This window comes from Rhizobium sp. F40D2, from assembly GCF_051810745.2.
Lineage (GTDB): Bacteria > Pseudomonadota > Alphaproteobacteria > Rhizobiales > Rhizobiaceae > Rhizobium.
Window position 1 is genome coordinate 620,199 of record NZ_JBPWQX020000004.1, and the last position, 57,671, is coordinate 677,869.

The 57,671-nt window shown below is 58.2% G+C and carries 48 protein-coding genes and 5 pseudogenes (2 of these 53 cut by a window edge); 34 read left to right on the plus strand and 19 right to left on the minus strand.

The window, feature by feature from the left end; translation table 11 throughout:
• The 10 genes and pseudogenes from ACS4RS_RS31655 to gcvA all read left to right on the plus strand — a co-directional run.
• Positions 1–22 carry the end of a tripartite tricarboxylate transporter TctB family protein gene (locus ACS4RS_RS31655; protein WP_439012173.1) on the plus strand. It extends 257 nt beyond the left edge of the window, so 22 of the gene's 279 nt are visible here — the last part of the coding sequence; its start codon lies beyond the left edge, outside the window; the stop codon is at positions 20–22.
• 9 nt (positions 23–31) lie between these two features.
• Positions 32–1,543 (plus strand): tripartite tricarboxylate transporter permease, encoded by a 1,512-nt coding sequence (locus tag ACS4RS_RS31660; protein ID WP_439012174.1) that lies wholly within the window; start codon positions 32–34, stop codon positions 1,541–1,543.
• A gap of 139 nt (positions 1,544–1,682) precedes the next feature.
• Entirely contained in the window at positions 1,683–2,705 is a 1,023-nt protein-coding gene (locus tag ACS4RS_RS31665; RefSeq protein ID WP_439012175.1) for a tripartite tricarboxylate transporter substrate-binding protein, read from the plus strand.
• Positions 2,706–2,799: 94 nt separating this feature from the next.
• The gene (locus tag ACS4RS_RS31670) at positions 2,800–4,011 is read left to right on the plus strand and encodes a CoA transferase (RefSeq protein ID WP_439012176.1); all 1,212 of its coding nucleotides are present in this window, start codon (positions 2,800–2,802) and stop codon (positions 4,009–4,011) included.
• Positions 4,008–5,366 (plus strand): MmgE/PrpD family protein, encoded by a 1,359-nt coding sequence (locus ACS4RS_RS31675; RefSeq protein ID WP_439012177.1) that lies wholly within the window; start codon positions 4,008–4,010, stop codon positions 5,364–5,366. The genes ACS4RS_RS31670 and ACS4RS_RS31675 overlap by 4 nt, the downstream gene beginning before the upstream one ends.
• Positions 5,367–5,511: 145 nt before the next feature.
• Entirely contained in the window at positions 5,512–6,312 is an 801-nt protein-coding gene (locus ACS4RS_RS31680; protein ID WP_439012178.1) for an enoyl-CoA hydratase-related protein, read from the plus strand.
• Between the two features lie 9 nt (positions 6,313–6,321).
• Positions 6,322–8,388 (plus strand): acetate--CoA ligase family protein, encoded by a 2,067-nt coding sequence (locus tag ACS4RS_RS31685; RefSeq protein ID WP_439012179.1) that lies wholly within the window; start codon positions 6,322–6,324, stop codon positions 8,386–8,388.
• A gap of 79 nt (positions 8,389–8,467) precedes the next feature.
• A pseudogene (locus ACS4RS_RS31690) lies at positions 8,468–9,207 on the plus strand (thiolase family protein); the annotation flags it as partial.
• A 42-nt stretch (positions 9,208–9,249) separates the two neighbouring features.
• Positions 9,250–9,669, plus strand: coding sequence for a hypothetical protein (locus ACS4RS_RS31695; protein WP_439012589.1), 420 nt, complete (start codon positions 9,250–9,252; stop codon positions 9,667–9,669).
• A gap of 109 nt (positions 9,670–9,778) precedes the next feature.
• Complete coding sequence (gcvA, locus tag ACS4RS_RS31700; RefSeq protein WP_439012180.1) at positions 9,779–10,672, plus strand: transcriptional regulator GcvA; 894 nt, start codon at positions 9,779–9,781, stop codon at positions 10,670–10,672.
• Positions 10,673–10,933: 261 nt separating this feature from the next.
• Here gcvA and ACS4RS_RS31705 read toward each other — a convergent pair whose 3' ends face one another.
• Positions 10,934–12,253, minus strand: coding sequence for a class-II fumarase/aspartase family protein (locus ACS4RS_RS31705; protein ID WP_439012181.1), 1,320 nt, complete (start codon positions 12,251–12,253; stop codon positions 10,934–10,936).
• A 67-nt stretch (positions 12,254–12,320) separates the two neighbouring features.
• Positions 12,321–13,274: a Bug family tripartite tricarboxylate transporter substrate binding protein gene (locus ACS4RS_RS31710; RefSeq protein WP_449314140.1), complete on the minus strand. Its 954-nt coding sequence runs from the start codon at positions 13,272–13,274 to the stop codon at positions 12,321–12,323.
• 167 nt (positions 13,275–13,441) lie between these two features.
• Between ACS4RS_RS31710 and ACS4RS_RS31715 the strand changes: the two genes are divergently transcribed.
• The 4 genes and pseudogenes from ACS4RS_RS31715 to ACS4RS_RS31730 all read left to right on the plus strand — a co-directional run bounded on the left by ACS4RS_RS31715 (position 13,442) and on the right by ACS4RS_RS31730 (position 16,538).
• Entirely contained in the window at positions 13,442–13,699 is a 258-nt protein-coding gene (locus ACS4RS_RS31715) for a GntR family transcriptional regulator (protein WP_439012183.1), read from the plus strand.
• Positions 13,696–14,541: a hypothetical protein gene (locus ACS4RS_RS31720; protein ID WP_439012184.1), complete on the plus strand. Its 846-nt coding sequence runs from the start codon at positions 13,696–13,698 to the stop codon at positions 14,539–14,541. Before ACS4RS_RS31715 ends, ACS4RS_RS31720 begins: the two co-directional genes overlap by 4 nt.
• Before the next feature lie 22 nt (positions 14,542–14,563).
• Positions 14,564–15,025 (plus strand): tripartite tricarboxylate transporter TctB family protein, encoded by a 462-nt coding sequence (locus ACS4RS_RS31725; RefSeq protein ID WP_439012185.1) that lies wholly within the window; start codon positions 14,564–14,566, stop codon positions 15,023–15,025.
• Positions 15,026–15,036: 11 nt separating this feature from the next.
• Positions 15,037–16,538, plus strand: a pseudogene (locus ACS4RS_RS31730) (tripartite tricarboxylate transporter permease).
• Between the two features lie 345 nt (positions 16,539–16,883).
• Here ACS4RS_RS31730 and ACS4RS_RS31735 read toward each other — a convergent pair.
• A pseudogene (locus ACS4RS_RS31735) lies at positions 16,884–17,053 on the minus strand (integrase core domain-containing protein); the annotation flags it as partial.
• Positions 17,050–17,946: a LysR substrate-binding domain-containing protein gene (locus ACS4RS_RS31740; protein WP_439012186.1), complete on the minus strand. Its 897-nt coding sequence runs from the start codon at positions 17,944–17,946 to the stop codon at positions 17,050–17,052. The pseudogene ACS4RS_RS31735 and the gene ACS4RS_RS31740, both read right to left, overlap by 4 nt.
• Positions 17,947–18,233: 287 nt before the next feature.
• Here ACS4RS_RS31740 and ACS4RS_RS31745 point away from each other — a divergent pair, with 287 nt between their 5' ends.
• The 6 genes from ACS4RS_RS31745 to ACS4RS_RS31770 all read left to right on the plus strand — a co-directional run bounded on the left by ACS4RS_RS31745 (position 18,234) and on the right by ACS4RS_RS31770 (position 26,047).
• Complete coding sequence (locus ACS4RS_RS31745) at positions 18,234–19,907, plus strand: GMC family oxidoreductase N-terminal domain-containing protein (RefSeq protein ID WP_439012187.1); 1,674 nt, start codon at positions 18,234–18,236, stop codon at positions 19,905–19,907.
• Positions 19,900–22,428: a CoA transferase gene (locus ACS4RS_RS31750; RefSeq protein WP_439012188.1), complete on the plus strand. Its 2,529-nt coding sequence runs from the start codon at positions 19,900–19,902 to the stop codon at positions 22,426–22,428. Before ACS4RS_RS31745 ends, ACS4RS_RS31750 begins: the two co-directional genes overlap by 8 nt.
• Positions 22,429–22,548: 120 nt before the next feature.
• Complete coding sequence (locus ACS4RS_RS31755) at positions 22,549–23,550, plus strand: ABC transporter substrate-binding protein (RefSeq protein ID WP_439012189.1); 1,002 nt, start codon at positions 22,549–22,551, stop codon at positions 23,548–23,550.
• A gap of 110 nt (positions 23,551–23,660) precedes the next feature.
• A complete protein-coding gene (locus ACS4RS_RS31760; protein ID WP_439012190.1) occupies positions 23,661–24,548 on the plus strand; it encodes an ABC transporter permease subunit in 888 nt (295 codons plus the stop codon).
• Positions 24,541–25,587, plus strand: a complete 1,047-nt coding sequence (locus ACS4RS_RS31765) for a betaine/proline/choline family ABC transporter ATP-binding protein (RefSeq protein WP_439012191.1) — start codon at positions 24,541–24,543, stop codon at positions 25,585–25,587. The genes ACS4RS_RS31760 and ACS4RS_RS31765 overlap by 8 nt, the downstream gene beginning before the upstream one ends.
• Before the next feature lie 70 nt (positions 25,588–25,657).
• On the plus strand, positions 25,658–26,047 hold the full coding sequence (locus ACS4RS_RS31770; RefSeq protein ID WP_439012192.1) for a tautomerase family protein: 390 nt from the start codon (positions 25,658–25,660) through the stop codon (positions 26,045–26,047).
• A gap of 894 nt (positions 26,048–26,941) precedes the next feature.
• Here ACS4RS_RS31770 and ACS4RS_RS31775 read toward each other — a convergent pair.
• The 5 genes from ACS4RS_RS31775 to ACS4RS_RS31795 all read right to left on the minus strand — a co-directional run bounded on the left by ACS4RS_RS31775 (position 26,942) and on the right by ACS4RS_RS31795 (position 33,952).
• Positions 26,942–28,771: a dipeptide ABC transporter ATP-binding protein gene (locus ACS4RS_RS31775; RefSeq protein WP_439012193.1), complete on the minus strand. Its 1,830-nt coding sequence runs from the start codon at positions 28,769–28,771 to the stop codon at positions 26,942–26,944.
• Positions 28,771–29,694, minus strand: coding sequence for an ABC transporter permease subunit (locus ACS4RS_RS31780; RefSeq protein WP_439012194.1), 924 nt, complete (start codon positions 29,692–29,694; stop codon positions 28,771–28,773). Before ACS4RS_RS31780 ends, ACS4RS_RS31775 begins: the two co-directional genes overlap by 1 nt.
• Entirely contained in the window at positions 29,694–30,674 is a 981-nt protein-coding gene (locus ACS4RS_RS31785) for an ABC transporter permease subunit (protein ID WP_439012195.1), read from the minus strand. Before ACS4RS_RS31785 ends, ACS4RS_RS31780 begins: the two co-directional genes overlap by 1 nt.
• Before the next feature lie 83 nt (positions 30,675–30,757).
• Positions 30,758–32,146, minus strand: a complete 1,389-nt coding sequence (locus ACS4RS_RS31790) for an MmgE/PrpD family protein (protein WP_439012196.1) — start codon at positions 32,144–32,146, stop codon at positions 30,758–30,760.
• A gap of 210 nt (positions 32,147–32,356) precedes the next feature.
• Complete coding sequence (locus ACS4RS_RS31795; RefSeq protein ID WP_439012197.1) at positions 32,357–33,952, minus strand: ABC transporter substrate-binding protein; 1,596 nt, start codon at positions 33,950–33,952, stop codon at positions 32,357–32,359.
• Between the two features lie 193 nt (positions 33,953–34,145).
• Here ACS4RS_RS31795 and ACS4RS_RS31800 point away from each other — a divergent pair, with 193 nt between their 5' ends.
• The 3 genes and pseudogenes from ACS4RS_RS31800 to ACS4RS_RS31810 form a co-directional block, all read left to right on the plus strand.
• A complete protein-coding gene (locus ACS4RS_RS31800; RefSeq protein WP_439012198.1) occupies positions 34,146–35,039 on the plus strand; it encodes a LysR substrate-binding domain-containing protein in 894 nt (297 codons plus the stop codon).
• A gap of 201 nt (positions 35,040–35,240) precedes the next feature.
• Positions 35,241–36,401 (plus strand): amidohydrolase, encoded by a 1,161-nt coding sequence (locus ACS4RS_RS31805; RefSeq protein WP_439012199.1) that lies wholly within the window; start codon positions 35,241–35,243, stop codon positions 36,399–36,401.
• A gap of 129 nt (positions 36,402–36,530) precedes the next feature.
• Positions 36,531–36,779 (plus strand): annotated as a pseudogene (locus ACS4RS_RS31810) (helix-turn-helix domain-containing protein); the annotation flags it as partial.
• A gap of 3 nt (positions 36,780–36,782) precedes the next feature.
• On the opposite strand, the gene ACS4RS_RS31815 reads toward ACS4RS_RS31810, so the two are convergent.
• From ACS4RS_RS31815 to ACS4RS_RS31830, 4 genes are read right to left on the minus strand one after another with little or no spacing between them, the layout of a single operon-like run.
• Entirely contained in the window at positions 36,783–37,589 is an 807-nt protein-coding gene (locus tag ACS4RS_RS31815; RefSeq protein ID WP_439012200.1) for an ATP-binding cassette domain-containing protein, read from the minus strand.
• A 12-nt stretch (positions 37,590–37,601) separates the two neighbouring features.
• Positions 37,602–38,285 (minus strand): ABC transporter permease subunit, encoded by a 684-nt coding sequence (locus ACS4RS_RS31820; RefSeq protein WP_439012590.1) that lies wholly within the window; start codon positions 38,283–38,285, stop codon positions 37,602–37,604.
• A gap of 14 nt (positions 38,286–38,299) precedes the next feature.
• The gene (locus tag ACS4RS_RS31825) at positions 38,300–39,025 is read right to left on the minus strand and encodes an ABC transporter permease subunit (RefSeq protein ID WP_439012201.1); all 726 of its coding nucleotides are present in this window, start codon (positions 39,023–39,025) and stop codon (positions 38,300–38,302) included.
• Between the two features lie 33 nt (positions 39,026–39,058).
• Positions 39,059–39,784, minus strand: coding sequence for a GntR family transcriptional regulator (locus tag ACS4RS_RS31830; RefSeq protein ID WP_183931014.1), 726 nt, complete (start codon positions 39,782–39,784; stop codon positions 39,059–39,061).
• On the opposite strand from ACS4RS_RS31830, the gene ACS4RS_RS31835 reads away from it, so the two are divergent.
• The 8 genes from ACS4RS_RS31835 (at position 39,724) to ACS4RS_RS31870 (ending at position 48,990) form a co-directional block, all read left to right on the plus strand.
• Positions 39,724–39,909 carry a hypothetical protein gene (locus tag ACS4RS_RS31835; protein WP_439012617.1) on the plus strand — a complete coding sequence of 62 codons (186 nt, stop codon included), beginning with the start codon at positions 39,724–39,726 and terminating at the stop codon, positions 39,907–39,909. The genes ACS4RS_RS31830 and ACS4RS_RS31835 overlap by 61 nt on opposite strands.
• Positions 39,910–39,936: 27 nt before the next feature.
• Positions 39,937–40,983, plus strand: a complete 1,047-nt coding sequence (gene speB, locus ACS4RS_RS31840; RefSeq protein ID WP_439012202.1) for an agmatinase — start codon at positions 39,937–39,939, stop codon at positions 40,981–40,983.
• An 81-nt stretch (positions 40,984–41,064) separates the two neighbouring features.
• Positions 41,065–41,907, plus strand: a complete 843-nt coding sequence (locus ACS4RS_RS31845) for a lysine/arginine/ornithine ABC transporter substrate-binding protein (protein WP_439012203.1) — start codon at positions 41,065–41,067, stop codon at positions 41,905–41,907.
• 115 nt (positions 41,908–42,022) lie between these two features.
• Entirely contained in the window at positions 42,023–43,405 is a 1,383-nt protein-coding gene (locus ACS4RS_RS31850; RefSeq protein ID WP_439012204.1) for an aminotransferase, read from the plus strand.
• Positions 43,406–43,439: 34 nt separating this feature from the next.
• Entirely contained in the window at positions 43,440–45,032 is a 1,593-nt protein-coding gene (gene ggt, locus ACS4RS_RS31855) for a gamma-glutamyltransferase (protein ID WP_439012205.1), read from the plus strand.
• Positions 45,033–45,049: 17 nt separating this feature from the next.
• Positions 45,050–46,483 (plus strand): NAD-dependent succinate-semialdehyde dehydrogenase, encoded by a 1,434-nt coding sequence (locus tag ACS4RS_RS31860; protein ID WP_439012206.1) that lies wholly within the window; start codon positions 45,050–45,052, stop codon positions 46,481–46,483.
• Between the two features lie 54 nt (positions 46,484–46,537).
• Positions 46,538–47,623, plus strand: coding sequence for a phosphotransferase (locus ACS4RS_RS31865; protein WP_439012207.1), 1,086 nt, complete (start codon positions 46,538–46,540; stop codon positions 47,621–47,623).
• A 35-nt stretch (positions 47,624–47,658) separates the two neighbouring features.
• On the plus strand, positions 47,659–48,990 hold the full coding sequence (locus tag ACS4RS_RS31870; RefSeq protein ID WP_439012591.1) for an aminotransferase class III-fold pyridoxal phosphate-dependent enzyme: 1,332 nt from the start codon (positions 47,659–47,661) through the stop codon (positions 48,988–48,990).
• Between the two features lie 352 nt (positions 48,991–49,342).
• Here the strand turns inward: ACS4RS_RS31870 and ACS4RS_RS31875 are convergent, their stop codons facing one another.
• The 3 genes from ACS4RS_RS31875 to ACS4RS_RS31885 all read right to left on the minus strand — a co-directional run bounded on the left by ACS4RS_RS31875 (position 49,343) and on the right by ACS4RS_RS31885 (position 51,295).
• On the minus strand, positions 49,343–50,365 hold the full coding sequence (locus tag ACS4RS_RS31875; RefSeq protein ID WP_439012208.1) for a nucleotidyl transferase AbiEii/AbiGii toxin family protein: 1,023 nt from the start codon (positions 50,363–50,365) through the stop codon (positions 49,343–49,345).
• The gene (locus tag ACS4RS_RS31880) at positions 50,358–50,951 is read right to left on the minus strand and encodes a DUF6088 family protein (RefSeq protein ID WP_439012209.1); all 594 of its coding nucleotides are present in this window, start codon (positions 50,949–50,951) and stop codon (positions 50,358–50,360) included. The genes ACS4RS_RS31875 and ACS4RS_RS31880 overlap by 8 nt, the downstream gene beginning before the upstream one ends.
• 137 nt (positions 50,952–51,088) lie before the next feature.
• Entirely contained in the window at positions 51,089–51,295 is a 207-nt protein-coding gene (locus ACS4RS_RS31885; protein WP_439012210.1) for a hypothetical protein, read from the minus strand.
• 465 nt (positions 51,296–51,760) lie between these two features.
• Here ACS4RS_RS31885 and ACS4RS_RS31890 point away from each other — a divergent pair.
• The 3 genes and pseudogenes from ACS4RS_RS31890 to ACS4RS_RS31900 all read left to right on the plus strand — a co-directional run.
• Positions 51,761–52,212 (plus strand): annotated as a pseudogene (locus tag ACS4RS_RS31890) (LLM class flavin-dependent oxidoreductase); the annotation flags it as partial.
• A 193-nt stretch (positions 52,213–52,405) separates the two neighbouring features.
• Positions 52,406–52,660 (plus strand): type II toxin-antitoxin system Phd/YefM family antitoxin, encoded by a 255-nt coding sequence (locus ACS4RS_RS31895; protein WP_012490196.1) that lies wholly within the window; start codon positions 52,406–52,408, stop codon positions 52,658–52,660.
• Positions 52,660–53,088: a type II toxin-antitoxin system VapC family toxin gene (locus tag ACS4RS_RS31900; protein ID WP_016736056.1), complete on the plus strand. Its 429-nt coding sequence runs from the start codon at positions 52,660–52,662 to the stop codon at positions 53,086–53,088. Before ACS4RS_RS31895 ends, ACS4RS_RS31900 begins: the two co-directional genes overlap by 1 nt.
• Positions 53,089–53,282: 194 nt before the next feature.
• Here the strand turns inward: ACS4RS_RS31900 and ACS4RS_RS31905 are convergent, their stop codons facing one another.
• The 3 genes from ACS4RS_RS31905 to ACS4RS_RS31915 form a co-directional block, all read right to left on the minus strand.
• Positions 53,283–53,498 carry a hypothetical protein gene (locus ACS4RS_RS31905; RefSeq protein ID WP_449314105.1) on the minus strand — a complete coding sequence of 72 codons (216 nt, stop codon included), beginning with the start codon at positions 53,496–53,498 and terminating at the stop codon, positions 53,283–53,285.
• A 278-nt stretch (positions 53,499–53,776) separates the two neighbouring features.
• Entirely contained in the window at positions 53,777–54,403 is a 627-nt protein-coding gene (locus ACS4RS_RS31910) for a response regulator (protein ID WP_439012213.1), read from the minus strand.
• A 51-nt stretch (positions 54,404–54,454) separates the two neighbouring features.
• On the minus strand, positions 54,455–57,671 hold the 3' portion of the coding sequence (locus ACS4RS_RS31915; RefSeq protein WP_449314106.1) for an AAA family ATPase. It continues 2,732 nt past the right edge of the window; 3,217 of the gene's 5,949 nt are visible here — the last part of the coding sequence; its start codon lies beyond the right edge, outside the window; its stop codon occupies positions 54,455–54,457.

A 57,671-nucleotide genomic window follows, 5' to 3' on the forward strand; every position in this document is an offset into this window, starting at 1 on the left:
GCTCAACGTCGTTTTTCCGTGAGGAACCGAAATGTTTGAAAATCTGCTGTTAGGCTTCTCGGCGTTCGGTGATCCGATGGTGTGGGTGAGCCTCGTCTTTGGTGCCCTTGCCGGTTATCTCATCGGGGCCATCCCCGGCCTGGGGCCAAGCCTGGGCGTGGCGTTGCTCATTCCGTTCACCTACGGCTTGGATCCGGTCGTTTCGATCGTGGGATTGGTCGCGCTCTATGCCGCTGCCGAATATGGCGGTGCGATAACGGCCATCCTGATCAATTCTCCAGGTACCTCGGCCGCCGTTGCCACGGCATGGGACGGCTACCCGCTGACGCAGCAGGGACGGGCGGGCGAAGCGCTGATGGTGTCAATCATCGCTTCTGGCATCGGGATCTTTGTCAGTGCGCTGTTCCTGCTGTTCACGGCAGTTCCCTTGTCGGAATTTGCGCTCCGCTTCGGACCCGGAGAGTATTTCGCGCTGGCGGTTGTCGGCCTCAGTCTGGTGGTCGGCCTTGCAGATGGTCTGGTCATCAAAGGTGCTGTTGCCATGGGCATTGGGCTTGCGCTGGCAACGGTTGGCCTGGACACCCAGACAGGTGCGCCGCGTTTTGCGGTCTCGACGGAATTGTTCGAAGGTCTTCCGCTGGTGCCGGTACTGCTCGGCCTCTATGCGCTGTCGGAAGTGCTGTTCATGGTGGAAGAGGGCGCGACCGCCAAGGTCAAGAGCCCTCCGGTCGGCGGCTTCTTGTCCTGGAACTGGAAGGGGCTTTGGCCACTCAACGGCGTCATCATGAGAAGTTCCGTTCTGGGCTATGTGATCGGCATTATCCCCGGGGCGGGCGCGTCGATCGCTTCCTTCATCGCCTATGCAATGGCCAAGAAGACCTCCAAGCGTCCGGAACTGTTCGGCAAGGGGTCGATGGAGGGGGTTGCTGCGTCGGAGGCGGCAAACAACGCAGCAGTGTCCGGTGCAATGGCGCCGCTGCTGGCACTCGGCATTCCGGGATCGCCGACCACGGCGGTGATGATCGGGGCGCTGATGATCCAGGGTATTCAACCCGGTCCCTTGCTGTTCAGCCGCAATCCCGAAATCCCATACACGATCTTCGCCTCGCTGTGGATCGGCGTGCCCATCATGGTGTTCATCGGTCTCGCTGGGGCACGCGGCTGGGCACAGGTGGCCAACATTCCGCGACCGGCTATCGCTGCCATCGTCTCGGCGATCTGCCTTGTCGGGGCCTATTCTTCCGAAGGCACGATGTTCCCGGTCTATGTGATGACGGCCTTCGGTATACTCGGCTACCTTATGCGCAAGATGCAGATACCGCTCGCGCCGGTCATCCTTGCGCTGGTACTCGGCGAAATGATGGAGACGAACTTCCGGCGGGCGCTGATCACATCGCAAGGCAGTCTGGATATCTTTTACTCGTCTCCCCTGACACTCGTTCTGCTGCTGATCGCAATACTCGCGTTCGTCCTTCCCGCGATTGGTTTTATCCGGCGTCAGCGGCATTACGACCAAGATGAGGGTAAGACGGCAGCAAGCTAAGCCTGATCCAGGAGAGGTGGCCGACGGCTCTCCCTGGATCAAGACCAATTTTTGGGTCCACCTGGACTGACCAAAGCTCAGTTCATTTCTTTCGTGCAATCAGCACAATGATGACGACCGGAGAGGAGCCGGGCTCTTCATGTTCAATCTTGGGAGGAATGTCATGTTATTCAATCTGTTCAATATCGTCCGTACACGCAGCCTTGCCGTTTGTATGACCATCACGGCTGCACTTGGTGCAAGCCCGGCAGTTGCGGCGACGCCGTGGAAACCGTCAGGTCCTGTCAACGTCGTGATGCATACCAAGCCTGGCGGAACGGCGGATATCTTCATCCGCACGCTTGCCCAGTCGCTTGAACCCTTGATCGGCCAGACCATCGTGGTGGTGAATGCACCCGGTGCAGGGGGTGCGACGCAGATGGCGCGTGTCGCCCATGCGAAGCCCGATGGCTTGACGCTCGGGATCAACACGATGACCCATTTCACGAGCATGCTGACGAACCTTAAGGGAACGTTCTCGACCGAGGATTTCTCCTGGGTGGCTTCGACGCAGGAAGATCCGATCATCTATTTCGCGCGCGCGGATTCCGACATCAAGACAATTGGTGACCTGGTTGCAAAGGCGAAGACCAATTCTGGGACCATCAATATCGGTGGATTCGGTCCGGTGGGATCCATGCAGCATCTGGGCACATCCATGCTCGAGAAGGCTGCCGGCGTAAAATTCAACTGGGTCGGCTTCGATTCAACGCCTGACATCATGACCGCCCTGCTTGGCGGGCATGTGGATATCGGTGTCTCCAATCTCGGTCCCACGGCCCCGTTCTTCGAATCCAAGCGTATCATCGGGTTGGGTGTTCTGGGGGAAAAGCGTCTCGACGGACTTCCGGACCTGCCCACTTTCGGCGAGCAGGGCTTCGAAGTCGACACAAGCTGGGTGCAGGTCCGTGGCCTCTTCGGACCGAAGGATATGCCTATCGAATTGCAGCAGCAGATCGCCGATGCCTTCCACGAAGCGATGAAGGCGAAAGTCTACCAGGATTATGCGCGCAGCACAGGCGTGGTCGATTCCTGGATGGGACCAGAGGAATACACTGCCTTCGTTCGCGCCGTCAGCGACACTGCCGTGAAGCAACTTCAGGCAGCTGGTCTCCTGCAATAAAGCGAGGGTTCGCCTGCAGCAAGCTGCACGCGACAAGCCCGGCGGTGACCTACCGCCGGGACGATCGATACAAGAATTTGAAAAGGAGAGGCCCATGACGAAAGCGCTTGCCGGATTGCGTGTCGTCGACACCACCCATGTTCTCGCGGGACCGTTCGCCAGTTACCAATTGGCTGTCCTGGGTGCTGAGGTCATCAAGATCGAAGACCCTTTCGGTCCGGATCAGGCCCGCCTTCAGGGATCTGATCGGGAGCTCAGCAATGCCGGCATGGGCACGGCCTTCATGTCGCAAGCCTCCAATAAGAAAGCCATGGCCTTGAATCTGAAGGTTGAAGGCGGACGCGAGGCATTGAAGCGTCTGATCCAGACGGCCGATGTCTTTGTCGAGAACTACCGGCCCGGGGCCTTCGAGAAGCTTGGACTGGGCTATGAGGACATGCGGGTTCTCAATCCCGGCATCATCTACTGTTCGATCTCGGCATTCGGATCAACAGGCCCGCGGCGCGAACAGACCGGTTATGATTCCGTACTTCAGGCCTTTTCCGGTATGATGGCGATGACCGGTGACCAGGACAGCGATCCCCTGAAATGTGGAGCTCCTGTGGTCGATTATGCGACGGGGACGACGGCTGCCTATGCAATTACGGCGGCCCTCCTGCAACGTGAGCGCAACGGAGGCAAAGGCCAGTTTATCGATGTCTCCATGCTCGACGTCGCCCTCATGCTGTGCAGTCCCTCCGTGACCGGCTACCTGTGGAACGGCAGCCATCCCAAAGCCAAGGGCAACCGTTTTCCGTTCGCCACCATTGGTCTTTACCAGGCATCAGACGCCGACCTGATGATCGCGGCCTCCAACCTGGAGCAACAGCGTCGCCTGTGGATCGCGCTTGGCCGGGAGGACCTGATCAAGGTCAGCAATGATCAGCGCCTCGATGGACATGCTGAGGAAGAGCGAGCCCTCAAGCAGATCATCGTGACGATGCCCGCCGATTACTGGGAGAATTTCCTGCGCGGGCGTCGCATCCCAGCAGCGCGCGTTCGTCACCTGAAAGAGGCGCTGGCGGATGCGCAGATCTCCACCCGACCGGTTCTGCACAAGCATAGCTCGCCTGGCAGCCCGATTGATGGCCTGGTGGTGCCCGTCGCCGGTTTCACCATGTCTGATAGCCCGCCCGGCCTGACCTTCCCACCGCAGCCAGTCGGCGCCCAGACGGAGGAACTTCTGCAGGATCTTGGTTTTGACGATGTCGCTCTAGAAAGGCTTCGCACCGAGAATGCGATCTATATGCAGGGCTCAGATAAATGATCAACCCGCTTTTGACACTGGCCGAAGCCGCCGCTGACTGGCGTCATTGCCCCCTCGATGAGGCGGTGCACTGGGCCACGCGACGCGCCTTGCTTGACTGGTTTGCCACCACACTGCCCGGTTGCGTCCGCGCGCCGGCAACACTCCTCGCGCCGGTAATGATGGAGGTGAGGGGAAGCGGCGGGGCATGGTCCTACGTCGACATGCGAGCATGCAGCCCGCGACGAGCGGCGTTTCTTAATGCTGTTGCCAGCCATACGGTGGAGTTCGACGACATCTTCAAGGATGGCGGCTATCATCCAGGCAGTCCGACCATCTCTGCGGCTCTCGCGTTGGCCCAGCATTTTGGTTCAACGCTTGATGAACTGCAGCGGGCCATCATCGCCGGTTATGAGGTCGGTTGCCGTATATCCCTGGCGATACAGCCCAGCCATTATACCTACTGGCACACGACCTCGACCGTCGGCACGATCGGTTCGGCGGTCGCTGGTGCAATGCTGCTCGGCGGCGACGGTCGCGTCATCGGCCATGCCATCGCGCTTGCAACGAGCTTTGCAGGTGGGCATCAGCAGAACCTGCAGGGCGAGGGGATGGCGAAGGCGCTCCATCCGGGGCATGCGGCCGATGCCGGGATTATGGCGGCCATGGCCGCGGCCGCCGGCGTGACCGGCTCCCTGGACAGTCTTCATGCTGCAAACGGCTATGCTGCCGCGACGAGCGATACGTCCGGTCAATGGGAGCGCGCGCTTGATGGCCTTGGCACCTGGACACCGATCACCCGTATGACGGTCAAGGCGCATGGCTGTTGCGGCCACATTTTCCCTGCACTCGATGGCATCAGCCTGATGTACGAGCAGCACGGATTTGGCCCGGCGGATATCGAAGGCGTCGAGGTACTCGGCTACCGCGCAACGCAGACCATGTGCAACAGACCGGATCCCGTGTCGGCCCAGGAGGCACGTTTCAGCCTGCAATATTGCTTGGCGTCCCATCTGCTTCTGGGAGGTGTGCGGCTTTCGGCATTCGAGCCTGCAACAATGACGCGGCCCGACATTCGCAGCCTGATGACGATGATAAGTTTGGCCGAAGATCCGGCTCTTTCGGCTGACTATCCAAACCGGCGCCAGGCGCGGCTGACTGTCACCCTCAAGGACGGCCGAATTCTGGAACATCTTCAAAAGACGCGGCGCGGCGATCCGGAAAACCCGCTCAGCGACGCAGATCTGGTCGCAAAATTCCACGAACTCTCCTCCGGCATCATCGCGAAACGGGATGCCGAGAGCCTTGTTGCGACAATTCTCCATGGCGATGACTTGCCCGGAAAACTGACACCAGACGCCACCGAGGAACGCTAGGTTCGGAGGCTGAGAAAAAGTTGGGCAAGCTCGGCCAAATGGTCGGTTGTCCGGCAGCAGATGCGAAGACATTCATTCTTGCAGACAGGCGGAACATCGGGCTCGCCCTTGGCAAGGCTTGCGAAGAACAGGAAGGACCGACACCATGACCATCAATGTGCGTGCATACGAATTCGTCGCACTGTCGCATAAGAACGGCATCGCGACCGTGACATTGAATCGTCCGGATGTGCGCAACGCCATCAATGACCAGATGCGCGCCGAGCTGATCGAAGCGTTCGAGCATCTCGCGACCGACAGATCTGTGCGCGCGGTCATTTTGACCGGAGCTGGCAAGGGTTTCTGCTCCGGCGGCGACGTATCTGGCATGCGCGCCCGGTTGGACGCGGCACCCGGTGATGTTGCTTTCAATGGCTGGACGCGTCAACGAAGCACACACAAGGGTGTGGCCGTCATTCACGGCATCACCAAGCCGGTGATCGCGGCCGTGAACGGCGCTGCATTTGGCCTTGGCCTCGATATGGCACTCGCCTGCGATTTCATCATCGCGTCGGAAGGCGCCAAAATGTCCATGAGCTTTATCAAGCGTGGCCTCGTATCTGACGGCGGCGGCATGTATTTCCTGCCGCGCCGGATTGGTCTTTCGCGTGCCAAGGAACTGATTCTAACGGCAAGAGTCGTCGAAACCGCGGAGGCCTTGCAGATCGGCATGATCGATCGTGTTGCTGCACCGGAAAAGTTGCTCGAAGAGGCGCAAACTTGGGCCGAGCAACTGAGTATCGGCTCGCCGGCCGCCATCGCGCTGACGAAGTCCATCCTCGACAAGACCTTCGAGAGTTCGGACGAGACGATTTTCGCGCTGGGCCGAGAGGCGCAGGCAATTTGCTACACGACCGCCGAGCACCGCGCATCAGTTGAGGCATTCCTCAACAAGACAAACGACTGAGGTGGTACGATGACGTTCATACAGGCACTTCTGAACCCCGCAAGCGTCGTCGTCGTTGGCGCATCCTCGGATCCGACCAAACTCACGGGGCGGCCGATCGCTTACCTCCAGCAGCACGGATATCAGGGGCAGATCTACCCGATCAATCCGCGCTCCGAGATGATCGGCGACTTGAAGTGCTATGCCGATGCGCAGAGCCTTCCAGAGGCACCCGATCTCGGCCTTGTGCTGGTTGGCGCAAACCGGGTGATCGACGCCGTTCGGGATCTTTCAGCGGCAGGGACGAAAGCCGCCGTTGTCTTGGCCAGTGGTTTTGGAGAAGCCGGTGAAGAGGGACAGCGGCTGCAGGCGCAGCTGCGCGAGGCTGCCGGTTCGATGCGCATCCTCGGGCCAAATACGATCGGTCTGGTCAACCTCACCGACGGCATCATGCTGACGGCGAGCGGCGCCATGGACATGAAGGATTTTCGCACCGGCGGCATTGCGGTGTTGTCGCAGAGCGGGGGTATTTTGGGCTCGCTGTTGTCGCGCGGCGTTGCCCGTGGCATTGGTTTTTCCAAGCTCGTTGCCACAGGCAATGAGGCAGACATCGAGGTGGCGGATCTTCTAGATGCGATGGCGGATGATCCCGCCACAACCGTCGTTGCCCTTTATCTTGAAACTATCCGCAATGTGGAGAAGTTTCGCCGCGCAGCGGCAAGGGTGATCGCGGCCGGCAAATCGATCGTCGCATACAAGGTTGGTCGGTCGGAAACGGGTGCGCAATCCGCGGTTTCGCATACAGGCGCCTTGGCGGGTGCCGATCGCGTCTATGACGCACTGTTTGTGCAACTCGGGATTATCAGGGCCCAGACATTCGCTGACCTTCTGGATATTCCGGCGGGATTGGCGCAGGGGCGTGTCCTGGCAGGCAAAAGGGTTGCCATCGTCACCTCGACCGGTGGTGCGGCAACCATCGTGGCCGACAATGTCGGTCTGGCTGGTCTGGAAATGCCAAGCCCGGATCCAGAGACCGCGCAAAAACTGTTGGCCCTCGACCTCAAGGAAGCTGTCCTCGACCGAAACCCCATCGATGTCACCCTGGCAGGTCTGCGGCCCGACCTGTTTCGTGCCATCCTGAAGATCCTGGCGGAAAGCCCGAGCTACGACGCCATCGTCGTCGTCGTCGGCTCTTCCTCTATCGGACAGCCTGACGTCGTGGCGCGACCGCTGCTCGAATCGATGAACATCAGCAACAAGCCGATCATGGCCTATGTCAGCCCGGATGCCCCGGGCATTGTTCAGCATCTGAACGCCAGCGGCATACCGGCTTATGCCGCGCCCGAAAGTTGTGCGGCGGTATTGAAGGGGCTGATCCGGCGTCCTGTGACAGTGGCGGTGCCGGAACAGGCGAAACCGGCGGTCGATCTTTCGGATCTGGCCGCTGGTGCCTTGAACGAGGCAGATGCGAAACGGCTCTGCGCGCGCTTCGGTTTCCCGATCACACGGGAAGTGACAGCCATGACGCCTGCCGAGGCGGCAGCCAAGGCTGGCGATTTCGGCGGGTCGGTGGTGATCAAGATCCTGTCCGACGAGATTCTGCACAAGTCCGAAGTCGGAGGCGTTGCTGTGGGTGTCGCGCTGGCTGACGTTGAGGTTGCCTGCGAGGCAATGCTGGCAAGGGTCAGGTCTGCGACGACAGCACGGATTGACGGCTTGCTGATCCAGGAGCTCGTCAAGGGCGGCGTCGAATTCATCCTCGGCTACAACTGCGATCCTCAGCTTGGGCCCGGAATACTCTTGGGCGCCGGCGGCGTGCAAACCGAGCTTTATCAGGATGTGGCCATGCGGCTGCTGCCTGTGACACGGGACGATGTCAAAGAGATGATCGGCGAGCTCAAATGCGCCGCTCTGCTTGAAGGTTTCCGTGGCCGTCCCGTGGCCGACACCGAAGCTTTGGTCGATGCCGTCTTGTCTTTCGCCGATATGGTCGTTGCTTTGGACAGCCGATTGGAGGAAGCGGAAATCAACCCTGTCTTCGTCCTCGAAAAGGGCAAAGGTGTGCGTGCCGGGGATGCTTTGGCGGTCCTTCGCTAAACGCATCCGGCGCTCGGCCAGCCCGGCCGGGCGCTCTTCCCTTCTCGTCCGCTCACGTCAATTCAGGTGATATGCAACCATGTCCGATGTCTACCTTTGCGACTATATCCGTACCCCAATCGGCCGATTTGGTGGAACGCTTGCGTCTATTCGACCTGACGATCTGGGCGCGGTGGTGCTGAGATCACTGATGGCTCGCCATCCGTCTCTGGACTTCGAGGCTATTGATGAGGTCGTTTTCGGCTGCGCCAATCAGGCGGGCGAGGATAACCGGAATGTCGCGCGCATGTCATCGCTTCTGGCGGGATTGCCAATGAGCGTTGCGGGAACCACGATCAACCGGCTCTGCGGCTCCGGCATGGATGCGATCATCGCCGGCGCCCGCGCAATCAAGTCAGGAGAGGCGGATCTGGTCATCGCCGGCGGCGTCGAAAGCATGAGCCGCGCCCCCTTCGTCGTGCCGAAAGCCGAAACCGCCTTCAGCCGCACGGCCTCGATCGAAGATACGACAATCGGCTGGCGATTGATCAATCCGTTGATGAAAGCGCAATACGGCGTGGATTCAATGCCGGAGACAGCGGAGAATGTGGCCGAGGAGTTCGGCATATCGCGTGAGGACCAGGACGCTTTCGCCTATCGTTCTCAGGCAAAGGCAGCAGCAGCTCTGGCCAATGGCCGCTTTGCCGAGGAGATCGTACCTGTCGAGATAGCCCAGCGGAAAGGTCCGCCCCTCCAGTTCAGCCAGGACGAACATCCCCGTTTGACCAGCCTCGAAGCCTTGGCGGGCTTGAAGGCGCCTTTCCGGAAAGGGGGAGTGTCACAGCCGGGAATGCAAGCGGCGTCAACGATGGATCAGCAGCCGTGATCCTTGCCAGCGATGATGCCGTGAAACGACATGGTCTGACCCCGATCGTGCGAATGCTGGGCGGCGCCACCGCAGGTGTCGCCCCGCGTGTCATGGGTATCGGACCTGTCCCCGCACTGAAGAAACTGATGGCGCGCCTCAAGCTGGAGCAGAGTATTTTAGACGTCATCGAACTCAATGAAGCCTTTGCAAGTCAAAGTCTTGCCTGTCTGCGGGAGCTTGGCATCGCTGACGATGATCTGCGGGTCAATCCGAATGGAGGTGCGATTGCGCTTGGCCATCCGCTGGGCATGTCGGGTGTCCGTATAACGGGAACGGCCGCGCTTGAAATCGCAAAAACCAAGGGCAGATACGCGGCCGCCGCCATGTGCATCGGTGTTGGGCAAGGAATTGCCGTGGCGATGGCTGGTATATGAGAAGGACCCTGTTTGATCTGGCGTTGGCGCAGACGTGTCGGGGCGGTTCAGGGTCCTGCCGTGCGCGGGGGCGATTTGCGAGCCGCAGCCAATGCGATATGAGTAGATCATGAGCAATATCATCCCACCTCTCAACCCCCTGCGTACCTTCGAGGCCGCTGCGCGCCTCTCCAGCCTGACACACGCAGCGCAAGAGCTGAACGTGTCGCAGGTGGCCGTCAGCAGGCAGGTCAAGGTTCTGGAGGACTATCTTGGTGTGGTTCTGTTCAAGCGATTGCATCGCGGCATTGAACTGACTGATGAGGGGCAGCAGCTTTACGATGGCGTCACCCGCGCGTTCCTGGAAATCGGCAATGCGGCGAAGCGTGTTTCCAGGCGGGGCAGGCGAGACATTCTGGCGATCCAATCCTACACGACATTTTCGCAACGCTGGCTCATCCCCCGCCTGACGCAGTTTCACGACGCTTTTCCTCGGATCGAAGTGCGTCTGAGTTCTTCCATCGCACCGGTTGATTTCGAAACGCAGAACCTGGATGCCGCCATTCGTGCGGGCAAGGGGAACTGGCCGGATCTCCACTGTGAGAAGCTGGTCGATGTCGAGCTGATCCCAATCTGTTCGCCGGCGTTTCAGACAACCCACAAGTTGAAGAGCCCTGACGATCTCAGCCGTGTCAGGCTGTTGCACTCTATGGCGCGCCCCACCGATTGGCACGCCTGGATTAAGCGTGTCGGCGCTGCGATCGATCCTGAACCAGGTGTGCGTTTCGAAAGTTCTGCCCTTGCCTATGAGGCCGCGTCGCTGGACATCGGCGTCGCTATTGCGACAAAAGTCTTTATCAATCGGCATCTGCAGGCGGGCAGTTTCGTCGCACCGTTTGATATGACCTGCTACAGCGGCGAAGGTTATTATCTTACCTGGCCCAAGAACATATCGCCATCTCTGCCCCTTCAAAAATTCCTGGTTTGGATGCGCGAGCAGATCGGTGAGGAAGAGCATTCCTAGACTAATCGTTGCAACGGCCTGCGAGTTGACCTTTCCGCTGGCGTTCGATTCCACTCAAGGCGAACTTACTTGCCAAAATCCTATCTCGTTCTGCGAATGCTTGTCCAAAGGACGAAAAAAGAGGCAAATTCCCGCTAATTCGAGCTTGGTGATGATACCTGCGAAGATGAGGTTCTGGGGCTGAACGTAGCGTCTGGAAGATCGGTCTTAGACGATTCCTATCCACGGGCATTTCATTCGGAGTTGGGGCATTTGCCAAGCCTATCTGGTCAATCGGTCAACGAGTGCGCCAGACTCGCCTGTGTAGCCCGCCGCATCCAGCGTGACTGCATCTGCACCCTCCATCTCCCTATGCTCGGCGATGGCAGTGGTAAACGGCACGCCATCCATGACGGACCGCTGTGCCGCTTCATAAAGCATATGATGCGCCTTGTGGCGACCGAGCCGGTCGGACAGCTGCATCATCGCGGCTTCCGAAACAATCAGGCCGTTGGTGATATCGAGATTTCGGCGCATGGCGTCCTTGTTGACGACCAGGCCGGAGACAAGCCGTGCAAGGGTTTCGGCGATCGACGCACCGAGAATCGCCATCTCGGGTACTGCGACGTCCGCCACGTTGGTGGCTGAGGAATCGCCTTCTCCCATCCGGTTCATCGATCCGATGATGAGTGGCAGCCGCGCCTGCAGCATGCGACTGAGGCTGACCAGGAGAAGTGCTGTCGATGGATTGCGCTTCTGGGCCATGGTCGAGCTTCCCACCTTGCCCAAATGGAAGGCCTCTTCCACTTCGGCAATTTCTGTGCGCTGCATGAACACTATGTCCTGGGCTATTTTTTCTGCGGTACCGGCAAGCAGCGTCAGCGCGGAAAAATAGTCATTGGCGCGATCGAAAGACGATCGCATTGGAAGGACGGCCGGCTCCAGATCGAGTATTCTGCCCATTTCCTTTTCGACTTCCGGACCGCGCGGGCCCATGGCTGCAAAGGTGCCGATGGCGCCGCCAAGGCTGGCAACGAAGGAAGGGCGGATACGCGCCTTAAGGCGGTCCCGATCCCGGCGCACTTCCTCAAGCCAGCCTGTGACCTTGAAGCCAAACGTCATCGGCAGTGCGTGCTGGCCATGAGTACGTCCGGCTTGCAGCGTGTCGCGGTGCTCTTTGGCAAGTGCGTTGAGTGTGTCGGATGCGGCAGCCAGGCTTGCATCGATCAGGGCATGAGTACGGCGCATCTGCAGCGCCACGCCGGTGTCGAAGATGTTCTGGGTGGTCGCACCCCAATGCACATAACCGGCGGCCGGCTCGTCGCAAAGTTCCTCGATCTGGCGCAAGACCGGGACGAAGGGGTGCTGGGCGTAGGCGATGTCGCGGCTGAGGCGCTCGGTGTCGAACAGTTCCTGTTTGCAAGCGCCAGTGATGACCGGTGTCACTTCAGCGGGAATAACGCCAAGCCGTCCTTGGGCTTGCGCCAGGGCCGCCTCAACGTCGAGCCATGCCTGCAGCGTTGCCACGTCGCTCCAGATGCTCTTGGCCTCGCTGCTAAACCAGTGACGGGTCATAAAGGAGTCGAACATTCCTACGGTCATGGCGTATCCGGTAGTTTCAAGAAGAGAAAAAGGGTGCCCCGGTCAATGGACCTGAGCACCCACGATATCACTCGACGGTGATGGAAGCGTCGTCGATAATCTTGCGGTAGATTTCCGCCTGCTGATCGATGAAACCCTTGAATTCGCCCATGGGCAGAGGCGCGGCAGCAAAGCCGGCATCCGAGAGGCGTTTTTTCACGTCATCCTTACCGAGGGCATCGATAATTGCAGAACTGACGGCCTTCGCAAAGGCGTCGTCCGTTCCGGCCTTCAGGAAGAGCCCCTGCCACAAGGGCAATGCCAGTCCGGCAAAACCATCGGTTTCACTCAGAGTCGGTACGTCCGGCAAGGCCGCGCTGCGCTCGGCGCTGGTGACGGCTAGGACACGGATCTTGCCGTCCGCGGCAAAGGGCAAGGCTGTCGATGTCGTCAACACGGCAGAGTCGAGAATGCCGGCCAGGAGATCGTTCGAAACCTGGGTGCCTCCCCGATATGGTGCGTGAATGAACGTTACGCCTGCACGGTCGGAAATCATTTCGCCGACAAAATGCTGAGCCGAACCGATGCCTGGCGAACCGTAGGTTAAAGTGTCCGGCTCTGCCTTGGCCGCCGCGACCAAATCGGCAAGGGTCTTATAGGGAGAGGCGGCCGGAACGGCGATCGCCATCGACGTAAGCGCGGTGCGCCCAACCGGCAATGTGGAGGATTTCCAGTCAACGCCAACCGACTTGTTCAGCATTGGCACTGCCACAGTGTCGAAGCCGCCATAATACAGCGTGCTGCCATTGGCCTTGCCATTGATCAGCTTCTGCAGCGCAATCATGCCGCTGGCCCCTGTAGCGTTTTCCACGACGACGGAGCGGCCGAGTCGTGTCGATAGTTCAGGCGCCATGACGCGCGCCGCATAATCGGCGCTTCCACCGGCCGAGTAGCCGACAAGGAGCGTAATCGGTCCCTCGGACTGGGCCAATGCCGCTATCGGAGCCGCAGCGATCAGGAAAGCTGACAGGCCAATGCGCATGAAATCTCGTTTATGCATGGTTTCCTCCTTCGATGAATACAATATATATTGTATTCATCTTTTATTGCTGATACTACCGAATACATCGAGATTTTCCGTTCCGCAAGCTTGTGTATAAACAAAATTGATCTTGATGTTTTGTAATGTATTGTAATAAGGATTCGATAATGTCAGACATCTCGCGCATCCAGTCTTATCTTCGATCCGTCGCCATGACTGCGTCGTCGGGCGAGCGCGTCCCGACTGTGCGGCAATTGATGCGGGACTTTTCACTGACGCAGCCAAACGTCGAGCGAGCCCTGAGCGCGCTGAAGGACGAAGGGTTGATCGCTGCTCATGTTGGCCGAGGGACATTCTTTACGGGTGGCACGGAGCCTGCGGCCGTCACGCGGCGCGTGACCTGTGAGATCGCTCGCGCAGTGTGATCCTGCTCAAGCGTTCGTCCAACAATCTACGGGGACGCGTCGTTCTCGACCGACTGCAGCAGAAGCTTGCGGAGGCCGGCGATGTGACACTCGAAGTTGGCTATTCGGATCCGGATCACGCCAAGCAGGTGCTGCAGACCCTGCCACGCTTTGATGCCTGCATCGTGCAGAACTCGTTCGACACCATGCCCGTGGACATGATTGCCGCCATCCGCCGTAAAACCGAGACGATCATCGTTGACGGAGCATGGCTGGTCGGAACCGACATCGATGCGGTCGGATTCGAATGGGGCGAGCCGGTCGAGACCGCGGTGCGCCGTCTCGTCGCCTCGGGTCATGAGAAGATCCATCTCATCACCACCACCAGTTTCTTCCTGGCTAACGAGATGGGCCTGCATCGCTGGCGCAGCCTCAAGGCGAGACCGGAGCTTGCATCCGTGCTTGCCCCCGAGATCAGAGTGCCGAGGCTGCCGCCAAAAGATTATGAAGAAGCGGTCATCGTCGCCATTCGCGACGCAGGTCTCATCTCGTCCAAAGGTGTGCGGCAAGCGCTTCTGGTCTGGGGTATCGAGGACGGCGAAAAATTCCGGGATTTGCTCAAGCGCGAGGATATCAGCGTTCCCGACGATTTGTCGGTGATCCTGCTCGGCCGCACTGATCTCGGTGCCGAGGCCGGCGGCTTTTTCCACGTCATCGGCTATAGCGCTAATGATCAGGCCGAGGGCGTTTATGCGCGACTGAAAGAGCGCTGGCAGCGTCCGGACGAGCCATTCGGGCTGCGCCTTTTGCCCATGACCGAGCGACCGGGGCGCTCCGTCGCTGGCGGGCCAACTGACATTTAAGACTTAATCGGAGGAGAGTTCAATGTTGCGGATACGAGGGCAGAAGGATTTCGGGATTGGGGCAATATATTTTGGCCTCGGCTTGGCGGGGCTGATTATCGCGCGGGATTATACGTTCGGCACTGCCGGCCGCATGGGCCCCGGCTATTTTCCGACCATCATCTCCGGACTGTTGATCCTGTTCGGATTGGTAACGCTGTCGCGAGGATTGCTGCGGGAGGGAGGTCATCTCGAAGACATCAACTGGAAGGGCGCAGCTCTTGTGACCCTGTCGGTCTGCGCGTTTGGCTTTCTGCTGGAGGGCGCGGGACTTGTCATCGCACTTGTTACCCTTGTGCTGATCTCGGCTGCCGCAAGCGACCGCTTTCGCCTTGATGCGGGTGCACTGCTCGGCCTGGTCGCCCTGGTTGCTTTCTGCATTGCCGTCTTCGTCTATGGGCTCGGCCTGCCGATGCCCCTTCTCGGCGACTGGCTTAGATTGTAGGGGACGAGCACATGGATATCCTTGCAAATCTGTGGCTCGGCCTTTCGGTGGCTGCCAGCCTGCAAAACCTCCTCTATTGCCTCGTCGGCGTTTTTCTCGGCACGGCCATCGGTGTGCTGCCGGGACTTGGTCCCGTCGCCACGATCGCCATGCTGCTGCCGATTACCTTTGGCCTCCCTCCAGAAGCAGCCCTCATCATGCTGGCCGGAATCTATTATGGTGCACAGTATGGCGGCTCAACCACCGCAATTCTTGTCAATCTTCCGGGCGAACCTTCCTCTGTCGTGACTGCACTGGACGGCTACCAGATGGCGCGTCAGGGCCATGCCGGCCGCGCCCTGTCGACGGCGGCCATTGGCTCGTTTATTGCCGGTACCATTGCAACCGTTCTCATTGCGGTCTTCGCACCCGCGCTTGCGGCTGTGGCCCTGCAGTTCGGGCCGGCCGAATATTTCTCGCTGATGGTTCTGGGCCTGATTGCCTCGATCGTTATGGCATCCGGTCCCCTTTTGCATGCGCTGGGCATGATTTTGGTCGGGCTTCTGCTCGGAATGGCCGGCACAGATGTCAATTCCGCCGTTCCCCGTTTTACCTTCGGGGTGCCGATGCTGTCGGACGGGCTGAACTTCGTCGTGCTGGCGATGGGTGTCTTCGGCCTCGGTGAGATTGTCGCCAATCTCGCAAATGCAGCGGACCGATCCGTGATGACTACTCGCATTACGGGGCTAATGCCGACGCGCGCCGACTGGAAGCGCATCATCGCACCTATCCTGCGCGGTACCGCGCTCGGATCGCTGCTCGGGATACTTCCCGGTGGCGGCGCGGCGCTCGCCTCATTTGGCTCCTATGCGCTTGAAAAAAGATGTCGCGAACGCCGGAAATGTTCGGAAAGGGCGCGATCGAAGGCGTCGCCGGACCGGAGGCGGCCAACAATGCCGGCGCCCAGACCTCGTTCATTCCGATGCTGACGCTCGGTCTGCCATCAAATTCGGTAATGGCGTTGATGATCGGCGCGATGATCATGCAGGGCATTCAGCCGGGGCCATCGGTGATGACGGAGCAGCCAGCGCTGTTCTGGGGTCTGATCGCCTCCATGTGGATCGGCAACCTGATGCTGCTGGTGCTTAACCTGCCGCTGATCGGGCTGTGGGTGAAAATGATCTCGATCCCCTACCATCTGCTTTTTCCAATCATTATCGTTTTCTGTGCAATCGGCGTCTTCAGCGTCAATAACAGCACGTTTGATGTCTACGCGATGGCCCTATTCGGGATTATCGGATACGTATTCCGCAAGCTCGATGCTGAGCCGGCCCCGTTGCTGCTGGCCTTCATCCTTGGTCCGATGATGGAAGAATTTCTGCGCCGGACGCTGCTGTTTTCGAAGGGTGATCCGAGCGTGCTGATGACCAGGCCGATCAGCGCAGGCCTTCTTCTGCTCGCTGTCGCGCTTTTGATTGCAGTGATCTCGCCGTCCGTCCGGCGTAAGCGGGAAGAGGCGTTTCAGGAGGAGTAAGGGTCGACTTCTGAACGGTATCACGTGCGCCCGGGTTGGATTCCATCAAGGCGAGGGTTGGTACTGATATTGTCATTTGGTTACCGCACGGATGCTTGCGGCGGATACTCTATCAAATGCACTTCGGCCACTTCCCGATCGAGCCGGGGTTGCGGCGCCATCGCCGCTGTCATGCAAGATGATGGCGGATTCCGCCGTTCGCGGTAACGTACTGCCGAAACAATTACAGGGCATAGGAAGCTTAACGGGCTCGAACATCCGGCGCTGGTTCCTTCGAACATCGGGGTCGGTGGTTCAGATCTATTCAAGGCGTGTCAAACGCTAGATCAGGTGCGTTTGGCTCTCTGTCCAGAGCCACCGCTTGGCGAATTCCTGTGCCTCCTCGAGGCTTTCGATGATATATCGGCGAACCATTCATGCCTTACGGTCGGTTGTGGCGCTCGACATAGGCGAGCGGCTTTCCGGGCTGAATGTGATTCAAAGTAATTCCCTTGCGTTTCGGCCCATTCCATCATGTTGCGATCGTATTCTCGCTCAGCGTATCGAGAACGAATTTTCCAATCCCGGTTTTTAGGAAGGCCGATTGCGCGACGAGATAATAGCCCCGTGATGATGAAAGAGGCTCCTGATCCAAAGCGACCAAGAGATTGTTGTCTAGCATTTCGTCGATTACGCCGCGCCAACCCAAAGCAATTCCGTGGCCCATCAGGGTCTGATGGATCGCGATGCCGTGATTGGTGACGACGATGCCGGCATCGATTGCTTCCGTCTCCGGTGATCTCTGATCGCGCCAATCGCGCCAGGTGAACCACCGTTGGTTTTGGTCTTCCAAATGAATGAGAGGACCGTTCTTCAGAATTTCCGCTCGCGAGCACTTTGCAAGGCGCGCCGCCACTGATGGTGCTGCAACGGGCACCACGATTTCTTCAATCAGCTTGTGGCTTTCAAATCCCGGCCAATCGCCGTCGCCGAAAAGTATGGCGCAGTCGATGTCTTCCAAAGGTATGTCTTGATCACGTTCGGCGGTGGTAACTCTTATCGCCAGATCTGGGTTGGCCTGCCTTACCCGCGACAGTCGTGGCAACAACCAGAACATTGCAATTCCCGGATAGGTCGCCAGTGCCAGCCCTGGAGGACGCACGCTCTTTCGAAGGGCAACGCTCGCCCGTGTCATATCCTCCAACGCACCTGCAATACTGCGGTAGTAAGTTATCGCATCGGAAGTGGGAACAGTTTGGGCACCCCTTCGCTCGAACAGCCTGATCCCCAAATCACGTTCCAGCGCGTTGATTTGATGACTGATCGCCGGCTGGCCGACGTTTAGCTCTCGCGCAGCCTTGGTGAAATTTCCAAGACGAATGCACGCCTCGAAAGCCCGTAGTGATTTCAATGGTGGCAGGTCGCGCATGAAGCGATTGATCCCTCTTTGTCGTCGGCCGGAAGCTGATGTGGGTCATCATACATTATCGAAAAAAATAATACTTAGATGAATCTTACCGGCGTGTTCAAAAGGCAATTTTTGTAAGAAAGGTAAGGCCAGCCACTCGCTTGCAAAAGGGTGGAGGACCGGGAGGAAATCGGTATGACTACCAATTCGGTGGCGCCCTTCGCAGGCACCCGCAATCCCCTTTCGCAGAGTACGGCGAATTGCGAATGGGCCTTCATACCGGTCGCCTTCCAAAGGGGATACCGGTGATGAACCAAGATCAATTCGATTACGTTGTTATTGGGGGCGGAAGCGCCGGCTGCGTGCTCGCCAACCGCCTGAGCAAGGATCCTGCAAAACGCGTGCTTTTGCTGGAGGCTGGCAAGAAAGACAATTATCCGTGGATTCATATCCCGGTCGGATATCTCTATTGCATCGGCAATCCGCGCACCGACTGGCTGTTCAAAACGGAGGCCGAGCCGGGACTGAATGGCCGAAGCCTGCGTTACCCGCGCGGAAAGACATTGGGCGGGTGCTCTTCGATCAACGGTATGATCTACATGCGTGGACAGGCAAGGGACTACAACACCTGGTCCGAACTGATCGGAGATGAGCGCTGGGCCTGGGAAAATGTTCTTCCCGCCTTCAAAGCACATGAGGATCATTACCGGCTCGACAAGGGCGCCGATCCGCAAACCGGTGACAACAGCCGGTTTTCCGACATGCACGGTCACGGGGGCGAATGGCGGATCGAAAAGCAGCGCTTGCGCTGGGATATCCTCGAAGCGTTTGCCGACGCAGCCGTGGAGGCCGGCATACCGAGATCTGCGGACTTCAACGGTGGAGATAACGAAGGCGTCGGCTATTTCGAAGTCAACCAGAAATCGGGCTGGCGCTGGAATACTTCCAAAGCTTTCCTGCGTCCGGCCCGAAAGCGGGCGAATCTTGTCATATGGACCGAGGCCCACGTTCAAAAGCTTCTGATCAAGGCGGGTCCGGAAGGACAGAAGCATTGTGCCGGCGTTGTCGTTTTGCGAAATGGCAAAGAAGTCTCGGTCCGCGCCAGCGGCGAGGTGATTTTATCTGCCGGAGCCATCGGATCGCCTCAGATTCTGCAGCTTTCCGGGATCGGGCCAGCAGCCCTGTTACACAAGCACGGTATCGAAGTGGAAGTAGACTTGCCGGGTGTAGGCGAGAACCTTCAAGACCACCTGCAGATCCGTGCTGTGTTCAAGGTCAACGGCGTCAAAACCCTGAATACATTGGCGAACAGCGTCTTCGGCAAGGTAAAGATCGGCATTGAATATGCGCTTCGGCGAAGCGGGCCAATGAGCATGTCGCCGTCGCAGCTTGGCGTGTTTACCCGCTCCGACAACAATCAGGCCCATGCCAATCTCGAATACCATGTGCAACCTCTCAGCCTGGACGCTTTTGGCGAGCCTCTGCACAGCGTTCCGGCATTCACGGCGAGTGTGTGCAATCTCAACCCCACGAGCAGGGGGACTGTCAGGATCCGTTCAAATCGGAGCGGCGATTCTCCGGCGATCGCACCCAATTATTTGAGCACGGATGATGACCGCAAGATCGCGGCCGACAGCATTCGGCAGATCCGCACGATCGTTTCGCAGCCGGCGCTCGCACGCTATCAGCCCGTCGAATGGAAGCCCGGCGTCGAATTCCAGACCGATGCGGAACTGGCAAAGCTTGCAGGCGACATCGCCAACACGATTTTCCACCCTGTCGGAACCACAAAGATGGGGAGGGACAATGACCCCCTGGCGGTGGTCGACAGCCATTTGCGGGTCCGGGGTATTAAAGGCCTGCGTGTCGTCGATGCCGGCGTCATGCCGACGATCACCAGTGGCAATACCAATTCGCCAACAGTCATGATCGCTGAAAAGGCGGCGGAAATGATACTTCGGGAGGCTGGCCAACATGCCTGATCAGGGAAAAGAAGAGTTGAATCGCGCGGGACTGCCGCTGGCAGGAGTTACTGTCGTTGATTTCGGCCAGTATATCGCCGGGCCTGCGGTGGCGATGATCCTGGGTGATCTCGGGGCGACGGTCGTGCATATCGACCCTCCTGCGGGTCCACTTTGGGACAATCCAGCAAACGCCATACTCAATCGTAACAAGACGATCGTATCGATCGATCTCAAGACGGATGGCGGCCGGGCCGAGGCGCGGGCGTTGATCGACCATGCCGATATCGTCGTTGAAAATTTTCGTCCCGGGGTGTTGACCCGTCTCGGTATTGATTTTGCCGAACTGCGGACGAAGCGACCCGAATTGATCACCGTATCGATTCCCGGATTTGCTTCCAATGATCTGTTGCGGCGCGACTGGCGAGCGTTCGAGACGGTAATTGCCGCCTCTTCCGGCGTGTTTACCGATATGGGGTTGAATCGGGTCCTGATGGGCATAAACCCGTCCTTCTCGCCGCTACCGCTTGCTTCGGCATATGGCACGATGCTGGCGGTTTCTGCCACGGTTCTGGCGCTGCAGGCGCGTGAGCGCACGGGGCATGGCGATCATATAGAAGTGCCGCTGGCAAGCGCGGTCATGGAAGGCCTTTCCTATAATTCAATCAAGGTCGACGAATATCCCGTGCGTTACCAGACGCAGCGCGAACAGGAGATCGAACGCAGGCGGAGCGAAGGCCTGCCGATGGATATGTCGTACGACGACCTGCAGGAGTTTCTCGATCCCTTCTATCGCAGCTACATGTGTAGCGATGGCCGGATGTTCTACGTCGTCTGCCCCAGCCACAAGAACCATGCGAAGCGTTGCCTGCAAACGCTTGGCCTCTACGATGACCTTGTGGCCGAAGGGCTTCGCGAGGAGGAAGATACCTATCTGCCGGTGGCAGAATGGTCGTCGGATGTTTCGCTCGGGGTCTATCCCCTCCCGAAAGTCTGGGCCGACAAGATCGCCACCCGCATGAAAGAGGTCTTCCTGACCAAACCCTCGGCGGAGTGGGAACGCATCTTTGGCGAGGGTCTATTCCCCGGCGCGCCGCAGCGCTGGCTGAAAGAGTGGATTGTCGACGATCACGCCAAGGCCGCGGGTCTGATGATCGAGGTGGAAGATCCGGTTGTCGGCCGCATGATCCAGCCTGGGCCTATGGCCTGGTTGCAGGAAAGCGGCGAAGCCATGCTGGCGCCGCAGCCACGCAAGTGGACGACCTTCAAGGAAGCACTGGCGACAATTTCACCTGCGGAACGGCCCGATTTGCCCGCGCCGACGACCGGGACCCCAGGTGGCTGGCTTGATGGCGTCAAGGTGCTCGACCTCTGCAATGTCATCGCCGGTCCGCATTCGGTCGCTTATCTGGCCCGCTTCGGTGCCGACGTCATCAAGATCGATCCCGCAAAACCGCTTTATGACTGCTGGAATACCGTGATTTTCGGCATGTCGCACATGCGTGGCAAACAGTCGGCGCTTCTGAACATCGGTTCGCCCGATGGTCGGGTGGTCTTCGAGGATCTGGTTCGTTCCGTCGACGTCGTCGTCTGGAATGCCACCGATCGCCAGGTCACGGCGATGGGGCTCGATGCCGAAGGACTGAAAGCGCTCAATCCGCGGGCGATCTTCTGCCAGCTGGATTGCTTCGGCGGTGTCCGCACAGGACCGCGCACAGACTATCTCGGTTATGACGACCTAGTTCAGGCCGCGACCGGCATCATGCTGCGGTTCGGCGGATCGATGGATACGCCGGAGGAGCATGCCCACGTCGGCACTATCGATGTCATGTGCGGTTTTGGCGCGGCCCTCGGTGTGGCTGCCGCCCTTTACCAGAGGTCCAGAACAGGGATTGTCGGCCGGCCACGCACCTCGCTTTCCGCTCTGACTGGGCTGGCCCAGATTCCGTTCTGCTACGACTATGAGGACCGGCAGCCATTTAACGAGCCGGCCGGCCGCGAGACCAAAGGTTATGACGCTCTGTCGCGGCTATATGAAACAGCGTCCGGTGATTACCTCCTTCTAAGTGCGTCGGAAGCGGACCTGCCACGGTTTGGTGAAGTCGAGGGGCTGAGAGGGCTTCCTTCTATGGCGCGTTCGGACCGCGAAGCCTATCTCGCAGGGGCGTTCCTCACAGCACCCGCAGAGGTCTGGCAGCAAAGGTTGGTTCAGGCCGACATCGGTGTATCGCTGTGCGAATATCTTGAAGCGATCAGGAGCCGAAGCGCAAGGGTTGCGGATGGCGAACCGGGGACTGAACGCGGCAGCTACTCCTTTTCGATCTTCCCGAATCATCCGAGCGGGCGTGCCGTAACCCAGCTTGATCCCTTTGCCGTGCGACCGGTCGTCGGCAAGGTCACGTCGCTCGCGCCGGCAGAAAAATACGGCGCATCCACACGCCCGGTTCTGAAATCACTGAACTACACCGACGTCGAAATCGACAGGCTGATCGCCTCCGGTACGGTTAGCGAGAGCTGGAGTGCCGAGTATCTGCCGAGCTGATCGCAGAGTGCAGTAACGTTTTGGCTTTCTGAGGAGGCGGCCAAAACGCAAGTCAGGCTGTTGGCGACCGCGGTGGGCCAGCAGATGAAATCACATCTACATCGCATTGGGAGGAAAACTATGAAGTATCTGTTCAACTCAACGTTCATTGCTGTGGGTATGTTTGCAATGGCAAACTCCGCCTCGGCTGCCGATTGTGGCGAGGTCACAATCGCCAGTATGAACTGGCAGTCGGCCGAAGTTCTTGCCAGTCTCGACAAGTTCATCCTGACCGAAGGATACGGTTGCGATGTCGCGATCATCCAGGGCGACACCGTTCCCACCATTACATCGATGACCGAGAAGGCTCAGCCCGATATTGCACCGGAAGGCTGGGTCGACCTGCTGCCGGATGTCGTAAATGCCGGGCTTGCCGATGGCAAGCTCCTCGAGGCTTCAACGGTCCTGTCTGATGGTGCCGTTCAGGGATGGTGGATTCCAAAATATATCGCCGATGCCCACCCGGACATCAAGACGATCGACGATGTTCTCAAGCATCCAGAGCTCTTCCCCGATTCCGAGAATTCGTCCAAGGGCACGATTTACAACGGACCCCAAGGCTGGGGCGGGACGGTAGTTTCAGCACAACTCTACAAGGCTTTCGAAGCAGAGAAGGCCGGCTTTACGCTCTCCGATACCGGATCTGCCGCCGGTCTCGATGGCTCGATCGCCAAGGCCTATGAACGCAAGCAGGGCTGGGTCGGTTATTACTGGGCTCCGACCGCGCTGCTCGGCAAATACGACATGGTAAAGGTCCAGCACGGGGTTTCCTTCGACAAGGCGGAATGGAAACGATGCAATACCGTGGCCGATTGCGCCGATCCGAAGAAGAACGACTGGCCGAAGGATACCGTCAAAACGCTTGTCACGAAGAGCTTTTCCGAACGCGCCGATGGTCCAATCATGGACTATCTCAATCACCGGGCGTGGAGCAACGAGACGGTCAACAAACTGATGGCATGGATGACCGACAATCAGGCAAACGGAGATGACGGCGCAAAACATTTCCTCGAAGAGAACCCGGACCTGTGGACCAAATGGGTTTCTCCGGATGCCGCCGAAAGGATCAAGGCAGCGCTCTGACCTGAAACGGGATTTTGTGGTGACCGCGGCGCGCTGGAGAATAGCGCCGCGGGACGCCTGTCATGATGACGAACACGTTTCGTGGTCCAGCCTGTTGAGGAGGAACGATTTTGGACTGGCTATTCAACTTCCCGCATATGGACGATGAGAGGCTTCGTGCGCTCAAGAAAGCAATTGACGAAGCATTTCGGACTTTTACGAGAGGATATGGCGATGGGCTTGAAGCGTTTTTCCAGCCCCTGCAATTTTTTCTGATCCAGTCCGAACGTTTTATGACCCACACGCCGTGGCCGGTGATCATTACGATGATTGCGGTGATTGCCTGGCTGGCAAGCCGAAACTGGAAGATTGTTGCCGGGTCGATCGGTACGCTACTCCTGATCGGCTACCTCGATATGTGGGACGATACCATGAAGACGATCTCCATGATCTTCGTCTGTACCGTCATGTCGATTGCCGTCGGTATCCCGCTCCTGATTTTGATGTCACGCTCGAACCGCGTTCAAAACGTGATCAACCCGGTACTCGACGTCATGCAGACCATGCCCAGTTTCGTCTACCTCATTCCGGTCGTCATGCTACTCGGGATCGGCAAGGTTCCGGGTCTGATCGCCGTCGTGATCTATGCGATCCCGCCGATGATACGCCTTACCAATCTCGGCATTCGGCTGGTCGACAAGGATGTGCTGGAAGCAGCGGATGCTTTCGGTTCGTCGAGTTGGCAAAAGTTGAGAAACGTTCAACTGCCGCTTGCCCTGCCGACGATCATGGCGGGTATCAACCAAACCATCATGATGGCGTTGGCCATGGTGGTCATCGCTTCGATGATCGGTGTTCAGGGTCTTGGCCAGCCTGTGCTGAAGGCAATCGCCAACCAGTACTTCACACTCGGCATTTTCAACGGCCTCGCGATCGTCGGGATCGCGATCATCTTCGATCGGGTCAGTCAGGCCTATGGTCATCGTCTGCAGAAGCATCGGGAGATCGTCCATGGGTAACCTGAAAATTGGCGGTTTCGGCATCGAAATCAAACGCCTTTACAAGATCTTCGGCCCGAATGGCGCTGCGTGTGTCAATCTTGTCGAGCAAGGCGTTACCAAAACCGAGCTGAACAGCAAGCATGGCCATGTTTTGGGGCTGCGAGATATCAATATCTCGATGCCTGCCGGTGGTATCCAAGTGATCATGGGGCTTTCCGGATCGGGGAAATCGACCCTTATCCGTCACATCAACCGGCTGATTGATCCGACTTCCGGCGAGGTGCTGATCGATGGCAAGGATGTCGTCCAGATGAACCAAGCGGATCTCAGGGAGTTCCGGCGTCACAAAACCGCTATGGTGTTCCAGAAGTTTGCACTTCTCCCTCACAGAACCGTTCTTGAAAACACGGTTTATGGCCTGGAAATTCAAGGTATTCCAAGAGGCCGTCAGACCGATTGTGCCATGCGCTGGATCGAACGGGTTGGTCTGAAGGGTTTCGAGAGCAAATATCCCAATCAACTCTCTGGTGGCATGCAGCAGCGTGTGGGTCTGGCACGGGCTTTGGCAAACGATGCGCCGATTCTACTGATGGACGAAGCATTTTCAGCCCTTGATCCGCTTATTCGTGTCGATATGCAATCGGTGCTTCTCGATCTTCAAAAGGAGATCAAAAAAACCATCGTGTTCATTACGCATGACCTCGACGAGGCGCTGCGCCTTGGTGACAATATCGCCATTTTACGGGATGGGGAGGTGGTACAGCAAGGAACGAGCCAGGAAATCGTCATGCGTCCGGCCGACGATTACATCGCGAGTTTTGTCAAAGAGGTAAATCGCGGGCGGGTGATCCACGTCGATGCGGTCATGTCGCCAGTTCAACCTGAAATATCATCGGCGGTGAGTGTGCAAACCGGCACAAGTCTTGAAGATGCCGCTCGGTTGATGATGAGAAGCGGCCGGGATGCCGTTGCTGTCGCCGATCCGGCAGGCGCGCTTGTCGGCAGCATTAGCCTACGACAGCTGACTTCCGCCATAGTGGCAGCAACTGCCAACTGAAAAGAGCCTCTCTCTCATAAGCTGCGATGATTTCAAACAGTGAGAGCTCATTCATTGAGGGGTGTACTACATGCCATTGTTGAAATTCAATTTGATACGGGGGCGCTCATCCGAGGAAATCGCAAATCTCCTCGATGCCGCTCACGACGCAATGGTCGAGGCATTCAACGTGCCTGATCGTGATAGATATCAGATTGTCAATGAACATGACCGCAGCCACTTCATTGCCTCTGACACCGGCCTTGGTATCGATCGATCAGATAAATTCGTTCTCATCGAGATCGTGTCCAGACCTCGGACACGATTGGAGAAAGAAGATATCTATAGCGGCTTATGCAGGGAGTTGGCGGTAAAGTGCAATATGGCCAGTTCCGATATCATGATTACATTCGTAGCAAATACGGATGAGGATTGGTCATTCGGCCACGGAAGGGCACAATTTCTCATCGGCGAACTCTAGCCAGCAGGCGTACGGGCGAGATCACGCTTCTTCAAAGGCCCAGCGAACTTGAGGTTGAGGCCAGCCGTCAGATAAGTGGAACGGTACACAGGTCCGTTGATAGTCCTCTTACAGGGTTTTCCTTTCATCGGCGGTTCTGGGGGTACTGTCATGACGCGGTACCAAGTCGAAGATTATCTCATGCGATGTCATTATACTTAAGAAGATATGCCGGAGAAGTTCCATAAATACCTGTTATCCCACGCATTGGGACAACGGGTCCGCGGTTTGATTCCGTCAAGGCGTTGGATCATAGCCGGTGCGCACCACGTTCAGACGAGAACCCGACCGTAATTCCAGGAGGGAGGAGCTCAGGTCGCACTGCATGCACCGGTTTTAACATGCGGGGAAACGCTGATGCCGACGATTGCTGCCAGCGAGAGAACGCTGTCTTCCATCGGCCGGCTGGTCGAGATTCGCGAGCAAGTGCGCCCGGTTAAAGGATAACGAGCAGCTACCTGGAGGTCTCTATTTACCGGTGGCGTTGTGTTGGTAGGTCAGTAAAGCTGATTTCCCTATTGATGAAGCCTCTCATCGCTGATCTCGACGGCGGCGCGCACTTTCGAACGTCGTCCATTGGCCCGCGACACCGCTTCCGGCATGGGTCTGCCCTTCGGCTTCCTTTGATGGATGTCAGACCCCACGCCATTGTCCTGCAGCTATTCCTCATCGGTCCTCGAGGCGATATGCGCTGTCGGCCCCAGACCGTCGATGCCGTATTGTCCTTGGCGACGAAATTCCTGAGGCGGGCCGATGTAACCAGCGCTCATCACACCTCGTTTAGTGATATAGGATCCGCCTTATGCTCACTGTCTTTGAAACCTATGTTTCTCCACGGCAAAGATCCGAATGCGCTCAAATTTGAACAAAATGCCCCGGGGAGACCTCCTCATATTGGCGCTGCGGCACAACGAAATCGACCGGGCGTACCGGGCTTTTGATTTCTTCGTTGGAAACGCCGCGGCGGGCTGTTCGTCGATCCGGGTCGGCGACCGGAACGGCGGCGATGAGCTTTTGCGTGTAGGGGTGCTGCGGATTTTCGAAGATTGCCGCACGCGGGCCGATTTCCACGATCTCTCCCAGATACATGACAGCAACCCGGTGGCTGACGCGCTCGACCACCGCCATGTCGTGAGAGATGAACAGGTAGGCCAGCCCCATGCTCTGCTGCAAATCGAGCATCAGATTGATGACCTGCGCCTTCACCGAGACATCAAGCGCGGAGACGGATTCGTCTGCAACAATGAGCTTGGGATCGAGGATCAGAGCACGGGCAATGCTGATGCGCTGACGCTGTCCGCCGGAAAATTCGTGCGGATAACGGTTTGCCATATCGGCGCGAAGGCCCACGCGCTCCAGCAGATTGGTCACCTTTTCACGTGCCTGCCTGCGGTTGCCCAACTTGTGCACGAGGAAAGGTTCGGCAATCGCCTCACCGATCGTCATGCGGGAATTGAGGCTGGATACGGGATCCTGGAAAATCATCTGCATGCGCTTGCGCATATCGCGAAGCTGCGATTTCCCAAGTTTCGCCATATCGGTATCGCCCACCATCACAGATCCAGCAGTTGGTTCGATGAGACGCATGACCGAGCGGCCGGTAGTGGATTTACCACAGCCGGACTCGCCCACCAGAGAAAGCGTTTCGCCTTCACGAAGATCGAAAGAGACATTCTCGACCGCGTGAACGCGGCCCGTCAAACCGCCGAACGAGCCGCCATGAATATCGAACCTTTTCACGAGGTTCTTGACGCGCAGCAGAGGCTGCGGCGCCTTACTCACGGTATCGGGCGTTTCGGGAAGCGCGGCCATTTCCCCGGTCTTCTTGTTGACGATGGGAAAGCGCATCGGCAGTTTGCGCGCGCCCATTTCGCCAAGCCGTGGCACTGCGGATAGAAGCGCTTTCGTGTAAGGATGCTTCGATGCGTTGAAGATCTGCGAGGTTGTTCCTTGCTCCACTGCATCGCCCAGATACATGACGACGGTCCGATCCGCAATTTCAGCCACGACACCCATGTCGTGGGTGATGAACATCACCGCCATTCCCTCCTCGTCCTGCAACTCCTTGATGAGTTCGAGGATCTGGGCCTGAATGGTCACATCCAGCGCCGTCGTCGGCTCATCGGCAATCAGGAGCTTCGGCTTGCAGGCAAGCGCGATGGCAATCATCACGCGCTGGCGCATACCACCGGAAAACTGATGCGCATATTCGTCCAGACGCTTTTCAGCCGAGGGAATGCGTACCTTTTCAAGCAGCCGGATAGCCTCGCGGCGCGCTTCCTCACGCGAGATATTGCGGTGCTGACGCAATGTCTCGATCATATGGAAACCGACCGTGTAAACGGGATTGAGACTTGTTTCCTGAAAGATCATGGCAATCTCGTTGCCTCTGATCCGGCGCATTTCTTCACTGGAAAGCGCCAGAAGATTACGGCCCTCGAAATTGACAGCACCTTCGATGCGGCTGGTCGACTGTGGCAGAAGCCGCATGATCGACATGGCCGTAACGCTCTTGCCCGAACCCGATTCACCGACCACGGCCACGGTTTCTCCGCGGCCGATATCGAACGAGATATTTCGAACCACAGGGTTCCATGAACCGTTGACGAGAAACGACGTCTTCAGCCCTTCGACGGATACCAAAGGCTTGTTTTCCAGAATTTTAAGCTGTGCCTGAGCGGACATTATGCACGGCCTTTCGGATTGAATACGTCACGAAGCTGATCGCCGACGAGATTGATGGCAACAATGGTGATCAAAAGCGCGATACCGGGATAGAAGCTCATCCAGTACTGGCCCGACAGCATGTACTGATAGCCGTTCGAAATCAGCAGGCCGAGGCTTGGCTCGGTAACGGGCACGCCGAGGCCGAGGAACGACAGCGTCGCTTCGAGCGCGATGGCGCGAGCGATCTGCACCGTAGCGATCACGATCAGCGGCGGCAGGCAGTTGGGCAGCAGGTGGCGGAAAATGATCCGGTAAACCGGCACGCCCAAGCACGACGCGGCTTCAATATATTCGCGGCGGCTTTCCACCAGCGCGGTGCCGCGCGCGGTGCGCGCATAGGTCGCCCACTCCACGATGATCAGCGCAAGCACCACGTTGCCGACGCCCTTGCCGAGAAAAGCAAGGAGCATCAGTGCAACGAGAATAGAGGGGAACGAAAGCTGTAAATCGACGATGCGCATGATAGCGCTTTCGGTACGCCCACCGGCATATGCCGCGAACAGGCCAAGGGAAGCCCCGACGAGTGCGGCAACGAGGGCCGAAACGACACCGATCATCAACGATATGCGCAGACCGTACATGATGCCGGACAGCATGTCGCGCCCCTGATCGTCGGAACCCAGCAGATAGGTATACCCACCGCTCGTCGAGAGCGTTCCGGGAGGCATCAGTCCGTCCATGATGTCGAGCTGCATCAGATCATAGGGGTTCTGCGGCGCGATCAGCGGCGAAAAAACGGCGATGAGGACGATGACGGCCAGAATGGCGAGAGCCGTCATGGCAATGGTGGATTTGCGGAAATCACGGGCAAAGCGCTTCCACGGCTGGTCGGCGGCAGCAATGATGACCGGACCTGTTTCGGGCTCGTAAACGGTAGACATTATGCGCTTCCTTTCGCGCTGAGACGCACACGCGGATCAAGGAGCGTGTAGATAAGATCGACGACGAGGTTGATGCACACGAAGACGAGAACAATCATCATCAGGTACGCAACCATGATTGGACGATCGAGAACATTGATGCTGTCGATGATCAGCTTGCCCATGCCGGGCCAGGCGAAGATGCTTTCCGTTACCACCGAGAATGCGATGACCGAGCCAAATTCCAGGCCGATGACGGTGACAACCGGGATCATGATGTTCTTGAGTACATGCACACCGACGACGCGCTTTTCGCTCAAGCCCCGTGCACGGGCATAACGGATGTAATCCTGCGGCAACACTTCATGCACGCCAGCACGGGTCAGTCGCATGACGAGAGCAGTCTTGAATAGCGAAAGATTGAGCGCGGGCAGCAACAAATGGCGCAGGCCATCCATCGTCAGGAACGACCAGCCAATACCAAAAACTTCGACAGTATCACCACGACCGCTCGACGGCAGCCAGCCGAGCTGCACGGAGAAAAGCATGATAAGCATCAGGCCGATCCAGAAGGTCGGAAGCGAAAAGCCGACGATGCTGCCAGCCATCAAGGTTTTTGCCAGCCAGCCTTCCGAACGCAACCCGGCGTAAAGGCCGAGCGGAATGCCAATCGCCACTGAAATGATCATGGCGCTGATCGCCAGTTCCAGCGTTGCGGGCAATCGATGGAGAATGACCTGCAATGCTGGCTGGTTATAGACGTAGCTATTGCCGAGGTCGCCTTGCAGCGCTCCTTTCACAAACTCGAAATACTGAACGTAGAGCGGTTGATCCAGCCCCAGGGACTGGATGGCGCGCAACCGTTCTGCCTGATCGGCATCCGGCGGAATGAGAATATCGACCGGGTTGCCGATGACATTGACGCCAATGAAAACGATGACTGTCATGGCGAACATCACAAGGATCGCCTGAAACAACCGTCTGCTGAGCCAAAGGAACATAAGCGTTCACCTCCGTTGTTGGCGCGGCTCTCTTTGGGAGCCGTTCAAATTCAAACCGCGGTGGCCATGCGGTTGCGTTGCGGTTAAGCCCTTCCTTTAGGCTCGTAACTCAGCGCGGCCATGAGCTCGTCCGCCGATCCGTTTGGGTTGGCCAGGATCGCTTTGGCCGCGGCCAGGGTGCCATCGGGGGCCAAGGCCATGCACGACATGATCTTTGAGTTCAGTTCTTCGTGCGTGAGCGCATTGAGGCCGAGCGTGCCCCGGGGCCAGAGCATGTCTCTGGCGAAGCTGCGCCCGTCGGTTAGGTGGATGACCACTTTGTGCGCCAGCCGATTGGTCATCCTCTCGGCCTCCCAGTCTTCCAAGAGGGTCATCGACACTAGGCGCGCCAGCGCCCGCGTTGGTGCATCCGCCAGCGCCTGTTCCGTGAAATCGTCTGGGGTGAGCTGCTGGTGGCTGCCGCGTAGCGCGCGAGCCACCGCCCAGTTCATAGAGAACTGGGCTTCCTTGGGTGTATTGGGGTCGGGGTATTTCAAGTTCACCGTGTTGGTCATGCCGACAAACGTTTCAACGCGGGTCACCATATCGACGGAGAAGTCGTGCTCCAGCAGCAGGTCGTGCACCGCGTCCACTGCGCGATGGGTGCTGCCGCAATTGGCGTGCCACTTGATTGCCAGCCCTGAACCGCTGATGGCAGTCGATGCACCGTCCGCGGGCAGGTCTATGATTGTCCAATCCGGAGGCTGTGCTCCGCCGTACAACTCGCCGAAGCCATCCTTCTTTTCGAGGATCGTACTGCTGGCCTGGAGACCAGCCTGAGCCAGATAGACCGCGTTGACGGCGCCCTGCGCCGCCACACCGGCATGGAACGGCTTTGCCTCCGTGCCGAACTGGCCTTTCGGGCCTGCAGCCATGGATGCCGCGAGGGCCAAGGCGTTGACGCAAGCCTCCGGGCTGAGGCGCAGCAGACGGGCGCAAGCGGCCGTCGCTCCGAAGATCCCGATGGACTCCGTGGAGTGCCAGCCCTTGTTGACGTGGGCCAGCCCCATGGCGATGCCGATCTGGGTGTTGACCTCCACCCCCACGATGAGGGCGTCCAGCAGATCGCGGCTCGTCGCGTTTCGTCCCTGGCAGATAGCCAGGAGTGCGGGTACGGTCCCGACCGCTGCATGCAAACCCGCACCGTAGTGCATTTCGTCCAGTTCTTCCCAGTGCCCCCAGGTTCCCATGACCAAAGCTGCGGCCTCGTTGCTGGCGGTGTGGGGCGTGCCGACGATGCGGGCAGGGCCGCGTCCCTGGTAGGGCTTGAGCACTTTGGCTGTTTGGCGCAAGGAGCCGCCGCTTGCGATACATGCGATGGTGTCGATCAGGAGTTGGCCCGCAGCGACCAGATCGCCGGGTCGCCATTGACCCGAGGTCGAGGCAACCCAGTGACCTAAGGCTTCAGTCGCCCCGGCGTTCTTTTGCGACAAGTGGGGTCTCCTTTTTGTGCTTCGCTTTACTTGATGTGTAATAGCTACCCGGTGCAGCTTCTAACGCCGCGATGAGGATCGTTGCGGGCGTCGCCGGTGGAGCTTGATGGGCCGCTATTGCCGCATGCAATTGGACAAACAGTGACTTTACCGCGTTGCCACCGCTTAATCTTCGGCAGCAACGCGGTGGGTAGCCGTAAGCCTGGAGCCCTAGACGCGCTTGGCACCCGCGACCGAGATGAACTGGTCGGATCGTGGGGTGTACTGAATGGTCTTCTTGGCACCGACCACGACACCTTCGCGATGGAGCGGGAGGATCGCCTTGTCCTCAAAAGCAATCTTGCACGTCTCGGCAAGTATGGCATAACGCTCGGCATTGTCCTTTGCCGCCGCCGCTCTTTCGAGGTTTTCATCGACGACCGGATTCGAATAGCGGCCAGGGTTGGACCCGCCAACTCCTTTTTCAGCATTCTTTGTGGCGATAGTAGCCGACAAGGGGTTCGACGTCTCCCCTGTATTGGTTCCCCAAGAGGACAGGGATACACTGAACTCGGCGCTGTTGTTGCGCCCCGAGTAGACGGACCACGGCATCACCTCCACGGTCGACGCGATACCGATGCGGGAAAACATTTGCGCTACCGCCTGAACGATCTTTGCATCGTTGATGTAGCGGTCGTTCGGACCATGAAGCGTCAATTGGAAGCCATCAGGATATCCGGCTTCCGCAAGCAAAGCGCGCGCCGCTTCGGTATCGTAGTGGTCGGATTCAATATCCGGCGACGTCCCCGGCTGCCCGACCGGCAAAAATTGCGATGCGACCTCCGCCTCGCCAGCCATTACCTGCTTGACGATCGCTTCGCGGTTGATCGCCAGCGAAAGGGCCTTGCGCACTCGTTGGTCTTTAAAGGGGTTTGACGCAAGCGGTTTACCGGCCTTGTCCTTGACGAAGGGGGATATCTCGCTGTGCTGGTCCATTGCCAGATAGATAAGTCGACCTGACATGCCGCGGATGACTTGAAGGTTCGGCGACGCTTCCACACGTTTAGTCCCGGTTTGGGGCAAGTCCTCCACGAGGTCGTAGTCGCCTGACAGCAAAGCCGCGACGCGTGCCGCATCGTCGGACACGATCTTCATTTCAACACGCTCGAAGTCCGGCTTGGAACCCCAGTAGCTATCGTTCCGGACAAGGTTTATGTGGTCGCCCGGCACGTAGTCAGCTATTGTGAACGGGCCGGTGCCGATAGCGGCCGATCCATTGTTGAACTCGGCTGTCGTGGCGTTCCTGAACTTAGCCTTGATGATCCCGATCCGGCTGAGCGAGTTTGGGAGCAGTGGATCCCGGTGCTTGGTTTCGATGAGCAACTTGTTGCCGTTGGGCGTGATCGACTTGATCGAGCGTGTGTAGATCTGGAAGTTGCCGGGGGTCGAAATGCTCGACACACGCTCGATCGAGGCGACGATATCTTCACCGGTTAGCGACGATCCATCGCTGAACTTGGCATCCTGCCGAAGGTCAAACTCCCAATGGGTGGCATCAACTTCCCGCCACGAACTGGCGAGACCAGCGATGGACCTAACCATCTCGTCCGTCAGTACGAGTGGATCGAAAAGGTGTCGCGCTAGCGCGTTGTTGGGGATTGCGTTGTAGAGATGCGGGTCGAGCGACGTGGGAGGACCCGATAGGGCAATCCGAAGCCTTGAACCCTGAGCGAATGCCGTACGGGCGGTGCCTAGCAGTGGAAGCGCGGCCGCAGCTCCCAAGCCGTATTTCAGTATTGCGCGACGGTTAAAATTCAATTCTTGCATTCTGGTTCTCCTTTGGATTGGCAAGAACGGCTTCGTCGTGTGTGCTCCTCTTCTGGAAGCTATCGCACTCGCTTGAATTCCGTTCTCGCGGTCGGTTTTTGTTCCCTGTCCATTGATACCAATTCCAATGAAGTGCTACAATTATCAAGTTTCGCAGAACCCGTTGCCATTTTGGCAATGTACGGAGATAACGATGCAACCCATTACTATGAAGTACGTCCTGGCCGTAGCGCGATATGGATCAATTGCCGAAGCCGCTTCTCGGCTGAACGTTGCCGGGTCAGCAATCAGCCGTCAGATCGTAAAGATGGAAGAGCAGCTTGGTGTCGAGCTGTTTGAAAGGCGCTCTCGCGGCATGGTTCCGAGCGCGGCGGGTGAAATTTTCGTAGCCCATGCCCGGAGATCGGAATTGGAAGCAGCTCGTACTATCCACGAAATCAATGAGTTGCGTGGGCCCCATCGAGGGCATGTGCGGATAGCGAGCTTTGACGGCTTTGCCCTTGATCCGTTGCCGAGCCTAATGACCGAGTTTCGGAGCGTTCATCCGCAAGTGACTTTTGATCTGTGGCTGGGCGATTCGTTCGAGATTTCGCGGCAAGTAAAGGATGGTGAAACGGATATCGGAGTGATTTTCAATCATCCAGCACCACGTGGTGTCGAGGTCGTACATGTCAGCCGCCGACATGTAAGCATCGTCGTTCCGATGAAGCATCCGCTTGCAACACGATCAAGTGTGTCGTTGAAGGACGTAGCACGATATCCCCTCGCTCTACCGAACAAGTCGAGAACACAGCGGCAGATGATTGACACCGCTTTTGCAATGCATGGCATCTCTATTGAGCCGGTTCTCTCAGCAAATTCGGTCTCGGCCATGAGGCAGTTTGCGAAAAGCTCCGGGGCCATCGTGTTGAGTTCATCTCGGAAGGAAGACGAGGCCTATGCCGAAGGGCTGATGGTCGTACCTATCCATGACGACGGGATCACGCAATCGGTGATTCACGTCATTGTCATGGAAAGGCGAACGCTTCCCTCCGCGGCCCGGGAATTTCTTGAGGTCGTAGTCAGTGCCCTTCGGAGCGGAGACTGATAGCTCCTCATCTTCGGTGTCAGCTCTTTCATTTCTCTTCGGCGCCGGAAGATTATGCCTCATTTTGTTTAAGGAGGTTGACCACGATTGCGTTAAGTTGCCAATTTGGCAATGATGGGTACGATTATTGATAATTGTGGCATCTGTTCCTGCAAACTACCATGGAGACCAACACGGATCGGACAGAGGGTTTCAGGAAACATGGTTCCAGTATTTTCGAAGGCGTCTATCGACGAGGCTGCGGAGACAAGGCGGCATCTGCACGCCAATCCTGAGTTACGCTACGAAGAGTTTGGGACTGCTAATTTGGTGGCCCGCCGGCTTCGGACACTCGGCTATGACGTGACCGAAGGAATCGCCACGACAGGGGTCGTCGGCGTCTTGGATACTGGTCGGCCTGGGCCTACCATAGCGTTCCGCGCTGATATGGATGCACTGCCGATCGAGGAGCAGACGGGGCTTCCTTATGCGTCGCGAAACAGTGGAAAGATGCATGCATGCGGGCATGACGGCCACACGGCCAGCTTGCTATTGGCTGCCCGCAAACTCGCCGAGGAGCACGACCATCTCACCGGTCGGGTCAAGCTGCTGTTTCAGCCTGCGGAGGAGGGTGGACTCGGAGCGGTCGCCATGATCGCCGGAGGCGCCCTCGAAGGCGTTGAAGGCATATATGGCTTCCACAATCGGCCTAGCTTTCCACTTGGCCGCGTTTTCGCCAAATCGGGTCCTGCGATGGGGGGCAGCACGCGCTATGAAGTCACTGTGACCGGCCATGGTGGACATGCGGCACGCCCGGACTTGGCAATCGATCCAATCTTCGTTGGGTCGGCGGTCGTGCAGGGGTTGCAAAGCCTGATCTCGAGGCGATTGTCGCCTCTTGAGTCCGGTGTGCTGACGGTGACCGGTTTTGAAGGCAACGGCGACGGAAATGTTATACCGTCTGCCGTCAAGCTCAAGATAAGCTTGCGCGACGGCTCGCCTGACGTTTTTGTGCTGCTCGATCGCGAGATGAGGCAAGTAATCGCGAATATCTGCGCGGCCCACGGTGCCCGAGCCGAGGTAAGGCAAACTATGCGAATCCCAACAGTGGTAAACGACGCAGCAGAAACCGATATGGTTGTGCGGATTGCTATTGACACTTTTGGCAAGGATCGCGCTGGGAGTATCGAGGTGCTTCCGACAATGGGCGCCGAGGACTTCGCGTTTTATCTCGAACAAGTTCCAGGGTGCTTCTTTTTTGTCGGCAACGGCGAGGACAGCGCCTATCTGCACGATCCAAAGTATGATTTCCGTGATGATATCTTGCCGATCGCCGGCGGCATGTTTGTCGCGATCGCTGCCAGTCGGCTTCAAGCAGCCTAGACGGAAGAGAGCAGTTGGGCCAGTTAGAGATGCGACAGTCTCGCCTCTCGACGTTCTGGTCAATGCCAATGTTGGGAGCAAGGATGACGACCTTCAGCCTGGTCGAGACCATGAGCGGTCGGAGTCGTCATGTCCTTTATGATCACCATGTCGCAGAAAGAATTGCATCGCCTCGAAGTTGTTCAGAAGATCCGTGATCGACGCCTGAGCGTCGTCCAGGCGACTGAGGTGCTCGATCTCAGCCGAAGTCAGGTTCATAGGCTGCTGGAGGCTTATGATCGTTCCGGTGAAGCCGGTCTTGTTTCGAAGAAGCGATCACGGCCGAGCAATCGGCGCCACAGCGAGGATTTTCGCAATGCGGCGCTCTTTCGGGTCCGCCCATCAGTGGCGTTCGTGTGTCAGGAACTGGCGAAAACGCTCGGATTTTGGATGCTTGAAAAGTTCCGCGGGCTCTCCCGCCTCTTCGATGACACCCTTGTGGAGGAACACGACTTTATTGGAAACGTCGCGCGCAAATCCCATCTCATGGGTTACGACCAGCATGGTGCGGCCTTCTTCGGCAAGCGAGCGCATCACCTTGAGCACTTCCCCGACGAGTTCGGGGTCAAGCGCAGAGGTCGGCTCGTCAAACAGCATGACCTTTGGGCGTTGCGCGAGTGCGCGAGCAATCGCAGCCCGTTGTTGCTGCCCGCCAGACAAGTGCGCGGGATAAAAGTTTCGCTTGTCGGCAATACCGACCCGTTCGAGCAGGGCTTCGGCCTCTGCAACGCATTCCGCACGGTTGCGCTTCTGCACGTGCACCGGCGCTTCGATCACGTTCTCCAGGATGGTCATGTGCGACCAAAGATTGAAGCTTTGAAACACCATGCCGATATGCTCGCGTATCCGATCGACTTGCCGGCGGTCGGCCGGCTCGGTTCTATGCCGGGCTTTCTTCAGAGCATACATCTCCCCGCCGATCCGAATTTCTCCGCTGTCGGGGACTTCGAGCATATTGAGACATCTGAGCATCGTCGATTTGCCGGAGCCCGATGAACCGAGAATGGAAATCACATCGCCTTCATGTGCTTCCAGCGAGACTCCCTTCAGGACCTCCAATGGGCCAAAGCATTTCCGAAGATCCTTAACCGAAACGGCAGCGTTTTTGTCGTTGTTGTCGCTAGCCAACACTGTTCCCCTGCCAGACATGCACACTCCCGTTTAAGATTGCAGCCGCATGCGCATGTGCGGCGAAAGCCAGAATTCGACCAGCAAGAGCATGCGCGTGACGATGAAATTGATTGCAAGGTAGATCGCCCCTGCGACGATGAAAATCTCGAAGGCGCGGAAGCTGTCGGCGATCAACTTTCCGGCCAGGCCGGTGACCTCCATGATCGTGATGACAGACGCGAGTGCCGTTGCCTTGAGCATCAGGATGATCTCGTTGCCATAGGCAGGAAGCGCATGCCTGATGGCAATCGGCAGGATGATCCGTCTGAACAGAAGAACGCCCGACATCCCACAGGCGCGTGCCGCCTCGATTTCCTGGCTGGAGACGGCCCGCAGGCCGCCACGGAAGATTTCGCTGCAGTAAGCGGTCGTGTTCAAAGTAAGCGCGAGGACCGCGCACCAATAGGGCTCGCGAAAGAACCACCAAAGTCCGAGTTCCTGTAACCCGTGCCGGAACTGGCCGAGGCCATAGTAGATCAGGAACATCTGAACGAGGAGAGGTGAGCCTCTGAAGACGAAGACATAGGCGCCGGCTATGTTTCGTCCCGTTGCACCGCCGGTCACCGCCAGCAGCGAGAGTGCAAGCGCCAGGATGCTTCCTGCCAGGATGGATGTGGCCGCAAGCTCGAGGGTAAGCGGCACGCCGGTTAGAAGCGTGAGAAACGTATCCCACATGAAGCCGACATCCGTCACAGCGCTCTCCTTACGCCCTGGGTCGTTCGAGCTTCCATTCGTCTGAATACGATCGAGGAGAACCAGGTCACGACGAGATAAAGAACGACCGCCGACAGGTAGAACTCGAAGGGGCGGCGGGTGGAGCCGGCGGCGATTTGCGACTGGCGCAGCAGTTCGACGAGGCCCGTCACGGAGATCAATGCCGACTCCTTCAACACGAGTTGCCAGGTGTTTCCAAGACCGGGAATGGCGTAACGAAGGACCAGCGGGGCGACGATACGCCTGAATTTGGGCCACGGCCGCATACCGACGGCGCTGGCGGCTTCGAGCTCGCCGCGTGCAACCGACCTGTAGGCTCCGCGAAATACTTCGGCTTGATAGGCTGCCGAAACCACCCCGAGCGCCAGGGTCCCGGTCAAAAAGGCAGGCATTCCGATAAAACCTTGATACCCGAACAGGTCCCCGATGGATCCGAGGAACGCGCTGCCGCCGAAATAGAAAAGATAGATGACCAGAAGGTCCGGCACGCCGCGAAGGACGGTCGTATAGCAGTCGGCAAGCCAGCGCAGTGCCATATGGCGAGACAACTGCATGAACGTCACGATCGAGCCGATCACCGTTCCAGCCAGAAAGCCGCAAACGGATACACCGATTGTCATGGCCGCCGCGGTCAGAAGCAGCCAGCCCCAACCGGTCGGCCCGAAACCGATGAGCGTCAGGTAACTACCGATAAATGCCATGCGTGGACCTCTTGGTGACGGATCAGGGTTGCTTCACTCGGCAGCGCGCCGGTGCGCCCAAATGCGCTGAAGCTTCGACATGTTCTTGAGCGAGCTTTGGACATGCGCCCGCGCTGCGATGGCGGCGGCCTCCCGGTCACGCGCGCAGATGGCGTCTGCGATTGCCCGGTGCTCGTCGAGATCCGTGTGCTCGAGATCGACCCAAAGGACTTCGAGCCAAAGCGCCAGGCGAAGCTGCTGGTAAATTTGATCCGTCGCCCTCACGAGGGCCTCGTTTCGGGTCGATTCGACGATCACGCGATGGATGTGCAGTCCAAGATCGAGATTGCGCGCGGCGTCGGACGGCGTCTCGTTGGTCGTTTCCTTGAGTTCCACCATCTGGGCGATGACGTCGCGAAGCCGATCGAGGTCTTCCTCAGTCGCCATCTCACAGGCGAGCTGCGCCGCGCAAACATCGAGCGCTTCACGAACAACCAGCAGATTGCAGAACTTGGTGACGTCAAGATCGGTCACCGTGTAGCCAAAATTGCGCTGTCCGACGATAAGCCCTTCCTCTTCAAGCTTCATCAGCGCCTCACGCAACGGCGTGCGGCTGACGCCGAAGCGCTTGGCGAGCGTGACTTCCGAAAGGCGCTCAGAGGGGCGAAGTTGGCCGCTGAGGATCAGGTCCTTCAATTGCGCGTACGTGCTCTCGCGCAATGATCCTCGCTGTTCCGTCTTGGTCGATGCCAATCGATTCCCCTTCCATCTCTGGTCCATTCACCGGTGCGGTGAACGACACCATAACGTTTTTCCTCTTGCTCGATCAAGAAGAATACGATTATGTATACAATGTTGGCGACAACAAGCAATGGCTCCTCATCCGCTTTTTGAATGCGGCTTGAGATTGCTTCAGAACACATGGAGGCCCAATGCCAGAGATTCTCAGCCTGGACGAACTGCGCAAGCGCTTTTCGAACGCTTCGGGCGGTGAGGTGTTCGATCCGGGGTTTCGAAAGGTCGCCGAATTGGTCTTCGGCGAGGGTGATAGTCGTCAGGCGCCTTATTGCGGTGTTCCGACGTTGCTGAAGGCCCCGTATCGCTGCGCTGCCTCACCCGATTTCACGGATATAGACATTGCGCTTTTCGGAATTCCGATGGATCTCGGGGTGACGAACCGATCGGGTGCGCGGTTCGGCCCTCGAGCCGTACGCAATGTCGATCGGGTTGGTCCTTACGATCATGTCCTGCGAGCCGTTCCGACAGCCCATGCACGCGTTGCCGATGTGGGTGATGTCCCATTCAAAAGCCGCTTTGATCTGGCTGCATCCCATGAAGATATAGAACGATTCGTCCGCGGGTTGGTCGAGGCGGGCGTCGTGCCGCTGGCGGTCGGCGGCGACCATTCGGTCAGCCTTCCCATTCTCAAGGCCGTTGGCAGGCATCAGCCCGTGGGGATGATCCACATCGATGCCCATTGCGACACTGGCGGTTCATTTGAGGGCTGCAAATTCCATCACGGCGGACCGTTCCGCCAAGCGGTTCTCGACGGTGTGCTTGACCCCAGGCGGACAATCCAGATCGGAATTCGAGGAAATTCTGAGTATCTGTGGGAATTCTCTTATGCATCCGGCATGACCGTCATCCACGCGGAAGAAGTTGGCGACATCGGTATCAACGGCGTGATCGCAAAGGCGAGAGAAATCGTCGGATCGGGTCCGACCTACGTCAGCTTCGATGTCGATTCCCTTGACCCGGCGTTTGCGCCCGGCACCGGGACGCCGGAGGTCGGTGGGCTGACGTCTGCCCAGGCACTCGGAATTCTGCGCGGTCTTGCAGGTTTGAACATCGTCGGCGGCGACGTCGTCGAGATCGCTCCGCAATACGATCCAACGTCGAACACAGCGCAAATTGCCGCTCAGGTTTTATTCGAACTCCTCTGCCTGACGGCCGAGGCAATCAAGGTTCGCGCATCCTAGCAAACGGGCTGGATGGCGCGGAGTCTGCAACTGCCTTGCCTTGGGAAAAGGGCAGGGTCCACCAAAAAAGGGGAATGCAAAATGCAAATATCAAAACTCTTGTTGACGTCAGCTCTGCTCGGCGTCGTCTCTGTCGGCGCTGCCGCCGCTGAGACAAAACCAACCGAGATCACCATTGCGACCGAGGGTGCATACGAGCCTTGGAATTTTACCGGTCCTGACGGCAAGCTCGCAGGGTTCGAGATCGATCTCGCCAACGACCTTTGCGCCCGCATGAAGGTCAAATGCAACATCGTCGCCCAGGACTGGGATGGACTGATTCCGTCGCTCACTGCGAAGAAGTTCGACGCCATCATGGCCTCGATGATCGTTACCGAAAAGCGCCTTGCCGTCATCTCGTTCAGCAAGCCCTATGCCCCGACCGCGGCCGCTTTCATGGTCGAAAAGTCAGGTCCTCTCGCAGATCTGCCGGGAACCGGGACGACAGTGGACCTTGCTGGCGACAAGGCGAAGGTCGAAAAGGAATTGCAGCCGCTTCGAGACGCCCTGAAGGGCAAGGCCGTGGGCGCCCAGGTCTCGACGGCGAACACAGCCTTTCTCGATACCTATTTCAAGGGCGTCGTCGATCCGAGGGAATACAAGACCGTCGAACAGCATGATCTTGACCTCCAGGCGGGCCGGATCGATGCCGTCGTTGCCCAGAAAACGTCGTTGACTGCAACGCTCGGCAAGGAAGACTTCAAAGACTACAAGATCGCGGGTCCGACCTTCAAAGGCGGGGTGTTCGGACAGGGCATCGCGGCGGGCCTTCGCAAGGACGACACCGTCTTGAAGTCGATGTTCGATGCGGCGATCGAAGCGGCCGAAGCGGACGGCACGATCAACAAGCTCGCAGAGAAATGGATCAAGACGACGCTTGATTGATCAAGCGGCAGAGCTCTCATTTCGGCAGCGATTGGCAGCCGGCGCACTGAGAGGTCGCGCCGGCTGACCGGCCCAGAGTCGCCATCGAAACACACCCATCATTTGGAGAACCAATGTGACCATCCTTCTCAACTCCCTCGAATCCCGCGACGCCGCCTTCGTTCTTCATCCCTACACAAACGCCTCGCAGCATTTGAAGGACGGCCCGCTGGTAATCGCCAGGGGTGAGGGGATCCACATCATCGACAGCGACGGCAATAAATACATCGAGGGTCTTGGCGGGCTGTTTTGTGCGTCGCTGGGTTTCAGCGAACAACGGCTGGTAGACGCGGCAACCCGCCAGATGAAGGAATTGCCCTTCTATCACAGCTTCGGCGGCAAGACCCATGAGACCGCCATTGAGCTTGCCGACCGGCTCATCCAGCTTTCACCGGTCTCGATGTCGAAAGTGTTCTTTGCCAATTCGGGTTCCGAGGCCAACGACACGGCCATGAAGCTTGTCTGGTATTATCACAATGCCATCGGCAAACCGGAAAAGAAGAAAATCATATCGCGGATGCGGGCCTACCACGGCGTGACGATCGCTTCAGCCAGCCTGACCGGCCTTCCGAACAACCACCGCGATTTCGATCTGCCCATCGATCGGGTGCTGCATACCGATTGCCCCGAATTTTATCGCTACGGCCGCCCAGGCGAAACGGAGGAGGAGTTTGCGACACGCTGTGCCGCTTCGCTGGAACAGATGATCCTCGCCGAGGGACCGGAAACGATTGGTGCATTTTTCGCCGAGCCGTTGATGGCATCCGGCGGCTGCATCGTTCCGCCGCCGACCTATTACGAGGGAATCCAGGCGATCCTCAAAAAATACGACGTGCTGCTGATCGCTGACGAAGTCATCTGCGGCTTCGGCAGGCTCGGCACCATGTTCGGCTCCGAAAGCTTCGGGCTTCAGCCGGATATGATCGTGATGGCAAAGCAGCTTTCGTCGGCCTATCAGCCGATATCCGCACTGATGATCAATGAAAAGATCCATTCCGCAGTCGTTGCCGAGAGCGAGAAAATCGGAACATTCGGACATGGTTTCACCTATAGCGGCCATCCAGTTGCGACCGCCGTCGCCCTGGAAACCTTGAAAATCTATGAGGAGCGCGACATTGTTGGCCACGTCAGGGACGTCGCCCCGGTATTCCAGCGACGGTTGAACGAACTTGGCGACCATCCGCTTGTGGGCAACGCCCGCGGTCGTGGCCTCATCGGTACACTCGAACTGGTTCGCAACAAGGAAACCAAAGAGCAGTTCAAGCCAGCGGACGGCATTGCCATTCACGCCGGCAAGCAGGCCCAGGTCCATGGCGTCATCACGCGCGCCCTTGGCGACAACTACTCGCTTTGCCCGCCACTTATCATCACCGAAGCACAGATCAACGAATTGTTCGATCGCTCCACCCGGGCGTTGGATGACACCTACACATGGGCCAGGGCGACCGGCCTCTACTGAGCGCCAGCCTCCACTGAACAAAGGAACCGACGACATGCGAAACTTCGAGATGCCGGGAAGATCGATAGCTGTCGGCCGCAACGGGATGGCAGCAACATCGCACCCAATGGCGACCTTGACCGCGATCGAGATACTCAAAGCCGGCGGCAAGGCAATAGATGCTGCGGTAGGTGCCTGTGCCGTGCAATGCGTTGTCGAGGCCGGATCCACCGGCATCGGCGGCGATTGCTTTGCGCTGCTGACATCAAACGGAAATGATGATGTCGTTGCCTATAACGGCTCGGGACGTACGCCGGCGGCGGCGCATTTCGAGTGGTTCAGGGAAAACGGGATCGCTTCAATCGAGCGATCGTCGCCGCATGCGGTGACCGTTCCCGGTGCGGTGGATGCATGGGCGCGTCTCGTCGCCGATCATGGAAGGATGTCGCTGGCGGAAATCCTTGCTCCCGCTATAGCGCTGGCGCGCGACGGCTATGGGATCACGCCACGGGTTGCCGCCGACATCTCGAACCAACGTGACTTATTGCTGCGCGATCCGTCGACACGCCGTATTTTCCTGATCGACGATCAGTTCCCGCCCGTCGGATCGGTTCAACGTCAGCCGGAACTGGCACAGACACTGGAAGCGATCGGGGTTTCAGGCCGTGACGGCTTCTATCGTGGTCCCGTGGCGGACGACATGGTGACACGGCTGAATTCGCTTGGCGGACTCCATACACTTGAGGATTTTGCGTCTGCCGCCGGCGAATATGTGAAGCCTGTCAGCGCGACCTATCGAGGATGGACGGTGCATGAATGCCCGCCAAACGGGCAGGGTATCATCGCGCTGATGATTCTGAAGATCCTGGAGCGTTTCGAACGCAAGGGCGATCCGCTCGGCGTCGACAATCTGCACGTCGAAATCGAGGCCACTCGACTGGCTTATGCCGCCCGTGATCGGTGGATAGCCGACGCGGCCGTATCGGATGTTCCGGTCGATTTTCTGTTGTCCGACGAACTCGCCGACAGTCTTGCCGCCAAGATCGACATGAATGGGGTAGCCGATGCCGCGGCGATCCTCGATGGGGTCGAGCATTCGGACACGGTCTATATTTCGGTTGTCGACAAGGCCCGAAATGTTGCGAGCTTCATCAACTCGGTCTTCCATCCCTACGGAAGCGGGCTGATGGCGCCAAACTCCGGCGTCCTGTTCCACAATCGTGGGCAGAGCTTCAGTGTGAAACAGAGCCATCCGAACGCGATAGGGCCACGCAAGAGGCCTATGCACACGATCATCCCCGGGCTGGTGACACGCCATGGCAAAGCTGTCCTGTCCTTCGGCGTCATGGGAGGGCACTATCAGGCGATGGGCCATGCCCACTTCCTCTCCAAGCTGTTCGACTTCGGTCTGGACATCCAAAGCGCCATCGACCTACCTCGGCTTTTTCCGCTCCCCGGCACGGCGACGGTCGAGGCAGAAGCACTCCTTCGCGCCTCCATCGGTCGCGATCTTGAAGCGCGCGGTTTCAAGGTTGTCGCTCCGAATTGGGCGATTGGCGGTGCCCAGGCGATCTGGATTGACGATCAACACAACACGCTGTTGGGAGGCTCGGATCATCGAAAAGATGGTTGTGCGCTCGGCTACTGACAGCAATGGAGAGTGACATGTCGGGATATCCGGATACCCAACTTTACATCAACGGTCTCTGGCGGGACGGCGCAAACAAACATCTCGCCATCGTCAATCCGGCTTCGGGCGAGGTCATCGGCCGCCTTTCGAATGCCAGCAGGAGTGATCTCGACGAAGCGCTTGCGGCGGCTGCCGCCGGCTTTGAGCAATGGCGGCACGTCAGTGCGTTCGAGCGGTCAAAGCTCATGCGTCGAGCCGCCGAGATCCTTCGCGAACGATCCGCGGCGATCTCGATAATGATGACGCTGGAGCAGGGCAAGCCGCTGGCTGAATCCAAAGCGGAAACGGCCGGGGCTGCCGACACCATCGACTGGTTTGCCGAAGAGGCTCGCCGTGCCTACGGCCGTTTGGTCCCACCGAGAGCCACCAACATCAGACAAATGGTTGTCAAGGAGCCTGTCGGTCCGGTGGCCGCCTTCAGTCCCTGGAATTTCCCGTTGAATCAGGCGGTGCGGAAGGTTTCGGCAGCCCTTGCAGCCGGCTGTTCGATAATCTTGAAGGGGCCGGAGGAGACGCCGGCAAGCTGCGCGGAGCTTGTTCGCGCCTTTGCCGACGCCGGCCTGCCGGCGGGCGTCCTCAATCTGGTTTTCGGAATTCCTGCCGATATCTCAAATCATCTCATCCCGCACCCTGTCATCCGCAAGATCTCCTTCACGGGATCGACCCCTGTCGGAAAGCAGTTGGCCTCGCTCGCCGGCGCCCATATGAAGCGCGTCACGATGGAACTCGGCGGCCATGCGCCGGCGCTTGTTTTCGATGATGCCGATATCGATCTTGCGGTCAGACTATTGGCTGGTGCCAAGTTTCGAAATGCCGGCCAGGTCTGCGTGGCTCCCACGCGTTTCCTCATCCAGGAAGGCGTCTTTGAAAAATTCCTGGACGGCTTCGTCAAGGCGGCCGAGGCACTGAATGTCGGCGATGGATTGAACGACGGCATAACCATGGGGCCGCTTGCCAACCCGCGAAGGGTTGAAGCCATGGAAGCGCTGACCGCCGACGCGGTGATGCGCGGCGCGAAGATCGCAACCGGCGGCAAAAGGATCGGCAATCTCGGCAACTTCTTCCAGCCGACGGTTCTGACCGACGTCCCGCAAGATGCGCGCGTGATGAACGAAGAACCCTTCGGTCCGATGGCGATCGTCAGCGCATTTTCGGACTACGGCTCCGTCATTGCGGAAGCCAACCGCCTGCCATACGGGCTGGCGACATATGCCTACACGACTTCCTCGAAGACGAGCGCCGACCTTGCTCGCGACATCGAAAGCGGCATGCTTTCTATCAACCATCACGGACTGGCGCTCCCAGAGCTACCGTTCGGCGGCATCAAAGATTCCGGTTACGGCTCGGAGGGCGGGGCCGAGGCGATGGAAAGTTACTTCAATACAAAGCTAGTGACCGAAGCGACATAGTCCTTTTTTGCCCGCAGAACGCCCGAGCAATTTCAAGAGCCGTACCTAAAAAAGGTGGAACAGCACAATGTCCGCGTTAAAAAAAATCCTAAAACAGGCGCGCTCGGCGCCGAACTGGAAACTGCTTCTGTCCCGGTGCCATGTGACAAAGTGCAACAAATAGCCCGCGACTACTACGGCCTCTCCGGTCGCGCAGAATGGCTGTGGGGTGAAAAGGACAGCAATTACCGCCTGATGCTTGAGGACGGCACGGCCTACCTTTTGAAAATTCTCAACCCTGCGGAGGATTCTCTCGTCACCTCCATGCATAGTTTGGCGCTTTTACATGTGGAGCGCGCGGATCCGGGAATTCCTACCCAGCGTGTCATTCACACACGTGACGGCGCCACGGATTTCCGCCTTGTGGCGGACGACGGCAGCGAACGTGGCGTACGCATGGTCACTTTCGCGCCGGGCGTTGCGCAACGGACCGCGCCACAGTCTCCTCTACAGCGCTGGCGGGTTGGCGCGCTGCTCGGACGTTTGCAGAAGGCCTTGAAAAGCTTTTCACATGAGGCTGCATCACATCGTATCACCTGGGATTTGAAACATGCGATAGGGATGCGCGAAGTCCTGTCGACATTTGCTGATGTACATCAGCGGGAACGCCTCGAAAATGCGATCGATGAGTTCGAGACGACGATTGTGCCGGTCATGGACTCGTTACCGGCACAGGTAATCCACAATGACTTTAATATGGAAAACATCCTTGTCGATACGACAATGCCCGATACAATCACTGGCATCATCGATTTTGGCGACATGGTGCACGCCCCCACGCTGTTCGACGTGGGTGTCGCTGCTGCCTACCAGATCGGGGATGAATCTGATCCGGTAGGGGCGATGTGCGATCTTATCAGGGGATATCGCAGCGAATCCTACCTGCCCGATACCGAAGTTCCCCTAGTCTACACGGCAGCCGCCATGCGGTTAGTGATGCGGCTCTGTATTCCGAAATGGCGCGCACAGCTGTTTCCCGAGCACGCTCAACGCTTGACCACCCAAAGTGCGAGCGTTTGGGCGCAATTGGCGCGCCTGGATGCAATTCCGAGGACCGTCGCAATCGAAAGACTGCGCGAAGCCAATCGAAAAGGAGCATAAGCATGAAAAAAGCCGTTTCCAGCAAACCGAGCGCAATGGTCAACGGTTTCGACTCGGCACGGCTCGGCACCCTGCCGGAACAAGAGCGAAAGATGATCGAACGCCGACAGATGCTACTCGGACCGTCATATCGGCTCTTCTATGAAAATCCGGTTCATGTCACAAAGGCCAAAGGCGTATGGCTATATGGACCGAACGCGGAAGCCTATCTCGACGCCTATAACAACGTGCCTTCCGTTGGTCATTGCCACCCGCACGTTGTGGAGGCGATAAGTTACCAAGCGGCGCAACTCAATACGCACACACGTTATCTCAACGAACAGATTCTGTCCTACTCAGAAAGACTTCTGGCGACATTTCCGACCGAACTTGACCGTGTGATGTACACGTGCTCCGGAAGCGAAGCGGTCGATCTGGCCCTCCGATTGGCACGCCATTATACAGGTGGCACCGGAATCATCATTACGGAGAACGCCTATCATGGCGTCACGGCCTCGGCGGCGGAAATCTCGCCGCTGCTTGGAGATAGCGTACCCCTTGGTCAGCATGTCCTGACAGTGCCAGCGCCAGATACCTATCGCGCCGATGGTCGCGATGTGGGTGCGGCATTGGCGCAGGACGTCGACAAAGCGATTGGCCACATGCGCCGCCGGGGTATCACGCCGGCTGCGTTTATTGCCGATAGCATCTTTTCCTCGGATGGCGTTTTTGCTGATCCGCCCGGTTTCCTCAAACCCGTTGTTGATGTGTTGAAAAAAGCTGGCGTGCTTTATATCGCTGACGAGGTGCAGCCCGGCTTTGGGCGAATAGGCACAAACATGTGGGGTTTCGCGCGTCACGAAGTCGTCCCCGACATTGTGGTTACCGGCAAACCCATGGGTAACGGAATGCCAATCGCAGCGGCCATTATGAAGTCGGACATCCAGGAGTGTTTCGGCCAGGATATACGTTACTTTAACACATTTGGGGCCAACAACGTTTCTTTGGCCGCTGCCTCGGCCGTACTCGACGTTATCGAGAACGAAAATCTTATGCAAAACGCGCGGAAGACAGGTGATTACCTGCTCGCAGGGATGAACAGCCTGAAAGAGACGTTCACTTCGATTGGAGATGTACGAGGCAGCGGCTTGTTTCTCGGGTTGGAGTTTGTAGGTAATCAGGACAGTCGCGAGCCAGATAGCGCCCTCGCGCTGAAGGTTGTTAATGGGCTTCGTGATCGGCGTGTATTGATAAGTGCCTCAGGACTAAATGGTAATGTTCTAAAAATTCGGCCACCGCTCCCCTTCACTTGCGAGAATTCTGATGTGTTACTCGATGCACTGCACGATGCTCTTGTCGAAATAGAACGCACCAGACCGAACCGGTAGCAGCTGTTCCGCTGATGTTGACCCCGGGACGCAAAGAGAACTGCCATTGGGTGTCTCACGGCTTCCCAACGTTTTGACGGGTCTTACGGCATGAGGCCGCGCTCGGAGGTCCAGAAATGCTGGATAGCAACCACGAATTCGGTTTTGCGGTTGTCGCGGCCGTCTTCGAACAACGCTTAGGTTTAGACAGCCGTCCGATGCTGGTGCGATCTTGCATTTTACCAGCGACGAAACTCTCTCTCGCGACGCTCGGCAACTGTCAACGCGGTTGTTCCATAAAATACCTCTTATGCCAGCGACAGCACCGGTAGCTGCGGGGTCGACGGCTCTATTCCTTTCAAATTGCAATCGGCTATTTCGACCTGTTGGCTTTGTTGGCGAGCGCCTGAATTTGCGCGCATCGTTCGATCAGGTGTTCGAACGGCTCGGAATCGCCGAGCAGTAGACCGTCGGCGACCATGCGCGCGTAATCCTCACCGAGTGCGCGCAGACCTTCTCCGGAGGGTGTCAGAACCAAATTGCCGTTGACGGCTGCGGCGTAGTCGATGGGCGAGCGGTCGGCCGCCTTTTCCGCAAAAAACATGGATTTGTGTTTCGCCACGGCATTGGCAAGCTGCCGATCGGCGAATGCCTTGTCGGCGAAACCGGCATCGTTCAGCCGGACGACATCATGCCAGTGGCGGGCAAATCGATCTCCGCGGAGGCGTTCCTGCAGGCAGAAGACATGGATCGCTGTCGCTTTCTCCCAGAACGTCCGCTCCGCGTGCATGACGCGGGGGCTCGCTTTTGGAAATTCGACACCATCGATCTGACCCGAGGCGTCGCAGTCGACATCGCAGATACTGGCTGGCTCACCGGTAGATCGGGCTCCGAATTCAAGCATGACGCTCGGGGCGACATAGCCCGATCCGCTGCTAACAGCTTCGTAATCGAGGTAGAGCGTGTCGCCCTCGAGGCGGATTGCCGCCGGAAGAGATTGATCGCTCAGCGCGCCGGCAATAACTGGCTTCACCGACTCGGACACCCAGACTGGAAGCCGCTTTCGCACTTCGCTTGTCCAGCGTTTCTCCTCGCTGCGGTTTTTCGGCAGCGCCTCATCGTTGTCGCCGACCAAGTCCGGCGCCAGCGCGCGGATATCGTAGGTCAGGTCGATATCCTCGGAAAACCGTTTGATGACCCCATAGGCTTTTGAAAGCGAGGTGCCGCCCTTGAAGACGAGATGCTCGCCGAGCTTGGACGAAAAGAGGGTCCGCAGCGTCCAGACGACCCAGACATCCTTTTCGAGCAGATGAATGGGCCGTCCGGTGCGGTCAGCCGCCACGGACAAGGCTTCGCGCCGGTCATCCTTTGACAAGGTCAGGAACTGATCAGCCATGCGCAGCCTTTCCCACGCTTCTTGCAAGCCAGGTCGGGAACTGCGGAGCCGCCGCCACCAGCTCGCCGAACGCGTCCGGCGGCAGCTTTCGCTTGATCCGCGACAGTGCTTCATCGGCCTTTTCTGGCCCAAGCCAGGCGAGCGCACGGACCGCCACGCCGGCGGGCCGATCGGCCAAGGCCAGTTGCCAGCGAGGCACATGCCTGAGCTCGACCGTCTGCTGTCCAAGGTTCATCGTCCGGCTGCGGCCGGATGTCAGGTAGACGGAGCGGACCGGTACCTGGGTGGTCAGGCCCAGGGCATTCGCAGCGGCGGCGCCGTTTGGGACGATGACCTCACCGCGCTGCTGCGCCACTGCCTCCACCGCCTGTTCGACCGTCGGCGGCCGACTGCCAAAACGGCTTTTGACAGGCCGCATATAGATGCCGCGGCCGGCCCGGACGAGCTCGCCGCGCTCGGCCAGGCGCGACAGAGCCTGGTCGAGTGCGGCACGATTTCCGAGATGCAAAAAGCTCTTTGCCGAAAGTGCGGATCCTTCCGGCAGTCGTTCAGCATGGCCCATGATGTGTGACGTCAGCTTTTGCATGGCATTTCTCCTGTCAGAAATATATGCGAGTTTCTGACAGTTTGCAACGGAAGGAGAAGGGAAGGGGAGCCGAACCACGCTGACCAAAATTTATATCTAAATATTGGTCAGTAGCCCGCTTATCGCTCCACCCAGCGCTACTCGTCTATCAGGCCGTCAAACACTTCCAGCATCGCATCGCTGATGGCCTTGCCGAGCGCGGCTGCAGTGTTCGCCAACGCCTCCTCGTTCATATCGCGGGCGGCCATGGCAAAAGCAGCTCCCTCGGACGCTACGATTTCCCGCGCCCGCTCGATTGCCCATAGGGCGAAGTCACTACGGTTACTGATCTCCACGGTTTCCATGTCGTCTCCTGATTCTTGTTCAGGGGACGGCTTAAAGCGATTTGCCGGACAATGCAGACTGGAGAGTTCGTCCTACGCCCGGAAACGAGGATCCAGCAGTTGTTGCTTCTTGAGCGCATCCCTATGGGGCGTGCTCTATTGCGCCGCACCTTGTCTCCACTTCGCTCTGACCAGGCGCTGCTCCACCGAACCCCGAAGGGGGTTTCTAGGCCTGGTGTTAGAGTGAACGGGGCGCGCATGGCTGCTTGTCGCCGCGGCCTCTATGAGCGGTCGGTCAGTAATCGGCCCCAAATTAGTCATTCCCAGCCAGCCCAAGTTCTTAGCTCGCCTAAAGGATCTATTGCACAGGGAATTTGGAATAACAGGGTCGTTGGTTCAAATCCCTTCAAGGCGAAGGATTCGCCGGCAGTTGGGCTGAACATTGCTGGAATATATCACCCGCTCGACAACTGTTGCGCTTCGTTTCTTGCCGACATGCTCGGAGAAGGCATCGATCTGTCGGACCTGCCGCTCGATCAACCGTTGCCCCCAGGCCTGCTGCCGCAGGTCGACAGCATCAATCGCCGACGCGGCCGCGTCGAAATTTTCCGGCGCTACGCGGAGCGGGGGCTCAGTCTGCGAGAGCTGATCATCCAGGCTGAAGATGGGCCACTGGTCGGTCGCCGGTACGCCGCAGAAACCGGCCGACGCCCTGGAAGAGCGTTTCCGAGCCGGCGTGCTCGATGTGATTTCCCTCCACGGGCTCGGCAATCCTTGATCAGGAAGACCTGCTGTTGAACGGGCTGCTGCCGGAGTTACGCAAACGTAAGCTTCTCGACAGCGACTACGTTGAGGGCGGCTTCCGCTCCAACCTCGGTCTGTTGAAGCCGTGGACCGTGGATGGCGCTGACCGGGCCGTCCTGACTCGGCGGATCTAACCGATAAAAACGTTCGGCTTCATCACGCAGCCAATCACAACAGACTGGATTGCGATTGCAACGCGCGCGGGGCAGGGCAACATATTCGTGTCCCCTTTCGAGGAACCCGAAAGGGGACGAGTTGCTGCATCTTGCAATTCCGGTCTATGTGGACTAAATGTGGTTACGTAACCACGAATGTTGGAGGCTTGTCATGACCGTCACCACGCTGTCAGGCCGGGAGCTCAATCAGGATCTTGGCCGCGCAAAGCGAGCCACCAAGGACGGACCAGTGATCATCACCGACAGGGGTCGGCCTGCGCATGTCCTTTTGTCGTTCGACGAGTACAAGCGGCTGACAGGCAAAATGCGGACGCTTGGTGATATGCTCGCCGCGCCGGGGGCGGAAGATATCGACTTGCCGCTGCCGCAGCGCACGGAACATGCCCAGCCCGTCGACCTGTCCTGATGTTGTTGCTCGATACCAATGTCGTGTCCGAACTGCGCAAGGTCGCGAGCGGAAGGGCTGATCCCAACGTCGTGGTCTGGAATGAAACCGTCGATCCGGCCGAGACCTTCATTTCCTCCGTCGTCTTGCATGAGCTGGAGATTGGCGTCCGGCTGGTGGAGCATAATGATGTCGCCGCCGGCAAGGTGCTGCGCAACTGGTTGGAGAATATCGTTCTCACTGCGTTTTCCGGCCGCATCCTGCCTCTGGACGAGGGGGCCGCCGTCCAGGCGGCCCGATGGCATGTGCCAAATCCGAAGCCGATTAATGACGCCTATATTGCGGCGACAGCCTTCACCCGTCGCATGACGCTGGTGACGCGCAATATCAAGGATTTCGAGGGCATGGGAGTTGCACTCGTGAATCCGTGGGATGTGCCGCATGGTTAGTCCGGAGTTGATGGGTCCGATCGTTTCAGTCTCGATCCGCCCATCAATTCCCGGACTAACCGTGTAGAAGAGCGGTTCCACCCAGTGTGCTCAACATCATTTCGCTGCGAGGGACCTTAAGAGTGCGAGCGCCCCCTATCGTCCTCTCGTCACAGTCTATAGGACGAGCGGTCGGCTGGATGGCGATCGAGGAGTTACTGTCGTCTTTGATCGTGGTGCTCCCTCTGGGCGGGCGCAAGGATAGGATGGGATTCTGCACGGTTCAGCGTGTTGACCAATTCTTCGGCTTCATCGGCGGTAAGCATGTCCATAACGAAGCCATTGACGAGAGCTTTTCGGTCTGAAACCGTATCGATTACCGTCCAGTAGATGTTGAGGTTCTTCTGCCGGGCGTATCTCTGGTTTTGCATGAATGATACCTTTCCTCGGTCTTTCAGTTACTCGCGTTGCGTCAACATGATGACATGATGAGCGTCCGTTCAATGGCAGGGACCCGCGGACCGGTGCAGATTCTTGCACCGAGACCCGATAACGTCCGTCCTGTCTCTGTAAGTTTTTCAGCCGGTAAGAGGATAAAGCCGACGGCCTTCGGAGCGTATTGCCCAATGAGATAAGCGACTCGCCGAATTGGCGCCCCGGCTATCCCATCCGTGGCGGACGCCCGATACTTTGGTCTAGATGCGTGAGCCTACCTGACCCACGACGGCTTCGTCGACAATCCGAGGCCGTCCGCCATCCGGACCAGGTCAACGAGAGATCTCGCCTGCATCTTCTGCATGACGTGGCCGCGATGAACCTTGACAGTCACCTCGCTCAAGCCCATTTGAGCTGCGATTTGCTTGTTGACGCTGCCCGCGACCACCAGGTTCATGATCTCGCGCTCACGAGGCGTCAAGGAATCATAGCGGGACCGAAGCTCGGCAATGAGTGCGACTTCCTGCCTCCGAGCGCAATCCCGTTGGATTCCGGCATAGGCGGCATCGAGCAATTCCTGCTCGCGCAGCGGCTTCGTCAGGAATTCGATAGCGCCGGCTTTCATCGCCCGCACAGAGATCGGAATATCGCTGTGGGCACTGATAAAAATGACAGGTAGCTCAATTCCAAGGGAAGTGAGAATGCCCTGAAATTCCAGGCCGCTACGCCCCGGCAGCCTTACATCGAGAATGATGCAGCCCGGAACTTCAGGGCGCTTGCTATCCAAAAACTCCTGACTGGAAGCGAATGTCAGTACCTCAAGTCCAACCGAGCGCAGGAGATCGCCGAGGCCTTCGCGGACAGATGTGTCATCATCAATGATGTAGACGATCTCCTTCATCCAAGTCCCCAATGTTTGCGCCGGTCAGGCGGCGCCCCGGACATGGATCCATTATTTCTCCTCGGTTGGTAATGTAAACTGAAAAATGGCGCCGTGGGGCGCGTTTGCGGTGGCCCAGAGTTGGCCTTTATGAGCCTCTATGATCGAACGACTGATCGTCAGGCCCATGCCCATACCCTTGGGTTTGGTACTATAGAACGCCTCAAATATATCGCCGATCTTCGCCGGGTCGAGGATAGGGCCGCTATCGCGGACTGCCACCAAAACGGCATTGGGTGCTGCCTTTTCAGTGCTTACGATGAGTTCGCGCGCTCCCTTTGGCATCACCGCCATCGCGTCGTTGGCGTTCATTATAAGGTTCAGGATCACCTGCTGAATTTGCACTTGGTCCCCTACGATCAGGGGCAAGCCGTCGGAGAGGTTTGTACGAAGCGACACCGCACCGCGTTCGAGGTCCGTGGACACCAGCGCAATCGTCTCGGACACGATATCGTTGATATTCAGCCGGTCCCTGCGCTCGGGCGATTTCTTCGCCATTGCCCGAATCCGGTCGATGACCTCGGATGCGCGAAAAGCGTCGCTGATCATGCGCTCGATGGCGCGACGGGCGGAGACGATGTCACGGGGATCCGCGTCGAGATAGCGAAGGCAGGCATTGCCGCTGCTGACTAGCCCTGTGAGCGGCTGTCTGACCTCGTGGGCGATGGAGGCTACAAGTTCTCCCATAGTGGTCAGCCTGCTTACGTGGGCAAGTTCTGCTCGCGCAAGCTGAATAGCATCCTCGGCTTGCCTTCGGCCGGTGATGTCACGCGCCAGCGAAAGACGAAACCATTGCTCTTCCTGTCGGAATTTACCGACGCGAACCTCGACCGGAAACGTTGTTCCGTCCTTACGCCTGTGGAGCGTTTCGAAAGTCATTGGCTGTCCTGCGTCGACGCGATCCACCAATGTCGCAAGCGCCTTTTCGTCGATAGCTCCGTCAAAGTCGCGGGGGTGCATGCCAATCAGTTCCTCCCGGCTGTAACCAAGACTTTCACAGGCCTGGTGGTTGACGTCTATGACGGTCAGATTGTCAGTATGGAGGAAAAAGGCGTCGGTGGCATGGTCGACGAAGGTCCGAAAGCGAGTTTCGCTTGCGCGCAGCCTCTCCTCTGCTCGCTTGCTCTCGGACAGGTCGAGCACGAAGGCCACCGCTTGGCTCCCGGCCCCCTCGAAACTTGCCTCACCGATCATCACGGGTACGTGACCGCCATCCTTTCGCTGGTACACCTTTTCAAAGGGGCGGACGCTGCCGGTCACTCTCAGTTCGGCGTCGGCTTCGGCGTCGCGCTCGCGCCATTCCGGCGGTGTCAGCTCTTTATCGAGCAGGCGACCCGCCAAGAGTTCGTCACGGCTGTAGCCCACCATTTGGAGGAACGCCTCGTTGGCCTCGACAATCCGACCTCCGATGTCTCGGATAAAAATTCCGATGATGTTCGCTTCGACAAGCCGGCCTATTCGCGCTTCACGTTCTGCCAGGTCGCGGTAAAGTCCGGTGATTTCGAGCGTGCTGGCGGCTTGCGAGGCAATCAGCTTCAACACCGGAATGCGCCCCGGCGCGAAGACACGGCCCGCCAGAGTGTTTTCCAGATACAGCGCACCGATCAGCTTCGCGTGGTTGATCAGCGGCAAACAGAGAATGGATCTGGCCCCGCGATGGCGGATATAGGGATCGGCCGCAAAGGCGTTTTCGGCCGACGCATCGTCGAGGCTGACGATTTCCCGCATACGCAGGACGTAATTGAGAACTGTTTCCGGCATCACGCCGGCGATGGCCTCATTACGCAACTCTACGAGGACCGCTTCGCCTCGGATCGCCGCCTCAGCGGCAATCCGAGGTTCGCCGCCACGCGACAGGATCAGAAGGCCACGTTCGGCTCCCGCCTGCTCCACGGCCATTCGCAGCACCGTATCGATCAGCTTCTCGACGACAATTTCGCCGGAGACTGCTTGCGACACCTTGATGACGGTGGCGAGCTCGAGATGCTCGATCGGCGCTTCGATCGTGCTTGTTGCAGCCGGCGCCGAATGTCCATCCCGCAGTTGCGGATAGGCTTCTTCGAGCTGCCGCACCTTGCCGTCGGCTCCCCAACTGAGATAACAGCGACGGGCGTTTTGAAGATAGAGACGAGCAATCTGATCGAAGCCGCGCGCCCGGTAAAAGGCGGAAGCGCGCTCATAGGCGATCGCTTCATCGTGTGGGAGCGTGTGCGCATGCGCCAACTGGATCGCCTGTTCATAGAAGCGCTCGGCATGCAGCTCACGGCCTCCCAAGCGGGCGATCTCTGCGCCAAGCAATTTTGCGCGGCTTGCGAAATTCTCCGGGCAGTGCTCGGCCCAAGTGTCGAGCTGCCGGCGGTGAGCGCGGATGGCCTTGCGATAAAGAGCCGTTTCAGTGGTCGATCCTTGCAAAGCAGAGGCCAATGAAAGGCCGGTGTAGAAGTGATATTCCGCCCGCTCGAAAATAGCGGGAGTCATCCAGAGGAGGCTTTCTGCTTTAGAGGCTGCCGAAAGTGCTGTGAGGGTATCGCCGACAAATACACATGCCTGTAGCTTGCGGATCCAGTACAGGCAACTGCCCGGCTTGCCGTCGGTCTTAAGTTCGAATTGCTGCTCGTCGAACCCTTCATCGTTGAAGCATCCGAAGATTGGCGTCAGCCCGCGAAGCGTTCGGATGAGTTGGAGTTGCCCGCTGATGAAACCGACGGCGACTCCGAAGCCGGCCTGACGCGCGAAGTCCAGGCCGGCTTCCGCATCGCGCTGAACCTGCGAGAGGGGCTCGCCAGCGGCCAGAAGATAAGTCACAAGGTTATTCCGGCTTAAGACGGCGTAGGTGAGATCGCCGACCTGCTGTGCCGTTTCGAATACGCGCTGCGCAAGCGCACGGCCGGTGCGGACATGACGCGGCGACGATTTCGCTAGGTTACCGAAGGCGAGGTAGACTCGTGCCTTCAGGCGTTCCTTTCCGGGCTGTTCCGTCAGGTCCAGTCCGAGCAGGCCGAACCGAAAACCGGCTTCATAGTTGCCAAAATAGGGCCCGAGCACCGTGCCCACAGCAGTGAAGGCATAAGGCGATGTATCGCTGTTGCCGTGCTTGAGGCTGATGTTGCCCATTCGCCCGATAACGAGGCAGCGCAGATTCTCGTTGGTAAACAGGGCCGGCGTAACAAGTGAAGTCAGAACGTCCATGGTCGCGAGCGCGACCGGGTCCGCCATAGGGGGCGAGTTA

What these genes read in the sequence shown, in the direction of transcription:
- ACS4RS_RS31660 (WP_439012174.1), top strand. Translation starts at nt 32, where the DNA reads ATGTTTGAAAATCTGCTGTTAGGCTTCTCGGCGTTCGGTGATCCGATG.
- ACS4RS_RS31665 (WP_439012175.1), top strand. Translation starts at nt 1,683, where the DNA reads ATGTTCAATCTTGGGAGGAATGTCATGTTATTCAATCTGTTCAATATC.
- ACS4RS_RS31670 (WP_439012176.1), top strand. Translation starts at nt 2,800, where the DNA reads ATGACGAAAGCGCTTGCCGGATTGCGTGTCGTCGACACCACCCATGTT.
- ACS4RS_RS31675 (WP_439012177.1), top strand. Translation starts at nt 4,008, where the DNA reads ATGATCAACCCGCTTTTGACACTGGCCGAAGCCGCCGCTGACTGGCGT.
- ACS4RS_RS31680 (WP_439012178.1), top strand. Translation starts at nt 5,512, where the DNA reads ATGACCATCAATGTGCGTGCATACGAATTCGTCGCACTGTCGCATAAG.
- ACS4RS_RS31685 (WP_439012179.1), top strand. Translation starts at nt 6,322, where the DNA reads ATGACGTTCATACAGGCACTTCTGAACCCCGCAAGCGTCGTCGTCGTT.
- gcvA (WP_439012180.1), top strand. Translation starts at nt 9,779, where the DNA reads ATGAGCAATATCATCCCACCTCTCAACCCCCTGCGTACCTTCGAGGCC.
- ACS4RS_RS31705 (WP_439012181.1), bottom strand. Translation starts at nt 12,253, where the DNA reads ATGACCGTAGGAATGTTCGACTCCTTTATGACCCGTCACTGGTTTAGC.
- ACS4RS_RS31710 (WP_449314140.1), bottom strand. Translation starts at nt 13,274, where the DNA reads ATGCGCATTGGCCTGTCAGCTTTCCTGATCGCTGCGGCTCCGATAGCG.
- ACS4RS_RS31715 (WP_439012183.1), top strand. Translation starts at nt 13,442, where the DNA reads ATGTCAGACATCTCGCGCATCCAGTCTTATCTTCGATCCGTCGCCATG.
- ACS4RS_RS31725 (WP_439012185.1), top strand. Translation starts at nt 14,564, where the DNA reads ATGTTGCGGATACGAGGGCAGAAGGATTTCGGGATTGGGGCAATATAT.
- ACS4RS_RS31740 (WP_439012186.1), bottom strand. Translation starts at nt 17,946, where the DNA reads ATGCGCGACCTGCCACCATTGAAATCACTACGGGCTTTCGAGGCGTGC.
- ACS4RS_RS31745 (WP_439012187.1), top strand. Translation starts at nt 18,234, where the DNA reads ATGAACCAAGATCAATTCGATTACGTTGTTATTGGGGGCGGAAGCGCC.
- ACS4RS_RS31750 (WP_439012188.1), top strand. Translation starts at nt 19,900, where the DNA reads ATGCCTGATCAGGGAAAAGAAGAGTTGAATCGCGCGGGACTGCCGCTG.
- ACS4RS_RS31755 (WP_439012189.1), top strand. Translation starts at nt 22,549, where the DNA reads ATGAAGTATCTGTTCAACTCAACGTTCATTGCTGTGGGTATGTTTGCA.
- ACS4RS_RS31765 (WP_439012191.1), top strand. Translation starts at nt 24,541, where the DNA reads ATGGGTAACCTGAAAATTGGCGGTTTCGGCATCGAAATCAAACGCCTT.
- ACS4RS_RS31770 (WP_439012192.1), top strand. Translation starts at nt 25,658, where the DNA reads ATGCCATTGTTGAAATTCAATTTGATACGGGGGCGCTCATCCGAGGAA.
- ACS4RS_RS31775 (WP_439012193.1), bottom strand. Translation starts at nt 28,771, where the DNA reads ATGTCCGCTCAGGCACAGCTTAAAATTCTGGAAAACAAGCCTTTGGTA.
- ACS4RS_RS31780 (WP_439012194.1), bottom strand. Translation starts at nt 29,694, where the DNA reads ATGTCTACCGTTTACGAGCCCGAAACAGGTCCGGTCATCATTGCTGCC.
- ACS4RS_RS31785 (WP_439012195.1), bottom strand. Translation starts at nt 30,674, where the DNA reads ATGTTCCTTTGGCTCAGCAGACGGTTGTTTCAGGCGATCCTTGTGATG.
- ACS4RS_RS31795 (WP_439012197.1), bottom strand. Translation starts at nt 33,952, where the DNA reads ATGCAAGAATTGAATTTTAACCGTCGCGCAATACTGAAATACGGCTTG.
- ACS4RS_RS31800 (WP_439012198.1), top strand. Translation starts at nt 34,146, where the DNA reads ATGCAACCCATTACTATGAAGTACGTCCTGGCCGTAGCGCGATATGGA.
- ACS4RS_RS31805 (WP_439012199.1), top strand. Translation starts at nt 35,241, where the DNA reads ATGGTTCCAGTATTTTCGAAGGCGTCTATCGACGAGGCTGCGGAGACA.
- ACS4RS_RS31815 (WP_439012200.1), bottom strand. Translation starts at nt 37,589, where the DNA reads ATGTCTGGCAGGGGAACAGTGTTGGCTAGCGACAACAACGACAAAAAC.
- ACS4RS_RS31820 (WP_439012590.1), bottom strand. Translation starts at nt 38,285, where the DNA reads ATGTGGGATACGTTTCTCACGCTTCTAACCGGCGTGCCGCTTACCCTC.
- ACS4RS_RS31825 (WP_439012201.1), bottom strand. Translation starts at nt 39,025, where the DNA reads ATGGCATTTATCGGTAGTTACCTGACGCTCATCGGTTTCGGGCCGACC.
- ACS4RS_RS31835 (WP_439012617.1), top strand. Translation starts at nt 39,724, where the DNA reads ATGATCCTCGCTGTTCCGTCTTGGTCGATGCCAATCGATTCCCCTTCC.
- ACS4RS_RS31830 (WP_183931014.1), bottom strand. Translation starts at nt 39,784, where the DNA reads ATGGACCAGAGATGGAAGGGGAATCGATTGGCATCGACCAAGACGGAA.
- speB (WP_439012202.1), top strand. Translation starts at nt 39,937, where the DNA reads ATGCCAGAGATTCTCAGCCTGGACGAACTGCGCAAGCGCTTTTCGAAC.
- ACS4RS_RS31845 (WP_439012203.1), top strand. Translation starts at nt 41,065, where the DNA reads ATGCAAATATCAAAACTCTTGTTGACGTCAGCTCTGCTCGGCGTCGTC.
- ggt (WP_439012205.1), top strand. Translation starts at nt 43,440, where the DNA reads ATGCGAAACTTCGAGATGCCGGGAAGATCGATAGCTGTCGGCCGCAAC.
- ACS4RS_RS31860 (WP_439012206.1), top strand. Translation starts at nt 45,050, where the DNA reads ATGTCGGGATATCCGGATACCCAACTTTACATCAACGGTCTCTGGCGG.
- ACS4RS_RS31870 (WP_439012591.1), top strand. Translation starts at nt 47,659, where the DNA reads ATGGTCAACGGTTTCGACTCGGCACGGCTCGGCACCCTGCCGGAACAA.
- ACS4RS_RS31875 (WP_439012208.1), bottom strand. Translation starts at nt 50,365, where the DNA reads ATGGCTGATCAGTTCCTGACCTTGTCAAAGGATGACCGGCGCGAAGCC.
- ACS4RS_RS31880 (WP_439012209.1), bottom strand. Translation starts at nt 50,951, where the DNA reads ATGCAAAAGCTGACGTCACACATCATGGGCCATGCTGAACGACTGCCG.
- ACS4RS_RS31885 (WP_439012210.1), bottom strand. Translation starts at nt 51,295, where the DNA reads ATGGAAACCGTGGAGATCAGTAACCGTAGTGACTTCGCCCTATGGGCA.
- ACS4RS_RS31895 (WP_012490196.1), top strand. Translation starts at nt 52,406, where the DNA reads ATGACCGTCACCACGCTGTCAGGCCGGGAGCTCAATCAGGATCTTGGC.
- ACS4RS_RS31900 (WP_016736056.1), top strand. Translation starts at nt 52,660, where the DNA reads ATGTTGTTGCTCGATACCAATGTCGTGTCCGAACTGCGCAAGGTCGCG.
- ACS4RS_RS31905 (WP_449314105.1), bottom strand. Translation starts at nt 53,498, where the DNA reads ATGCAAAACCAGAGATACGCCCGGCAGAAGAACCTCAACATCTACTGG.
- ACS4RS_RS31910 (WP_439012213.1), bottom strand. Translation starts at nt 54,403, where the DNA reads ATGAAGGAGATCGTCTACATCATTGATGATGACACATCTGTCCGCGAA.